Source organism: Motilimonas pumila (genome assembly GCF_003596335.1).
Classification (GTDB): domain Bacteria; phylum Pseudomonadota; class Gammaproteobacteria; order Enterobacterales; family CBDFNC01; genus Motilimonas; species Motilimonas pumila.
The window spans coordinates 1-57,671 of record NZ_QZCH01000003.1; the positions used below are offsets into that span (position 1 = coordinate 1).

Annotated in this window: 47 protein-coding genes and 1 rRNA gene (1 of these 48 running past the window's edge); 21 read left to right on the forward strand and 27 right to left on the reverse strand. The window is 47.4% G+C overall.

All coding sequences use genetic code 11. The features are described 5' to 3' along the window. Positions 1–107 precede the first annotated feature (107 nt). Positions 108–223: ribosomal RNA gene (gene rrf, locus D1Z90_RS04320) — 5S ribosomal RNA — on the forward strand. Between the two features lie 542 nt (positions 224–765). Here the strand turns inward: rrf and D1Z90_RS04325 are convergent. Together D1Z90_RS04325 and D1Z90_RS04330 are read right to left on the reverse strand one after the other, a co-directional pair. Next, positions 766–1,221 carry a DUF3592 domain-containing protein gene (locus tag D1Z90_RS04325; RefSeq protein ID WP_119909523.1) on the reverse strand — a complete coding sequence of 152 codons (456 nt, stop codon included), beginning with the start codon at positions 1,219–1,221 and terminating at the stop codon, positions 766–768. Between the two features lie 9 nt (positions 1,222–1,230). Continuing rightward, entirely contained in the window at positions 1,231–1,686 is a 456-nt protein-coding gene (locus D1Z90_RS04330) for a DUF3592 domain-containing protein (protein ID WP_119909524.1), read from the reverse strand. 255 nt (positions 1,687–1,941) lie between these two features. On the opposite strand from D1Z90_RS04330, the gene D1Z90_RS04335 reads away from it, so the two are divergent. Beyond that, a complete protein-coding gene (locus D1Z90_RS04335; protein WP_119909525.1) occupies positions 1,942–2,478 on the forward strand; it encodes a hypothetical protein in 537 nt (178 codons plus the stop codon). 3 nt (positions 2,479–2,481) lie between these two features. After that, a complete protein-coding gene (locus tag D1Z90_RS04340) occupies positions 2,482–4,002 on the forward strand; it encodes a hypothetical protein (RefSeq protein ID WP_119909526.1) in 1,521 nt (506 codons plus the stop codon). On the opposite strand, the gene rarD is transcribed toward D1Z90_RS04340, so the two are convergent. The 3 genes from rarD to D1Z90_RS04350 all read right to left on the reverse strand — a co-directional run bounded on the left by rarD (position 3,999) and on the right by D1Z90_RS04350 (position 6,513). Beyond that, entirely contained in the window at positions 3,999–4,895 is an 897-nt protein-coding gene (gene rarD, locus D1Z90_RS04345; protein ID WP_119909527.1) for an EamA family transporter RarD, read from the reverse strand. The two genes, D1Z90_RS04340 and rarD, sit on opposite strands and share 4 nt — an antisense overlap. A gap of 133 nt (positions 4,896–5,028) precedes the next feature. Continuing rightward, positions 5,029–5,193, reverse strand: a complete 165-nt coding sequence (locus D1Z90_RS21250) for a hypothetical protein (RefSeq protein WP_158587052.1) — start codon at positions 5,191–5,193, stop codon at positions 5,029–5,031. 111 nt (positions 5,194–5,304) lie between these two features. Then, a complete protein-coding gene (locus tag D1Z90_RS04350; RefSeq protein ID WP_119909528.1) occupies positions 5,305–6,513 on the reverse strand; it encodes an RsmB/NOP family class I SAM-dependent RNA methyltransferase in 1,209 nt (402 codons plus the stop codon). Between the two features lie 285 nt (positions 6,514–6,798). On the opposite strand from D1Z90_RS04350, the gene D1Z90_RS04355 reads away from it, so the two are divergent. Continuing rightward, positions 6,799–7,743, forward strand: coding sequence for a L,D-transpeptidase family protein (locus D1Z90_RS04355; protein ID WP_119909529.1), 945 nt, complete (start codon positions 6,799–6,801; stop codon positions 7,741–7,743). Positions 7,744–7,800: 57 nt separating this feature from the next. On the opposite strand, the gene D1Z90_RS04360 is transcribed toward D1Z90_RS04355, so the two are convergent. Further along, a complete protein-coding gene (locus D1Z90_RS04360) occupies positions 7,801–8,055 on the reverse strand; it encodes an Lpp/OprI family alanine-zipper lipoprotein (protein ID WP_119909530.1) in 255 nt (84 codons plus the stop codon). Between the two features lie 97 nt (positions 8,056–8,152). After that, positions 8,153–9,130 carry a glycosyl transferase family protein gene (locus D1Z90_RS04365; RefSeq protein WP_119909531.1) on the reverse strand — a complete coding sequence of 326 codons (978 nt, stop codon included), beginning with the start codon at positions 9,128–9,130 and terminating at the stop codon, positions 8,153–8,155. A 166-nt stretch (positions 9,131–9,296) separates the two neighbouring features. Between D1Z90_RS04365 and D1Z90_RS04370 the strand changes: the two genes are divergently transcribed. Next, on the forward strand, positions 9,297–9,665 hold the full coding sequence (locus D1Z90_RS04370; RefSeq protein ID WP_119909532.1) for a hypothetical protein: 369 nt from the start codon (positions 9,297–9,299) through the stop codon (positions 9,663–9,665). A gap of 60 nt (positions 9,666–9,725) precedes the next feature. On the opposite strand, the gene D1Z90_RS04375 is transcribed toward D1Z90_RS04370, so the two are convergent. The 3 genes from D1Z90_RS04375 to D1Z90_RS04385 form a co-directional block, all read right to left on the reverse strand. After that, positions 9,726–10,943 carry a carbohydrate porin gene (locus tag D1Z90_RS04375; RefSeq protein WP_198419047.1) on the reverse strand — a complete coding sequence of 406 codons (1,218 nt, stop codon included), beginning with the start codon at positions 10,941–10,943 and terminating at the stop codon, positions 9,726–9,728. A gap of 37 nt (positions 10,944–10,980) precedes the next feature. Continuing rightward, positions 10,981–11,646: a DUF3299 domain-containing protein gene (locus tag D1Z90_RS04380; protein WP_119909533.1), complete on the reverse strand. Its 666-nt coding sequence runs from the start codon at positions 11,644–11,646 to the stop codon at positions 10,981–10,983. 67 nt (positions 11,647–11,713) lie between these two features. Continuing rightward, positions 11,714–13,120: a metal-dependent hydrolase family protein gene (locus tag D1Z90_RS04385; RefSeq protein WP_119909534.1), complete on the reverse strand. Its 1,407-nt coding sequence runs from the start codon at positions 13,118–13,120 to the stop codon at positions 11,714–11,716. A 411-nt stretch (positions 13,121–13,531) separates the two neighbouring features. Between D1Z90_RS04385 and D1Z90_RS04390 the strand changes: the two genes are divergently transcribed. The 6 genes from D1Z90_RS04390 (at position 13,532) to D1Z90_RS04410 (ending at position 19,825) form a co-directional block, all read left to right on the forward strand. Continuing rightward, complete coding sequence (locus D1Z90_RS04390) at positions 13,532–14,719, forward strand: BaiN/RdsA family NAD(P)/FAD-dependent oxidoreductase (protein ID WP_119909535.1); 1,188 nt, start codon at positions 13,532–13,534, stop codon at positions 14,717–14,719. Between the two features lie 302 nt (positions 14,720–15,021). Then, the gene (locus tag D1Z90_RS21490) at positions 15,022–15,387 is read left to right on the forward strand and encodes a hypothetical protein (RefSeq protein WP_198419048.1); all 366 of its coding nucleotides are present in this window, start codon (positions 15,022–15,024) and stop codon (positions 15,385–15,387) included. Between the two features lie 69 nt (positions 15,388–15,456). Beyond that, complete coding sequence (locus tag D1Z90_RS21495) at positions 15,457–15,771, forward strand: hypothetical protein (protein ID WP_198419049.1); 315 nt, start codon at positions 15,457–15,459, stop codon at positions 15,769–15,771. 430 nt (positions 15,772–16,201) lie between these two features. Beyond that, entirely contained in the window at positions 16,202–16,699 is a 498-nt protein-coding gene (locus D1Z90_RS04400; RefSeq protein ID WP_119909536.1) for a hypothetical protein, read from the forward strand. Between the two features lie 79 nt (positions 16,700–16,778). Then, a complete protein-coding gene (locus tag D1Z90_RS04405; protein WP_119909537.1) occupies positions 16,779–18,833 on the forward strand; it encodes an alkyl/aryl-sulfatase in 2,055 nt (684 codons plus the stop codon). 89 nt (positions 18,834–18,922) lie between these two features. Next, on the forward strand, positions 18,923–19,825 hold the full coding sequence (locus D1Z90_RS04410) for a LysR family transcriptional regulator (RefSeq protein WP_119909538.1): 903 nt from the start codon (positions 18,923–18,925) through the stop codon (positions 19,823–19,825). Between the two features lie 23 nt (positions 19,826–19,848). Here D1Z90_RS04410 and D1Z90_RS04415 read toward each other — a convergent pair whose 3' ends face one another. The 3 genes from D1Z90_RS04415 to D1Z90_RS04425 form a co-directional block, all read right to left on the reverse strand. Then, positions 19,849–20,475 carry a flavin reductase family protein gene (locus D1Z90_RS04415; RefSeq protein WP_119909539.1) on the reverse strand — a complete coding sequence of 209 codons (627 nt, stop codon included), beginning with the start codon at positions 20,473–20,475 and terminating at the stop codon, positions 19,849–19,851. A 157-nt stretch (positions 20,476–20,632) separates the two neighbouring features. Next, complete coding sequence (fghA, locus tag D1Z90_RS04420; protein ID WP_119909540.1) at positions 20,633–21,469, reverse strand: S-formylglutathione hydrolase; 837 nt, start codon at positions 21,467–21,469, stop codon at positions 20,633–20,635. A 51-nt stretch (positions 21,470–21,520) separates the two neighbouring features. Continuing rightward, entirely contained in the window at positions 21,521–22,669 is a 1,149-nt protein-coding gene (locus D1Z90_RS04425; protein ID WP_119909541.1) for an S-(hydroxymethyl)glutathione dehydrogenase/class III alcohol dehydrogenase, read from the reverse strand. 148 nt (positions 22,670–22,817) lie between these two features. On the opposite strand from D1Z90_RS04425, the gene D1Z90_RS04430 reads away from it, so the two are divergent. Both D1Z90_RS04430 and D1Z90_RS04435 read left to right on the forward strand, forming a co-directional pair. Further along, positions 22,818–23,711, forward strand: a complete 894-nt coding sequence (locus D1Z90_RS04430) for a LysR family transcriptional regulator (protein WP_119909542.1) — start codon at positions 22,818–22,820, stop codon at positions 23,709–23,711. A gap of 203 nt (positions 23,712–23,914) precedes the next feature. Then, positions 23,915–26,950 (forward strand): right-handed parallel beta-helix repeat-containing protein, encoded by a 3,036-nt coding sequence (locus tag D1Z90_RS04435; RefSeq protein ID WP_119909543.1) that lies wholly within the window; start codon positions 23,915–23,917, stop codon positions 26,948–26,950. A gap of 68 nt (positions 26,951–27,018) precedes the next feature. Here the strand turns inward: D1Z90_RS04435 and D1Z90_RS04440 are convergent, their stop codons facing one another. From D1Z90_RS04440 to D1Z90_RS04475, 8 genes are all read right to left on the reverse strand, one after another. Beyond that, positions 27,019–29,034 (reverse strand): pre-peptidase C-terminal domain-containing protein, encoded by a 2,016-nt coding sequence (locus D1Z90_RS04440; RefSeq protein ID WP_119909544.1) that lies wholly within the window; start codon positions 29,032–29,034, stop codon positions 27,019–27,021. An 86-nt stretch (positions 29,035–29,120) separates the two neighbouring features. After that, positions 29,121–29,780, reverse strand: coding sequence for an Lcl C-terminal domain-containing protein (locus D1Z90_RS04445; protein WP_119909545.1), 660 nt, complete (start codon positions 29,778–29,780; stop codon positions 29,121–29,123). Then, positions 29,777–31,258, reverse strand: a complete 1,482-nt coding sequence (locus D1Z90_RS04450; RefSeq protein ID WP_198419050.1) for an ethylbenzene dehydrogenase-related protein — start codon at positions 31,256–31,258, stop codon at positions 29,777–29,779. Before D1Z90_RS04450 ends, D1Z90_RS04445 begins: the two co-directional genes overlap by 4 nt. 295 nt (positions 31,259–31,553) lie before the next feature. Then, positions 31,554–32,867, reverse strand: coding sequence for a patatin-like phospholipase family protein (locus D1Z90_RS04455; RefSeq protein ID WP_119909547.1), 1,314 nt, complete (start codon positions 32,865–32,867; stop codon positions 31,554–31,556). 38 nt (positions 32,868–32,905) lie between these two features. Next, entirely contained in the window at positions 32,906–34,084 is a 1,179-nt protein-coding gene (gene gltS / locus D1Z90_RS04460; RefSeq protein ID WP_119909548.1) for a sodium/glutamate symporter, read from the reverse strand. A gap of 109 nt (positions 34,085–34,193) precedes the next feature. Beyond that, on the reverse strand, positions 34,194–35,675 hold the full coding sequence (locus D1Z90_RS04465) for an efflux transporter outer membrane subunit (protein WP_119909549.1): 1,482 nt from the start codon (positions 35,673–35,675) through the stop codon (positions 34,194–34,196). Beyond that, on the reverse strand, positions 35,675–38,758 hold the full coding sequence (locus D1Z90_RS04470) for an efflux RND transporter permease subunit (protein WP_119909550.1): 3,084 nt from the start codon (positions 38,756–38,758) through the stop codon (positions 35,675–35,677). Before D1Z90_RS04470 ends, D1Z90_RS04465 begins: the two co-directional genes overlap by 1 nt. A 9-nt stretch (positions 38,759–38,767) precedes the next feature. After that, positions 38,768–39,853 (reverse strand): efflux RND transporter periplasmic adaptor subunit, encoded by a 1,086-nt coding sequence (locus D1Z90_RS04475; RefSeq protein ID WP_119909551.1) that lies wholly within the window; start codon positions 39,851–39,853, stop codon positions 38,768–38,770. A gap of 292 nt (positions 39,854–40,145) precedes the next feature. Between D1Z90_RS04475 and D1Z90_RS04480 the strand changes: the two genes are divergently transcribed. Beyond that, positions 40,146–43,553, forward strand: a complete 3,408-nt coding sequence (locus D1Z90_RS04480) for a transporter substrate-binding domain-containing protein (RefSeq protein WP_147378729.1) — start codon at positions 40,146–40,148, stop codon at positions 43,551–43,553. Positions 43,554–43,646: 93 nt separating this feature from the next. Here D1Z90_RS04480 and D1Z90_RS04485 read toward each other — a convergent pair whose 3' ends face one another. From D1Z90_RS04485 to D1Z90_RS04510, 6 genes are all read right to left on the reverse strand, one after another. Then, positions 43,647–44,615, reverse strand: a complete 969-nt coding sequence (locus tag D1Z90_RS04485; protein WP_158587053.1) for a DUF3187 family protein — start codon at positions 44,613–44,615, stop codon at positions 43,647–43,649. A 200-nt stretch (positions 44,616–44,815) separates the two neighbouring features. Further along, the gene (locus D1Z90_RS04490; protein WP_119909554.1) at positions 44,816–46,039 is read right to left on the reverse strand and encodes an HlyD family secretion protein; all 1,224 of its coding nucleotides are present in this window, start codon (positions 46,037–46,039) and stop codon (positions 44,816–44,818) included. Continuing rightward, positions 46,033–46,404 (reverse strand): MFS transporter, encoded by a 372-nt coding sequence (locus D1Z90_RS04495; RefSeq protein WP_119909555.1) that lies wholly within the window; start codon positions 46,402–46,404, stop codon positions 46,033–46,035. Before D1Z90_RS04495 ends, D1Z90_RS04490 begins: the two co-directional genes overlap by 7 nt. Before the next feature lie 223 nt (positions 46,405–46,627). Next, the gene (locus tag D1Z90_RS04500) at positions 46,628–47,263 is read right to left on the reverse strand and encodes a response regulator (protein WP_119909556.1); all 636 of its coding nucleotides are present in this window, start codon (positions 47,261–47,263) and stop codon (positions 46,628–46,630) included. 147 nt (positions 47,264–47,410) lie between these two features. Further along, positions 47,411–49,111: a protein adenylyltransferase SelO gene (locus D1Z90_RS04505; protein WP_119909708.1), complete on the reverse strand. Its 1,701-nt coding sequence runs from the start codon at positions 49,109–49,111 to the stop codon at positions 47,411–47,413. A 128-nt stretch (positions 49,112–49,239) separates the two neighbouring features. Then, positions 49,240–50,109: a DMT family transporter gene (locus D1Z90_RS04510; RefSeq protein ID WP_232525198.1), complete on the reverse strand. Its 870-nt coding sequence runs from the start codon at positions 50,107–50,109 to the stop codon at positions 49,240–49,242. A gap of 246 nt (positions 50,110–50,355) precedes the next feature. Between D1Z90_RS04510 and D1Z90_RS04515 the strand changes: the two genes are divergently transcribed. The 7 genes in view from D1Z90_RS04515 to D1Z90_RS04545 are tightly spaced (at most 58 nt apart) and all read left to right on the forward strand, a layout consistent with a single transcriptional unit that may run on beyond the window. After that, positions 50,356–51,909, forward strand: a complete 1,554-nt coding sequence (locus D1Z90_RS04515) for an arylsulfatase (RefSeq protein WP_119909557.1) — start codon at positions 50,356–50,358, stop codon at positions 51,907–51,909. Positions 51,910–51,967: 58 nt separating this feature from the next. Further along, on the forward strand, positions 51,968–52,945 hold the full coding sequence (locus D1Z90_RS04520; RefSeq protein WP_119909558.1) for an AAA family ATPase: 978 nt from the start codon (positions 51,968–51,970) through the stop codon (positions 52,943–52,945). Between the two features lie 9 nt (positions 52,946–52,954). Continuing rightward, the gene (locus D1Z90_RS04525; protein ID WP_119909559.1) at positions 52,955–53,881 is read left to right on the forward strand and encodes a DUF58 domain-containing protein; all 927 of its coding nucleotides are present in this window, start codon (positions 52,955–52,957) and stop codon (positions 53,879–53,881) included. Continuing rightward, entirely contained in the window at positions 53,874–54,326 is a 453-nt protein-coding gene (locus D1Z90_RS04530) for a DUF4381 domain-containing protein (RefSeq protein ID WP_119909560.1), read from the forward strand. Before D1Z90_RS04525 ends, D1Z90_RS04530 begins: the two co-directional genes overlap by 8 nt. Beyond that, positions 54,313–55,362 carry a VWA domain-containing protein gene (locus D1Z90_RS04535; protein ID WP_232525199.1) on the forward strand — a complete coding sequence of 350 codons (1,050 nt, stop codon included), beginning with the start codon at positions 54,313–54,315 and terminating at the stop codon, positions 55,360–55,362. The genes D1Z90_RS04530 and D1Z90_RS04535 overlap by 14 nt, the downstream gene beginning before the upstream one ends. Then, positions 55,352–56,935: a vWA domain-containing protein gene (locus D1Z90_RS04540; RefSeq protein ID WP_119909561.1), complete on the forward strand. Its 1,584-nt coding sequence runs from the start codon at positions 55,352–55,354 to the stop codon at positions 56,933–56,935. The genes D1Z90_RS04535 and D1Z90_RS04540 overlap by 11 nt, the downstream gene beginning before the upstream one ends. Further along, positions 56,928–57,671, forward strand: partial view of a BatD family protein gene (locus D1Z90_RS04545; protein WP_119909562.1) — the 5' portion only. 441 nt of this gene lie beyond the right edge of the window; the window shows 744 of its 1,185 coding nt (coding positions 1–744); its start codon is at positions 56,928–56,930; the stop codon falls past the right edge of the window. Before D1Z90_RS04540 ends, D1Z90_RS04545 begins: the two co-directional genes overlap by 8 nt.

Below are 57,671 nucleotides of genomic sequence, written 5' to 3' on the forward strand. Positions count from 1 at the left end.
AGGCTTAACCATACAACACCTAAGCGGTGTTGAAGCCAAAGAATTACGAAGTGCTTGTGAACGAGAAGTTTGAGAACTGATAGCGGCTTTCCGAATTAAAGTTTATGCTTGGCGGCCATAGCGCTGTGGCCCCACCTGATCCCATGCCGAACTCAGAAGTGAAACGCAGTAGCGCCGATGGTAGTGTGGGGTTTCCCCATGTGAGAGTAGGTCACCGCCAAGCTTTGAATTAGAGAAAAGGCCATCCTGACGGATGGCCTTTTTTTATGCCTGAAGAAAAGTTAACGACGTACCATTGAGCCTCTTGCATGAGTGCCAGCCCCGGCTAACTATTTGTTCCTGATATGTATATTGTCTGCAATAGCATGCTCTGCATAAGTATGTATCAGGTACAGTCTTGTCAGCTTCCTTTATCCGCACATCTCGTGGATCACTTTCCTCCATACTCTGCCTGCGTATGTGCACCACACGCTTACTCATCGTTAACCCAATATTAGTAAGCCAGATACTGGTAATAGACTATGACCAGTATCTGGCGTTAAGTTGTTTCAGGGCATTCGCCAAGCTGGTAAAGAAACTGATGTTACAGAGAAGGTCACACTCGCTTGGAGCAAGCATTTAATGATGAGTATTTAGGGACGCTGCGGTTAACTGGGGAAGCTGTGTTGACTATTATGGTTGTTAACAGTTTACGGTCATAAAGTGTATTGACTCGATGCTGGGATATAAAAAAAGCAGCTCTCGCTGCCTTTTTATTGCTAAAGGCTAGTAACGTTGTCGTAGTGCCTTCGCCGCGCGCATAAAGATAATTAGACCAATTACGATGAAGAATATACACACATAAAGTGGCGTTCGATCAAAGGCATTTGGTAGGGCTGTTGTCGGATCCGACCCTAGATAGATAATTTCGACCTGATCACCGACCGCAGGCGGTTTAATATATGGCAAGAGATCCACTTGATACTCTTTCCCATTTTCAGCGGTGAAAGATACTTTAGGTATTTGATCCACCCAAGTCTCCTCTGTGGCCTCATCAGTGAAAGTTACGCTGTTAACTTCAAGCACGGTCGATTGCGTTACTATGCCACCAAAGTGAAGCCTGGCGGAATTGATGGCGATGATTCCTGGTACTATGATTAGAAATAATGACATTAACACCATCAGCCTTGCAACGTTTGACTCGCTACCATGGCCTGGCACAAAATGGTTCATATCACTCATGTAAAACTCCTAAAGTAAGCCATTTATTAAGGCGTAGCCTGCGGCAAAGAAAATGGAAATAGTAATCAGAGGTATCAGGTTCCACCTTGTCAAACCGGGTTGTAATAATGCTTGATGCGGCTTGTTGGGGTTGTAGGCGACTTCTATCATGGTTTGTTCGGGGTAGTGCTCAAGTACGCCGTCACTGGCCACCATCAATTTGATCACTAAATCCGCAGCAGTAATTTGATTGCCGGTGTAATCTACTCGCTCCACGTTGTAGCGGTATTTAATTAAATCTCCTCCCAAAGCGGTTCGCCCTTGCCAATACCCCGCTTTTTTCACCGCTAAGCTGTTATAAGTAATCATCGCCATGCGAGTGGGCCAGCCCTTGCTTTTTATTGCTTTAAACAACATGTAAGCCACAGGCAGCAATGCAAGCACAGCGCCGGCTATAAACAACCAACCTAAGTATATTTTTTCCATAATACTTCCTATTTTAACTCGCCGATATTGTACTTACCTGGGCGTGCCTTGTCGTTAGTTGCGTTTATTTAAATCCGGTTTGTCGCTATGCCAGTAAAAAGTTTTACTACCTTGTTAAAGCTTGGTAACCAATATTCAATAGGATAGCAAGCTAAGTGCGAGGCATATCAACTATGTGATCTGTATTTAATGAGCGACAGCTGTATTAGGGATACAATGTTTAAGTATGCTTAATAAAATACAAAGGAATGTTTCATGTTACGTATATTGATCTTATTAACCCTCGCGATTGCTGCGCCTTTAAAAGCCAGTAGCGTGCCTGATGAAGTGAAATCACAAGTTACAGAGCGAGCTAATGAACTGAGCAAAGCGACGATGTCAGCCGATTATCAACGGGTAATTGCGATGACTCACCCGAAAATGATTGCCAAAATTGGCGGTCCGAGCATGGCTAAAGATATTGCCTATGAAGCCGTTCGCCTACTGAACGAACGCGGCGTTGAAATTGCGGGCCTTAAAATTAATGAACCGACGCACTATTATCACTTATCTAACACCGAAGTGGTTGTCGTGCCAACCGAGCTGGCACTAACCAGTGGCACTGGCAGGGTTGAAACAAATAGCTACCTTTTGGCGGTGCGAGAACAGGATAAAGGGTGGCTATTTATTGATAGTAACGCGATTAAAAATTTGGATGATCTCAAGACGGTATTGCCACAGCTTCCAGAAGAGTTTACTTTACCGCGTAAAGAAGTCAGGTTTATTCCTGTTGCCAAAAATAACTTAAAGTAATTTATGCTAAAAAAGCTGACCTTAGTCTGTGTTATAGCCAGTTTGTCGGCGTGTTTAGATCCAGAATCTCTGGCTGAAGACCGCTTACATCTGGCCCTGGACAAAATAGAGCAAGCCGAAAGTGCCACAACGGATGTAGCAAGAAAGCGGCTCTATTACTCGGCCTTAAGTGATGTTTCCAAATTACAAAAACAGTTTCCTGAGACTCGAGTATTTAAGCAGCTCAGTCAAGGCGTCCCATTTGATGTGAGCAATATCGAAGCGCGGGTTTTACACGCTAACGCCAAGGGGGCGGGGCATGTTACTGCGCCCACGCAAACCATTGATTATTTTAGTTTGGCATTAAGGCTCAATGAACAGCAGCCTGAATTTGCGCAACTACGTGGTTTATTAACCATTTGGCAAGGTTTGCAACGGGTACCTGATCATCCCGAACGGGCGGCAGTATTACCTACTTTGTTAAACCTAACCGCAAAAGAAACTGAAGCACGGTTATTATGCCAAGCCTACCAAGCTATTGGGCTGGTAGAAGCGGAGCACGATGCGCAATATTGGGCGTCGAGGATAACCGATTTACTCGAACAGCAGTTAAATCAAAAAGACCGCGCAAGTTGTGCTCAAGCGTATTTCACTTTGGCCGAGTCTCAGGTAGACGTGGCTGCACTGAGTAAAGCGTGGGGTATCCGTTTAGCCGATAACCAAAGCCAACAAGCGGTAGCCCTTGCTCAAACCCAGCGAGTAAAAGACGGCATTAAAGTGGCTCAGGCAATAGCTGACCCTTTACAGCAGGCGCAGACGTTTGTGGCGATGCTGACCTCTGCGCCTGAGTTTGGCCCCTTCAGTGAGCAGCTGCTAGGGCTTAGTCTTACCAGCGTGGACACGCTCAAGGCGACAGAGCAGAAAGAGCAGCTGTATTTGTTGCTACAGAGTTATTTATTAGCGCAACAGGTATTTGGCCCGGCTGCTCAAATACACCCATTATTTAAAACCCCTCTCAATCAAGCTCACAGTTTGAGCAATATCAGTTTGTTTCAATATTGGCATAGCCAAGACTCGCAATACCTCGCTAAGCTGGAGCAGTCATATCAAGACTACTTAGTAGCAAGGCAAGCGGCAGAGAAACAAATAGGGTTTCATGAACTGATGGACATTTGGCTCAATGAGCAGATCAAGGCGAGTTCTTTGGGAGTTTATCAAAACCTCAGTCAAGCCCATTTGATGAGGCTGTTTAGGCAACCTGAAAATCCACAAGCCGTCACTGAACGTTTACAGGAGCTATATCAAAATAGTCCTACAGATATTCGCAGTGAGCTAGGCTTTGTGCCCGTAATGATTCAACTATCACAGCAACAAAACATACCTAAGCAAAACTTAACGGGGCTGAGCAATCAACAAGCCGAACGAGTGCTTGCGGTATTGTTAAAAAGCCAAGATCAAACTTGGATAACGACCTGGCTCAATCTTGATTTACCCGTAGATATCAAGACCGAGCACTTGCTCCAATTTGCCAAAGTGTCTCATTAAAGGTTGATCGGCTTTTTCTTTACACTTGCCAAGCTATAAACCAGCAAAGCGGACCAAATAAAACCAAAAGTGAGGCCTTTGCTCACGGTTAACGTTTCGCCATAAAAAGTAACCGCCAGCATAAACATCAATGACGGCCCTATATATTGGAAAAAACCCAAGGTAGAAAGCGCCATTCGCTTTGCTGCCCCCGCAAATAATAGAAGTGGGATAGTGGTTATCGCGCCTGCAGCAAATAATAATACGTTTAATGATAGGGGGTTTTGAGTCAGGTTTGCGCTGTCACTTGTGGCAAAGCAGCATAAATATAATAGCGCGACAGGCAGCAACAAGGTAGTTTCAATAAACAATCCTGTCATGGCATCCACTTCCAACCGTTTGCGCAGTAAGCCATAAAAGCCAAAGCTAAATGCAAGGGCGAGGGCTATCCAAGGCAGGGCACCAAAAGTAACCAGCTGTATTAATACCCCTGTCATGGCCAGTGCGACTGCGAGCTGTTGTTTACCTTGTAAGCGTTCCCCTAAAAAGAGAAAACCTAGCAGAATATTGATAATGGGATTGATGAAATAACCCAAACTTGCGTCCAGCATACGGTCATTATTGACTGACCAAATAAAAATCCACCAATTACAAGCAATCAACAAACAAGTTAAACATAAGCCAAGCACAAGTTTGGGTTGTCTCAATGCGGCGACAAGACGGGCACGGCCTTTCAGTGCAATAATGATCACGAGCAATAATAAGCATGACCAAATAACGCGGTGGCTTAAAATCTCATAAGCGGGAACACCTTCAAGGCTTTTAAAATATATAGGCGCAATGCCCCAGAAGGTATAGGCACATAAGGCGAAGATAATGCCTTTGTTTTTTTCACTCGGCGTTTGAGCTGGCATGGTCGTGTCTTATTAGACGGGTCGGCTGCTTATTTTATCAAAAAAAGCACATTTAGCCAGCCCGGTGGTCGCTGGCTAATGTATCAAACTGTACTTTACCAAGATCCTTAGCAGGCATGCCCGTTAAACACACTTAAGGCACCATGAGGAGTTGTATGTAGTCGGTAAAGCCTTGCCACAATGGACTGAGTAATTGAGTGGTTTGCCAAGGCGACAACCAAATAAAAACAACCAAAAGCAGCAAACACAAAAATGAATGTTTACAACCATTTTCGAACATTAAAAAGAGCTTATTCATACGTCACCCCCTTAGTTGTTTTTCAAGGGTGATTATATCTAACTCAGTGATAAAACGCTGGTATATGGGTTATTACCGAAACACTCATTAAGCGTAATTTTATTACTTAAGTCATGCTTGTTGGCGTTGTATTTTAGCCCAATAAAAACCGTCAAAGCCTGTCTCAGATGGGCTGATGGTTTGTTGCTCTAAAAGTGTGAAGTTGGGATTGTTTTGCAGAAATTGCTTCACTTGTAATTCATTTTCAATCGGTAGAATAGAGCAAGTCGCGTAAACCAAAATGCCTTCTACTTTGAGCAGCTGACTGTACCGTTGCAGAATATCTTGTTGCAGTTGAGTTAAGTGACCTAAGCGCTCGGCGGTATCGTGCCATTTGGCTAAAGGTTTACGCTTTAACACGCCGAGCCCAGAGCAAGGCACGTCCAGCAAGAGTCGGTCTGCTGTCATTTTACGACGCTTGATGGTTTTGCTGCTTTCGATTAAGCGTGTTTCAACATTATGCGCGCCGGCACGTTTAGCCCGTTGTTTTAGGTTTTTCAGTTTCCATTCTTCTACGTCCATAGCCAGTAAGCGGCCACGGCCTTGCATAGCTGCTGCGAGGGCTAGAGTTTTGCCACCATTTCCGGCGCAAGCATCAAACACCTTCATGCCGGGTTTTACGTCTAAAGCAGCGGCAACAAGCTGTGATCCCGCATCTTGTTGCTCAAACCAACCTGACTGGTATGCCTCAGTTTGAAACAGCGCCCCTTCACTGAGTATGCTTAAAGCTTCAGGTGCATCTGCCACAGTCTCACTGGCAATGCCTGCTTGTTGTAGCGAAGCTTGCAGTTCGTGTGAAGTGGTTTTTAAGGTGTTCACTCGAATAAAGCGACCGGGCCTTTGTGCCATGGCCTCGCGCTCTTTTGGCCAAGCAGCCCCTAATTGTGACTGACCAAGAGATTCTAGCCAATCAGGACAACCTTGCCATAATTGTGATTGTTGTTTTGCTTGGGCAAGGCGTTCGTCGAATTCAGCGCGATTAAGCATGGCTTGCTTGAGTAGCATAGGGGCGTCTAATTGCTGAAGGTAGTGCCAAACGGTCAGCAGTTTTTCCGGCTGCTCGCTGGCTTCATCTTGTGGCACATCAGCGAGATAACAAAATAGGTTTAACCTGCGTATAATATCACCGCAGCACTGACTGATTAGGCTTTTGTCGCTTGAGCTAAGGGCTTGATTAGCAAAGTGTTGGGAGTAAGCCCGATCCAATGATGTAAATTGAGATAACACATGGCTTAAAATCTGAGTTACGAACTCAGCTTGACGAATCGATAAAGCAGACATAACAGCTCCTAACTAGGTGAGCCCGGATCATAGAAGGTGTGAGCCTTGGCTGCAACTATTTGCGCGTTGTCGGTTACTTTTCTGCAGGCAAAAAAATGCCGGTATTAGGATACCGGCGAAGAAGGAAGAGAGATTAGGAATTCATGCTTGAATTCATGATTTAATGATAAGCTTTTTAGCTTATTTAGAAATAGGGGATTACCCAAACGGCAGTCTGGGATAGTCTATGACATAATAAAGATATTGAAGAAACCGGCCGTGCCAACGGCCGTAAGCTGGAACACAATGAAATATATTTTTCCCTTTTTTACCTGGCTAATTTTGGCGTGGCCAGCACAAGCCAATATGTACCTTATTCCAGAGGATGGCAGCCGCTTGATTGGGCAGCTGCAAACCCATGAGGTAACACGTGGCGAGCACTTCCATGAAATTGGACGTATTTATGGTATCGGCATGTTGGAGTTGATGGAGGCGAACCCTGGTATTGATCCATTCTTACCAGAGGCCGGTACTCAGCTGATTATTCCGACCATGATGCTGTTGCCCGACGTTAAACGTAAAGGCATAGTGATCAACTTGGCTGAGTTGCGTTTGTATTACTTCCACCGCGGTGGTAAAGAAGTCAGCGTGTTTCCTATCGGCATCGGCCGCATTGGCCGTGCTACACCAGTCATGACCACATCTATCAGTAATAAACGGGCTAATCCAACGTGGACGCCAACTGCCAATACCCGTAAAGAATACGCAGCCAAAGGCATTACTTTACCGGCCGTGGTACAAGCAGGCCCAGAAAACCCATTAGGTTTGTACGCGCTGCGCTTAGCTTATGGTCGAGGTGAATATTTGATCCATGGCACCAATAAAGATTTTGGTATTGGCATGCGTGTAAGTGCTGGCTGTATTCGCTTAGAGCCACCCAACATAGAGTGGTTGTTTAATCAGGTGAAGCAAGGTGATTCGGTGAAGATTATCAACGAGCCTGTCAAGCGTTCGGTTGAGCCCAGCGGTGAGATCATTGTTGAAGTACATTCACCATTATCAAAAACCGAAGACAGCGAACCAGAGCAGTTAGAAATTAGCGACGAGATGATTGCTTTTGTGACTGAGCATGAAACGGACGTAGCTGCGGTTATTAACGCTTTTGATAAAATGAACGGTTTACCGTTAGTCTTAGGCACCAAGCAGGTAGAGGAAGTAGAAGAAATCGAATATAACGAGGAATTGTTCTAAAGCTGATGCTTGGGAAATGCAGTTAGCATCACTTGGGTGATGCTAACTGAAGACTCATTACTTAGAGTAAGAGCCAGCGATGTTGTCGATACGGTCATTAGCGCGCATTGCTTCGCTGCTAGCATCCATAGCGGCAGATTTCGCATCACTTACTTCACCAGCTAACACGGCTTGCTGATCTTTCAGAGAGCTTACTTCAGTTGTTAGCATATCAACTTTGTCGCTTAGTTCTGCAATCTCAGCTGTGTTAGAACAACCAACCATACCTAAAGCTAAAGTAGCACCAACAACAGTCATAAGTTTACGTTTCATTATGTCATCTCCGGTTATATATAGTGACTTAGATCTTGCATACAAAGTATGGCACACATGATTTAAGTTGTTGCATTAATTCATAAATTCAGTGAGTTTATGAGTTGCCATGGCGATTCTCCCACCAATTCTTCGACAAATCAATGGCTTCTGCCTGTGATCCCACTAAATTAAGCTGTTTTACTAATAAAGCTGTGGTGGCAATGACCGCGTGTTCACCATAATTGTTGGTCACGTCCCCCTGCCACATCGCTGCGAGAAATTCGCCGCTGATATCACCGTGTTTGCCAGACTCACCTTCGAGCAAAGTTGGCCATTCTTGCTGAAAGACTTCGCCTTGTTCAACGCCCCACAACCGGCAAGCCGTGCGAGGGTTGCGTTCACTTTCTCCGCCTTCACCTTTAAAGCAAATCATATTTTGGTCGCCAACCAATGCTGCCGCTTGAGCGTGAATTTTTTCATAACCTTGATGAAATACACCGTGAATGCCAAAAGGTGCCGCTGCGGGGTTAAGCGCTCGAGCCACGGTATTGAGTGGTGTGCGTAGCCCTACTTGGCTTCGCAGTGCGAGCAGTTCATCCATAACGGGACAGTAGGCCGTTAATGGTAAGTAAGCGATATTGTCTTGCATGAGCAATTGCTTGGCGCTTGCAAAGTCAGTGGCTTGGCCAATATTGAGGTGTGGACAGGCGGTCACAACTTGAAATTTAACTAAATCCACCGTGCTGTGACCCGTTAATAGTACTTTGTAGCCTTGTTGCGCCATCAACTTTGCAGCTAACAATAAGTAAGGCGGTTGGCGTCTTTTGCCGGCAAAACAGGGCCAGTCAATGTCTGCAGGCAATTGTTGCCATTGCGGGTCTAAATGTTCGCGCAAGGCGCTGATGTAACCGGCTGCTTCTTCTGCCGTTTCGCAACGGACACGTTGTAACATTAACAATACAGCCATTTGCAATAAGCTAGCTTCGCCTTTTAAAAACAGTTGCATAGCCTGATGGGCTTCGGCTTGAGTTAATGGTCGGCGGCCTTTTTCTCCGCGGCCAACTTGCTTAATTAGCTCGGCAAATGCAGACATGAGGTTTCCTTAAACAGCAGAAATAGAGAATGGGAATTAAATAGCATTTTTACTTTTTTGTCAGCAATGATCTGAAAAGTCGCCTTTTTTACTTTCATTTTGTAGATAAGCTGGGATACTCACACACTGTTAATGAAATAACCATCTTTAGGATAGAAGAAACATTATGACAAACACTAATCAGAAATTGGGACTGATGGTCAGTGCTATTATTGGTTCTGTTTTGATTGCGCTTGGAGCGTACCTCATCTACTACGTGCTACCGAGTGCCCTCGCCATTATTACAATGCCAGCGCAAGCACCGTTTATGCAGGAATTGTTTAATTGGTTAATGATGGGGTCTGAGCAGTTGGCAAACCAAGTCAACATTGAATTTTACCAGATTTTCCAAGCAGTGATAAAAGTGATTGTGGTAGTGGTGTTTATCTATGCGTGTGTGAAGTTTATTGGTCTTGGTGCATTGATCATCAAAGAAGGTGTCGGTTTGATTCGCGAAGGCATTAAAGCGTTAAGCGTTGCAAATAAAGAAGACTAAAGCTGATACGTGTTAGAGGGAAAAGCCAGCAAGGCTTTTCCCTAAATACTAAATGACGCATTAAATAAAAATTCTTGCCCGCAAGCCCACTACCCATGCATCGTCTTCGTTCGACATAGCAGGATCTTTGATATATTGAATGTCTGGTGTGATTTGCACATGATCACCAAATTGCATGTTGTAATATAACTCAGCAGTAAATTGTTTATCGCCGCCAAATGCTACTTCATTGGTTTCAGCCCAGTTCATCGCAAAGCCCAGATTATTGGTTGGTTTACCTAAGCCAAAATAGCCGACGCCTACACTGATAGACTTATCGTATAAGGCGACATCTCCCTCTGAGAAACCTGCTCGTACGAATGGCATGATTTGCGGCGTAACGAAATAGCTGGCTGAAAAGTTAATGCCTTTGCCCCCTTCACCCGTCGCATTACTGTGGCGAGTATCTTCACCAAAATCCCACACGGTAACGTGCACATTGTCGGTATATATTTGCTCTTGAGAAGCGGTCCAACCAAGCTCAAAAGTGGTTAAAAACTCACTTTCGTTAAAGGCGGTATTAAAGCCGTCAAAAATATCGTCAGACTGACCATTGGCGTCGGCAATGCCTGCCACGGCGTAAAAGTTGTCGGTGAGCATGTGCCCAGCGGATATCGCCAGTATACCGTCATCGGGTAACCCCATGGCGCCAGCGCCGGTTTGGAACGCCAAGTTTTGAAAACCGGTCCAAGGACTGCCAAGGGCATAAGTATCGACGTAGTCGGTGACGTCTTGCCAGCCTACAATTAAGGATGTGCGGCCACCGTTAAATTTTTGCTTCCAGTGCAGGTTTGTGACTCGAAAGCCCTGGTCGCTATAAGCTGCGCCTATCATACCCACGTAGCCTAAGCCCTCTGGGCCGCCACTCACATCATCAATAAATGCCAAGTTTTTAGGTGCGGTTTGAGTGTAGCTATGTCGATGCTCAACTTTCCAAATTAAGCTACCTGTATTGCCCGTGTCTTTGCCGGTTAGCTGCCACGCGCCATAAAAACGCGCTACGCCAGAAGCTCTGTCTACGTCGTTACCTTGAGAGCCGTTGGCAGATGCGACGCCGAACATGACGTAATCTAAGCCAAAACTCAAGCCTTTACTGGCAAGGTCTTCACGCCAGGTTTTTTGGGCTGCCTTTTGCTCAGCGATGGTATTGTCTACCGAGTCAGGACTTTCAAAATTAGCTGCTTGCAGTTGCATACTGGCTGCGGTGAGCAAACTGCCTACTAGGATGACGGATTTCATGGATAGTCCTCTTTAAAACGGCAAGTATTGCAACGAATTAAGGTTGATACACTTCAATGTGCTGAGCTTGCATATGGTATTGCGCTTCTACCGCACCTTCACCGTCACTGAATTGCACGTCTTGATTAAATGACTGTTGAGCTAATTTACCCGCCACCATAATGGGGGTGCTCATCGACACCAGCTCAAAGCCCTTAGGGTAGTCAACTATTACAATTTGGTTGGGCGGCGGTGGTGGCGTGTGAATGCAAGCGCCAGCGGTTGGCACTAATAAGAATTGGGTGACTTTGCTGTCGGTCATCTCCAGTGGCACTAAAAAGCCTGGGATTTGACCTGTTTGGCCAACAATATCAGGGTTTACCTGGCGCGCTTGGTTAGCTTGTTGCTCCATGATGCGTTGGCGAGCTTGTTGCAATGCGTCGACATCAATATTGGCTGCTTTTAATTCGGCTTTAATTTGCGTAATTTCTCGTTGGTGCGCAGCACTGGGTTGGTAATCTTTGTTTTGCTGCTTCTCTCGAAAGCGAATGAGGGTGGCCACGTCGTATAATTGGTCTTGGCTCAGTGCCGCAAATGGGTTGTTGGCAATGTTGGTTTCACTAGGAGTCAGGTTATCCCAATACCAAGTTGGTAAGGTGTTAGCCAGGCTGTGACAGCTAAGGGCGGTAAACAGTACAAACAAACAAGTTTTAAGGTATTGCATCTTGGCCTCCTAAGAGCGGTGGCAAAGGTGCCACCGCATAGATGTGATAATTGATTGGTCTAGGCGATTATTTGTCTAGCGTGTTGCGGTAAATCACCCCGTCTTTCATCACTAGCTTCATTGAGCTGATTTCTTTGTACTCAGGATCAGCATCAAACCACTGCTCGGTACCGCCGATAACTGAGATATCTTCCAGAGGGTTACCGTCGACCAAAATTAAGTCAGCGATAGCCCCTTCTTTCACCACACCCAGCTCTCCTTTAGCAGGGTTACGTGGGCCTGATTCGGCCAACAGCTCTCCCGCGGTAGACGTCATTTGTTTGAGCACTTCAAAGTTGCTGCCAAATTGCTGGGTACGCCACCAAATTTCGTAGCGACGCGCGCGCTCGGCATCAGAGTTAACACCGACGTAATCAGAAGCAAATACCACTTTTACTTTGTGTTTCACCAAGTCTTTACCAAAAGAGGCATACTTGGCGGTTAGCTCGTTGATCATTGGCAGCTTCTCTGCAGGCATCAGCGGGTTCTTGGCTAAATCAGGTGATACCCCCCACATTTGTGGCACAACATAGCCACCTTCTTTGGCGATGCGCTTCATGGTTTCTTCGCTAATAAAGAAGCCATGCTCAAACGATTTCACGCCACAGTCTAATAAGCGATTCACCGAACGGTCATTAAAAGTATGGGCCATGACATAAGTGCCCCAATCTTTGGTTGCTTCGACAATGGCACAAGTTTCTTCTGCCGAATATTGGGTTGTGTCGATAGGGTCAAAGCGTGATGAGCCACCGCCGCCGGCCATGATTTTAATTTGGGTCGCACCGTTGCGTAAGTTTAAGCGGGTGGCTTTAAGCACTTCAGGTACACCGTCGGCAACGTTACCTATACCCATCACCTCAAAGTTGGACACATCACCGTGGCGGGCACTAGTAAAGCCTGCGTCGGCGCGGTCACGGAAATCACCATGGCCGGAAGTTTGTGAAATAAAAGCCCCTGATGGGTAGATCCTTGGGCCGTCGATATTACCTGCTGAAATTTCTCGCGCAAGGCCAAATGCTGGGCCGCCGGCATCACGTACCGAAGTAAAGCCATCTTGTAAAAAACGCTCTGCCACAGTGACTGCATTGATGGAAATATCGGTGATATCTTTGTTTTTTTCGATAGTGTCGAAGTTATAGTTGATCATGATGTGCGCATGGCCATCGATTAGGCCCGGCATTAAGGTTTTACCCTTTGCGTCAATCACGGTGGCATCTTTATTTACGGTAATGTTGTCATCATCGATATCTTTAATCTTATTGCCTTCTACCAAGACGTTTTGGCCTTGGTAGAGCTTGTTATCGACGCCGTTAAAGATACTCACGTTTTCAAACAGAATTTGTTGCGCGGCTTGCTCAGCGGCTGACACGCTAGTGATGCCCATTGCGCCGGTCACCATTAGTGCTAGGGTGCATTGCTTAAAAATTTTTTTCATATTGGCCTCGCCTCTTGAACTGTATGATTTTTATCACTTGTATATAAAGTGATGGTCGCTATTCTAACCAAATTAGGTAGCGCTTTAATCTGATTTACTCTTTTGGTTAACAATTTTATAACTTACGATTAGTTTAGTCGTAAGTGCTTTGTTACACGTTAAGCCAGAGTGTTTATGCTAATTCTTTCTTCTATTATCAGTTGCGTGTTACACGTTTGTTGTAGCTGCACTGTGCTGATAAAGTCATAATAAAATAAACTCGCATTATTTTTTGCCATTTCGCGCCACGCTTTTTTGTCATCTTTTGATGTGTTTTGATGCTTTTAAATGCTGTAGCAAGATAGTTTTCGCACTTCCTGCTTGAGCCAAGTAGAATAGCCAGCGGAATAATGTCGAATGAAGTAGGTAAACATGGTTCAGCAAGATGTGATCATTATTGGCGCGGGGGCCGCTGGCTTGATGTGTGCTGCCACAGCGGGCTATCGAGGTAAGTCAGTGTTGGTGCTTGACCACGCTAAAAGGGCAGGCCGTAAGATCTTGATCAGCGGTGGCGGCAAATGCAACTTTACCAATACCAAGGCTGAGCCTCATAATTTTATCTGCGACAATCCGCACTTTGTAAAATCAGCCTTAGCGCGATACCCCAGTACAGACTTTATTGAGCTGGTGGAGCGGCACGGCATTGACTTTGAAGAGCGAAAACATGGCCAACTATTTTGCCTCAATGACGCCAAAGACATCGTCAATATGCTGCTAACAGAATGCGAATGGGCCGGCGCGCAGGTTCAGCTTCGTACTGAAATTTTGGCCATTGAAGACCAAGGTGAGCAAGGTTTTGTCGTGCGCACCAGTCAAGGCGAGTATTTAGCTAAAGCGGTAGTTGTGGCGACAGGTGGGTTATCCATGCCTAAGCTGGGCGCGACGCCGTTTGGTTACCAAATCGCAGAGCAGTTTGGTTTGGCTTTGAAGCCGACCGTCGCAGGTTTAGTGCCTTTTACTTGGCACGCCAAAGAAAAAGCCATATTTGAACCATTATCAGGAATTAGTTTACCTGTAACTGTCAGTGCTGAAGATGGCACTGAATTTTCTGAAGACATGCTCATTACCCACCGCGGTTTATCTGGTCCTGTGATGTTGCAAGTGTCTTCTTACTGGCAGCCTGGCGAAGCGATATACATTAACCTTTTACCAGGGCAAGATGCCCATGATTTGTTGCAACAAGCAAAACAACACTCACCTAATCAAAGCCTCAAAAACACCTTGTCGCAATGGTTTGCAAAACGCTTTGTCGAAGCTTGGACGAAGCACTTAGCGTTAGAAGACAAACCGCTTAAGCAATTTGACCACGGTCCTTTGCAATTTCTTGCTGACAACCTCAATCGTTGGCCGTTAATTATGAACGGCACTGAAGGCTATCGCACTGCCGAAGTCACCTTAGGCGGTGTCGACACTGACGAGCTGTCTTCTAAAACCATGGAGGCTAAAAAAGTACCCGGGTTGTATTTTATTGGCGAAGTGATGGACGTAACGGGTTGGCTAGGAGGTTACAATTTTACCTGGTGCTGGAGCAGTGGCGTTGCTTGTGGTTTAGCGGTATAAGTCGCCTGCTTACAAGCTCGCTATTTGCGTTTTTTGGCTGCTTAACTTGATGGGTGTTGGGTTAAAGTAAAGCGCGTAACTATCTACGGGCAAACGCCCTTCCTTTGCCTTGCCGTAAGCACCGAGCTTCGGCGGTTTAGCTCAGTCGGCTAACGGTAAATCACCCATTTTACTGCCAGTTTTGCCCAATAAAAGCCTCAAGGGAAGGTGTTTACCTATCTAAAAACTCATTAGTAAGTGGTTATTAGTATCGTTAAATGTGTGGGATTCTGCTGTGAATTAAGATATTCAGCGGAGTTAACATGTATAAGCAACGAGTCAATGTTGCGCTTATTTTAAGCATGATGTTTGTAACGGCAACCGCTCAGGCGGCATGGCTGGGGATTGTTGGCTATGAAAATGCCAGAACGGTACAACCCAGCAAGAAGCAGGACACTCAACAAGTGGAAACCATACTGCAAGGGGTTAACCTCGACATGTTGGGCATGAACTGGAATAACACTTTGGCGGCTAAGTGGAAGTCTGACGGTGAGCTAAGCGTGGTGCGCAATTGGGCTTATGGTTTTTGGGATGCAAACCACGGCATGTCGATAGATTTAATCAAAGCTGATTGGAGCGGGAAGGGGCCGGTTATCGCGTCCTTGGGCTACGCTTATCAAAATAAATAGGATGGCTTTTCGCTGCGATTAAACCCAGCGCTCGCAAGGATAGACAACAAGCTCGCCGATAACAAAAGCGTGACAGACACGGGCGATCAGCTGAATGTTAAGTTGGATTATCAAGTGAATTCGCGCCTGAGCATCGGCTTTCACCCTCAGTTTGCGTATTGGAAATCGGACGATATGGGCAGTACGTTGAAGTTGGATATGAACGCCACTTTTAATGTTAGTCAAGGTAAACGCCATAAACTGATGTTAGTGCATGAATGCTTTCTGGTAAATAATCGCGCGTCGGGAAATAAAACTCGTTTTGTTGGTGAAGGCTCGCCAATAGGCGGTTACGTGGCCGGTACTGAATCGGCCATTAAGTTGCGTAACGTTTATGTCTTTTAGTTGCGTGTTTTTGTCAAGGATCAGTGAGTGTGCCATATGCTTTATTGGGGTAGAAGCTTATGGCCTGTAAATACCCCGGTAACAGTAGTTACCGCCTCACAGCAGCACTTTGCATGCTTTACTCTTGTGTACTAACCGCTTTAATAACCGCTACTGAGCTCAGGCTACGTTGAGTTTATCGCGGCCTGTCGTGTAATTAATACCTGCATCGGCTCTTGGTTCATGCTTCGCCACAGCTTGCTGCCACAACCTCTCCTCATGCCGTGCAGCACGGTTTTCTAAATATTAAATACCGCAGCTTGCTTACCGAGTCGAAAGCAATTTTCTCTCAGCATGTGAATTTAATTCACATCTTAATGCTGTCTAGGTTTCTTCTTTTTCATGTCTTGCTTGCTTAATATTACCTCATCAAACGTTATGGGAGGCCATCATGAAAGTCAGACAAATTGCAGCCATTGTGGCTTTGTTATCTGCTCCATATTACGCCCAAGCGTGTTTGGCCGACGGTGGCGTCGACGGCGCCATATTTGCCTCTCCCGCGGGTACATTTGAAGTGGCTGTGGCGTTTCATCAAGCTCAGAAGCAGGGTGAAATCAGCCGCAGTAATCAAGCCAATTGGCTTACGGTGCAGTTTTTATTGATGCAAAAGCTACAAGCCGGATACAGCAACCAAGTATTTGATGTCACCTTGTTTGATATGGCGGGCCAGCATTTTTATCGCTTGATTGGCGACGGTAAGCAAGTGCGCCTGCTGCCTCATGAAATTCCAAATAAAGACTATGCCGAAGTGGTGGTAACAGACGTTGACGTATTAACCGCCATGGTGCGAGGCAAGCTGAGCTTTAGCCAGGCGCAAACCCTGGGCGTGGTATTTAACGCCGAGGTATCAACTCCCTTTGAGCACCTGATGCAAAAGTCCTTTAGCTGACTCAGACACAAAATAACGATACGCAAATAGCGAATTAAACAACGATTAATTTCACACTCTCAATAGGACAGAGGTTGGTATGAAACATTCTTTACTCACATTACTTATTACTGCTTCGCTCACCGGCGGAGTTTATGCGGCTAACACCGACAATGACAGCTTTTCGGCAGCACAAAAACCGGCGAGTAAACACACGGTTGAGTTTCAGCAATCTCTGCGTAAAACCTTGCCGTTTGCCGATAAAGAAGACTGGGATCTGGCGAAGAAGGGCTTTATTGCTCGGGTGGACGACCTTGAAATTAAAGATGCCAAAGGCAACGTGGTGTGGGAGTTAGGCAGCTACGACTACCTTTTGCAGGGCAAAGATTACGACTCCATTCACCCTTCCATGCAACGTCAAGCAGAGTTGAACATGGAGCATGGCTTGTATGAAATTTTACCGGGTAAGGTTTATCAAGTGCGCGGCTATGACTTAGCTCAGATCAGCTTTGTGCGCTCAGACAATGGTTGGATTATATTTGATCCACTCACCATACCAGAAACCTCTGCCGCCGCTTATGAGTTATTTAAAGCCCACGCTAAAGATGGCGATTTACCGATTAAGGGCGTGGTTTACTCGCACTCTCACGGTGACCACTTTGGTGGCGTGAAAGGCGTGGTGAGCCAAGAGCAAGTTGACAAAGGTGAAGTAGAAATTTTAGCGCCACGAGCATTTTCTGATTTTGCAATATCAGAAAACGTATTAGCCGGCAATGTAATGGCACGCCGAGTGGTCTTTCAATACGGTAACACCTTAGAAAAAAGTCCTACAGGCCAAGTGGATGCGGCTATAGGTAAGGGCGTGGCCAATGGCGGTTTGTCACTTATTTTACCCACCCACCAAGTGGAACAGGACATTGAAACCTTAAGCGTCGATGGCTTAGAAATGGTGTTTCAAAATGCCCCAGACACTGAAGCGCCGTCGGAAATGAATACCTATATTCCTAAATATAAGGCGTATTGGGGCGCAGAGACCACAGTGTCTGGTTTGCATAACGTGTATACCTTACGGGGCGCATTTGTGCGCGACACCTTGCAGTGGGCAGATACCATCAATGAAGCCCTGTACATGTTTGGCGGAGAAGCTGAGTTATTATTTGCATCGCATGGTTGGCCACGCTGGGGCAATGACAAGATTCAAGCTTACTTACGTGGTCAGCGTGATATGTACGGCTACCTGCATGATGAAACCTTACGCTTGATTAATCATGGCGTTAGCATTACCGACATTCAGGACGAGTTTTACGTACCCAAACCGCTGGCAGACCAATGGTATACCCGCGGCTATCATGGCTCTTACCACCGCAACGCTAAAGCGGTTGCCAATAAGTACATTGGTTATTTTGACATGAATCCGGCCACCTTGTTGCATTTGAACTCGGTTGACCAAGCTCGTAAATACACCGAAATGATGGGCGCAGATGCGATTTTAACCGAAGGCAAAAAAGCCCTCGCGCAAGGTGAATATCGTTGGTGTGCTACTGTGGTTAATAACCTAGTGTTTGCTGAGCCAGACAACATGCAGGCCCGTTACCTTCAAGCCGATTGTTTTGAGCAGTTGGGCTATCAGTCGGAGTCTTCTGGCGAGCGAAACGTATTTTTGGCAGGGGCCTCGGAGCTGCGAAATGGCATTGTGGAAGTGCAGTCAACTAAGGCGGTCACGCCAGATTTGATTCAAGCTATGCCGGTGCGCGATTTCTTGAACTTTATGGCGGTGCGCTTTAATGGCCCGAAAGCGGCAGAGCAAGGCTTTACCATGAATGCGAACTTAATTTTGCCAGATGAAGACGTCAAGTTTGCGATTGAAGCTAGCAATGGCCGAATGAGTAATATTCCGGGATTTGATGTGCCTAACCCAGACTTTACGTTAAAGGTGAACCGCACAGACATCACCGCGATGTTGCTGCAGCAAACTACGCTGCAAGAACTGTTAAAATCAGGCAAAGCAACGGTTGAGGGCGATATTAGCAAACTCACAGAGCTCACCAGTTACTTGGATGACTTTGCTTTCTGGTTCAACATGGCCTTGCCGCAAGACCATAGCCCATACAGTTACGGTAAAGCAAAAACCGGCATTTCACCGATTAACCGATAACTGACTCGGATAACACCCACAAGCCCCTTGCTAATAAGGGGCTTTTTTTGTTTTGATGGTGCAGTACTTTCATTGCTTTGGTCGCCATCATGCCTAAATCGACCCATTTCGACTTAAACTTATTGCGGGTTTTCTTGAGCGTTTATAAAACCGGCTCTTATTCCGCGACTGCCGAACAGTTAGATCTCACGCCATCGGCTGTGAGCCATGCCATTAAACGACTCAATGCAGAATTAAAAGAAGTGTTATTCCAGCGTAAAAGTGCGGGGGTTGAGCCGACTTTTGTTGCCCATGACTTTTACAAGCAAGTCAGCCCTGGGTTTGCTGAAATCGAGCGCAGCATTCTCGGATATGAAAAATTTTGTCCGACCGATGCAAACCGCACCTTTAGAGTGTTTGTGCCAGACGTATTTATCGCGAATATGATTACTCGCTTGGAGCAAATCAATACCAGCAATAGTCAAATCATTTGCGTGGCTTTGCCACTGGAACAGGATGTTATCTACCAAGCGCTTACCACGGGCGAAGTCGATCTGGTGGTGGATTATATTTCTCCAGGGTTAGGCGGGATAGAGTCTAAGCTGGTGGTACATGAAGCGGTTTGTTGTGTGGCGAATGCCAAGCATCCGAGAATAAACAAGGCGGTGAGTTACCAACAGTATTTTGAAGAAGTGCACGCAAAGTTAAACTTACACCGCTTTGACTCTCGTGCGGCAGAAACGCTTGCCATTGCCGCCTTGCCCGAGCGTAAAACACACAGCGAGCATAATTCGCTTTATTCCATGTTATTTACCGTTGCCAACAGTGAGGCTATCGGCATTTGTCCAGAGCGTTTAGCTCAAGAGTTCAGCAATCAGTTGCCACTGCGCATCATGCCAGTGCCGTTTGAGGCCAGACAAATTGAAGTGTGGGTAAATTGGCCCAAAAAATTGGCCACTAACCCTGCAAACCGCTGGCTCAGGGATATCATTATGGCTTCATTACAACGATAAATGGCGCGACAGTTTGGCTGCGACTATTTTGGCCGCTGCACCGCAAACGTCTCAGCTAGACTGCTATATTCGCCGCCGCCTAAACGGGCGATGGGGTCCACTTTTAAGGCATCAACTTTAAGCCTGTCAGTGCTTGGGTCTATCACGCTCGGGTCGATGTGAACCTGTTCTATTTCTGCAATGATTAAGCTTTGCGGCGTGTCACCTATTTCTTGCAATTGATACAAGCTACAACCAAAGGCAATTGGGCAATCTGCGACGCGGGGTAAATCAAAATCAGCAAAGTCCACCAGCGCGATATTGTTGACCGCCACTTCCGACTCACCATGGTCAAGGGTTGCAGCAGATGCCGTCATGGCCTCGCTAGACGCGGTTGCCGCGATATGCACCACCATTTTGCCATGAGCTTTAACGTTACGAGTGGTGTCTTTGATGTCGCCATTGGGCTTTTTTCCCACTGAAAAAAGCAATAAAGGCGGCGCGCTGCAAATGGGCGTGAAGTATGAAAATGGTGCGAGGTTATAGTTGCCTTGCTCTTCTCCTGCAGGACTGGAGTCTGTTAGCACCCATGCGATTGGACGAGGGATCACGGTTTGCGTCATCAGGTGGTAAATTTGATTGGCAGAAAGTGCCTCCATGGCTTGCAGCATAGCGTGTCCTAACTTGTTGAGTGGCTGGTAATAACAGTGAATTACCCTAACAAGCCAAGGATTAAATAGGAAGCGCTAAATCGCAACAAGCCGGTAATGTCGAAATGACATTACCGGCTTGTTGATCGGATGATTACAAGGACGCGCTGCAACTTAGTTAAACCAAGTATTGCCCATGAAAGCGCAGGTGGTCTGCAATAAAGGTCGAGATGAAAAAATAACTGTGGTCGTAACCTGGCTGCATCCGCAGTTCAAACGGGCTAGTGAGGTTTGCAGCCGCCGCGATTAAGGTATCGGGCTTTAGCTGCTCGGCTAAAAAGTCGTCTTGATCGCCTTGGTCAATCAAAATGGGCAAGGTAGCTTGGCACTGGCTCAGTAGTTCACTGGCATCATATTGGCGCCATTGAGATTTATCACTGCCTAAGTAAGCATTGAATGCTTTTTGGCCCCAAGGGCAATGCATGGGGTTGGCGATGGGGCTAAATGCCGAAATAGAGCGATAACCATCTGCGTGTTTGATGCCTATGGTCAAGGCGCCGTGTCCGCCCATGCTGTGGCCTGCAATGGACTTTGCTTGGCTTACAGGAAAATTAGCAGCGATCAGTTCTGGCAATTCTTGGACTATGTAGTCCAGCATTTGATAATGCTTATTCCATGGGGCTTGTGTCGCATTCACGTAAAAGCCGGCTCCTTGGCCTAAATCGTAGCCGTCATCATTGGCTACGTCTTCACCACGAGGACTGGTATCAGGTGCGACAATGGCGATGCCCAGTTCAGCAGCGGTGCTAAAGGCTGCCGCTTTTTGCATAAAGTTTTCGTCGGTACAAGTGAGCCCTGAAAGCCAATACAGCACCGGAACAGGGTGCTCTTGGTTAGCATTTGGCGGTAAAAAAATGGCGAAGGTCATTTCACCATTAACGCTACTAGATTGGTGTTTGTAACGTTTGTGCCAACCATTGGCTACCTTGGCTTGTTGGATTAATTCAAGTGGCATAATTTCTCCCAAAACTCAGGGCGCTGGATGCGCCCTGAAACAGACGTGAGCTTATTGGTTCATGTGGATCACGGTACGAATGCTTTTGCCTTCATGCATGAGGTCAAAGGCTTCGTTGACGTCTGCAAGTCCCATGGTGTGGGTGATAAACTCTTGCAAGCCGAACTCACCCGCCATGTAACGCTCGACAATTTCAGGTAGTTCAGAGCGGCCTTTCACGCCGCCAAAGGCTGAGCCGCGCCATACTCGGCCCGTTACCAGTTGGAATGGACGAGTTGAGATTTCTTGGCCGGCACCGGCCACACCGATGATCACCGACTCCCCCCATCCTTTATGGCAACATTCAAGGGCTTGGCGCATCACGTTAACGTTACCAATACACTCAAACGAGTAGTCCACGCCGCCATCTGTCATGTCTACTATCACTTGTTGAATTGGCTCGTCGTGCTTTTGCGGGTTGATCAAATCCGTGGCGCCTAATTGCTTGGCTAACTCAAACTTACTTTCATTGATATCCACGCCAATGATGCGGCTAGCGCCAGCCATACGGGCACCAATAATGGCGGACAAACCAATGCCGCCTAGGCCAAATACTGCCACCGTGTCGCCCGGTTGCACTTTTGCCGTGTTGAGTACCGCGCCCATGCCAGTGGTTACACCACAGCCCAGTAAACACACTTCTTCTAATGGCGCGTCTTGGTTTACTTTTGCCAGTGAGATTTCCGGCAAGACGGTAAATTCTGAAAATGTTGAGCAGCCCATGTAATGGTAAATAGGCTCGCCGTTAATGGAGAAGCGACTGGTGCCGTCTGGCATTAAGCCTTTGCCTTGCGTTTCACGTACCGCTTGGCACAAGTTAGTTTTGCCTGAAGTACAAAATTTACATTTACCACACTCGGCGGTGTATAGCGGAATGACGTGATCACCCACCGCCACACTGGTGACGCCTTCGCCAACCATTTCAACGATACCACCGCCTTCATGGCCCAAAATGGCAGGGAAAATTCCTTCAGGATCATCTCCAGATAAAGTGAATGCGTCGGTATGACATACGCCGGTTGCGACGATCCGTACCAATACTTCGCCGGCTTTTGGTAACTGTACATCTACCTCTTCCATTTTTAGTGGTTCACCGGCGGCCCAAGCTACCGCAGCTTTAGATTTAATAGAGGTTTGTCCTGGTTGAATATCGAGAGGCATATTGTGCTCCTGAACGTGTTGGTAAGGGGGCAGAGTCGAGCTGCTGATTTATGTTGAGCATAGTAGGTTATTTCTATTTGGGAATAATTAGGCTAAATTGAAATTCATTATTTCATATATGTAATAATTACAGTTAAGGGTTAACCGAATGAGCCGTTGGCAAGGGGTGTCAGAATTTGTCGCTGTGGTGCAAAGTCATAGCTTTACCGGCGCAGCCAATAAGCTCGGTACCAGCGTGGTACAAATTAGCCGCAGAGTATCGGCCTTAGAAACGCGGTTAGGGGTCAAATTATTACATCGTACCACCCGTAAAGTTTCCCTTACGACCGCAGGTGAGATTTATTTCAATCAATGCCAATTGCTGGTGGAGGGCCTTGAAATGGCCGAGCTGGCAGTGACACAAATGCAGCTCACGCCTTCGGGGAAACTCAAAATTACGGCGCCCATGACCTATGGGGAAAAGTTTATTGCCCCTGTGATACTGGACTTTTTAGCCGCTTACCCTCAAATTGATATCGAGCTGATATTAACCAACCAAACGTTAGATCTCATCGACAATAATATCGACATTGCCATACGCTTAGGCCACTTGACGGATTCAAGTTTAAAAGCTCGTAAGTTGGCGACGCGGCAATTGTATGTCTGCGCCAGTCCCGCTTACCTTGAACGCAGCGGCGAGCCCCATACTTTGTCCGAATTATCCCAGCATTCTTGTTTGGTTGGCAGCGTCGACTTTTGGCGCTTTCGCGAGCAAGACAAAGGCAAGTCTCTTAAAGTGTCTGGGCGGATAAAATGTAACTCAGGTTTGGCCCTGTTAGAAGCCGCAAGCAAAGGCGTAGGCTTAGTGCAATTGCCCGATTATTACGTGCGCCGTGGTTTAGATGAAGGCTCACTGGTAGAGGTGCTGCAGGCTTATCGAGACCAACCTGAAGGCATTTGGGCGCTATTTCCGCCGACTAAACGTACTTCGGTCAAAGTGCGCTTATTGCTCGACTTTTTGGTTGAGCGACTGGCTGAGCCAAGCATGTTATTGGATGTATAACAGGCGCTTAACTGCTTACATTTATTCACAAAAATAGAATTTTTATTAGCGGGTTAGGTGTGCTTTTTATCATGCTTATTTGCTGAAATAAACGGCATATTAATTAGATTTTGTTTAGACTGATTGTTGACCAACAGCAGGATGAGCTCCTGCTTACGATTCACTTGTCAGGATGACAAGTCTAAAGTAAAAAGGATTTTACGATGAAACATGAGCCCCATTCTCGCGGTAACGTGAGAGCGGCAGCCGCGCGTTTTTTTACGCCTCATCATGCTGCTGACCATAAAACTATTTTGACCAGTGCAACGATTGCATTGGCCGTTGCTAGCACATTTTCTTTTAACGCGAACGCGCAAGCTGTTGAATGGGTGGCTGGACAAACTCGGGTGAGTAATGGCGAACAAGTTATTTACCAAGGGCAATGTTACCGCGCTCAAAATAATCCTGGTACTTGGGAAACCCCAACCTCTTCAGCCGCGTGGTTTTGGACGCCAGTTGAATGTACAGACACGCCAGTTTCGCCGCAGCCATCTGTGGCCCCCACGCTTAGCCCTACGCTAACTCCTACTGTTAGTCCTACTGTTAGTCCTACGCAGATACCGACTCCCGCCCCTGAAGGTGTGGTTGAATGGCAAGCGGGCAAAACGAAAGTGAGCAATGGCGACTTAGTAGAATATCGCGGCCAATGTTACCAGGCGAAAAATCGCCCTGGTGTTTGGGAAACGCCTGTGGCAACGTCGTGGTTTTGGCAAGTGGTGGAGTGCCCTCAAGCGCCTGTGCCTACTGCCGTTCCTACATCAGTACCTACTGCTGTACCAACAACGGCACCTACGTTAACGCCAACGCCGTTCCCAACTGTTGTACCCACTTCAGTTCCAACGCTAGCGCCTACGCCGTTACCAACTGTTGTACCCACTTCAGTTCCAACGCTAGCGCCTACGCCGTTACCAACTGTTGTTCCCACTTCAGTTCCAACGTTAGCGCCAACGCCATTACCAACGACAGAGCCCACCATCATTCCTACACTTGCGCCTAGTGAGCCGCCTGTTGCAGGCAATATTTGGTATGTCTCGCCTGACGGCAGCGATGGTAATGATGGCAGCATAGACGCGCCTTTAGCCAGCTTGAAAAAAGCCGGTACTAAAGCGCAACCCGGCGATCGCATTGAGCTACTCAGTGGTCGTTATCAAACCGCGCAAGTACTTGATAAGGTAGCGGGAAGCGCTCAAGCGCCTATTGTCGTTAGCGGCAAAGACGTGGTCATTGATGGCACCATTGATATCAATAGCAGCTGGAAGCGCTATCAAGGCAATATCTATCAAACTCAGCTTAATCAAGACGTGTGGCAGCTTTTTGTGGGCGATGAAATGGTGATGTCGGCCCGTTGGCCGAATGCTCAGCTAAAAGATGGCTCGTTGTGGGATATGCAAGCGACATGGCGTCACCAAGCACCTGCCAGCAGTTTTGGCACCATGATTGATGAGCGGCCCTACCAGAGTATAAAAGTCAGTAACAATGGAAATACTTATACACCATTACCAGTAGGCGTCAATTCTCAATCACTGGCTGATAGTGACATTGATGCAACTGGTGCCATTGCGATTATGAACATTGGCTCTTGGTTAAACTGGGCGCAGCGAGTAGAAAGTCATAACGCTGGCAGTGATCGTTTTAGCTACAGTACTGATTTTACCGGCTCTGGCTCGGCGATGAAAAATGCGGCCAACAACATCTTAAACAATGACAGCTTTTGGCAGGCAAAGAACGTCAAATATGAAGAAGGTCATTATTATCTTGAAGGTAAGTTAGCCTTTCTTGATAGCCCGAACGAATGGTTCTATGAGCCGAGCACTAAAACTGTGTATTTGTGGGCGCCTGAAGGGGTAGACCCGAATCAGCTTGAGGTGAAAGCTAAAACACAAACGTATGGCTTAACGGTGCGAAATGCCAGCCATGTTCAGTTTGAGCAGCTCAACTTTTTTGCCACGGCGTTTACCGTGGTCAACTCTCACAACGTGGTCTTTAAGGACATTACGGCGCAATATTACGCCTATTCTAAGCGCATGTTAGGCCAACTTACGCGACCTGAGACGATTAAGTTTATTAACAACAACAAAGCCATCACTGAAACGAATAATGCCATTGTTGACAGCTACTTAGCATATACAGATGGTCCTGCTTTTGAGTTCATCAAAGAAACTTATGACACCATAGACAATAACTTGATCCACGATATCGATTACTCCAACTTAGGCACAGGGGGCGAGGGCAGTTTAAACATGGCGCAGCAAAGCCGTGGCATAGTGTTTACCAATAATACCTTTCATACCGCGGGTAACTCAGAAGGAGTAAGAGTGGGGGCTGAGTCTGTGGTGCGTGGTAATCGCGTTTACAATACCAGCTTATTACAGCACGACGGCGCGGCAATCAACGTTGGCGTTGCAGAGCAGGCAGGCACTGAAATAGCCTACAACTGGGTTCATGACTCGCCGAAATCCGGTATCCGTTTTGATGGTGTCGAAGGCGCCGCGAAAACCGGCCGGGATGGTGTTGTACATCATAATGCGGTATGGAATACGGCATTTTCTATCATCAAAGGGAATTACCAAGGCACTTATAACAACCTGATCTTTAATAGTGATAAAGCCGATCTTATTATCTTCAATAAACAAGATGCTGGTGGCATTAATTTAGCTTCAGAAACGTTAAATAACTTGGTTGGCTCACTGCAAGGGCGAAAATCGGGTACCCCGCAGCAGCTTGAAGTACCGGGTTTACAAGGCAGCAATGTGTTAAGTCAGGATATGTCGAGTTACTTGCAAGGCCCTGCTTGGGGAGACTTTAGGGCTTGGCCTTTGGCTGGTTTAACCGATGCCGGAGAGCAAGGGAGCTTGTTTGCCCTAGGTTATCAAGAGAGCAATCCAGATATTGGTCCATATGAAGCGGGAGAGACGTATTGGATCCCCGGTCATGTGCACGATCGGGCTGAGCATCCTGTGCCATTTGACACTGCAGACAGTGTGAGCTTAACGCCAACGCTAATGTTTAAGTTGGCAAAAGGGTCAACGGGTAAGGTGTACTTTGGAGACAATCCCACTTCGTTGACTTATTTAGGTAGCGAAAGTGCATTGCCATTAACCGCACTGCAACCTGCGACCACTTACTATTGGCGTGTCGACAGCCAGCACGCTGGTATTACCCAACAAGGGCAAGTGTGGCGTTTTACTACGGCTAATTAGCTTTAGCATAACTTGCTAAAGCTCCATGGTTAAAAGGCACTGATATCAGTGCCTTTTTTTATGAGTTATTACTGGTATTGATAGCTGAGTGTTAAACCTGAGTAGCTGGCATATGCTTTTGTTCCCCAATGCCATGTGCCGGCCGCTGGGTTAGTAATGGTGCAGGTTTCACTGTTGCCGTTTTTATAAGGGCGACAGTGATAACTTGATGACGTGGGTTTGCTGGCGCTGCGCAAGTATAAATCAGCATCGCCACTGCCACCTGAGATGGAAACCGTGAGTTGGCTAAGGCCCGTTGGCAGGGTGAACTCGCCATATTGCCAATCGCCTTTGTTCGCGGCGAGGTTAGTAATGGTCTCGCCACCAGTTTGCCCGCCGCTGTCGCCTTGGCTAAAGCTGGCTGTTAGGTTGACCCCGGCAAAATTGCTGTAACCTTTAAGGCTAATGTAATAAGTACCACTGCTTGGCGTAGCAAAACTGCAGTTTTCTGTATTGCCATTTTTGTATGGGCGACAGTCGTAACTGTTGCTGCTTGGGCTACTGCCATGTTTGACGTATAAGTCGGCATCGCCAGAGCCTCCTGAGATATTGATGGTTAAATTTTTGGCGCCGGCAGGGATGACAATCGTGAACTCTTGTTTTTCACCTTTATTGCTGCTAATGGCGGTTTGGGGCACGCCATTGGTAAGCTGGTTATTGCCACTTGGCGGTTGCGTTGGTGGTGGGGTTGGCCCAGGTGTAGGTGGCGGCGTTGGCGTCACAGAGCCGTTATCAATCCGGCTGAGGCCGTTACTGGCTTTTACTAAGGTTAATACCTCACCTACTTCCGCAGCATTCCACCAGGCCACGTTGCTCGGCAGCGCTAACGGATTTGCTTGGCGCTCGCTGTTGGACAAAGCGTAAGCGCTATTACTAAATTGTGCGGTGCGCACTTCGACTTTAGCGCTGCTCACGCTCAGAACCTTAAATTGCTGAATACTCGCCAGATCTATGGTCCATGACTTAGGATCGTTGGCCGAGCGTGCCGGCGCCCCCCAGCTGCCTTCACCCACAAATACGGTACCGCCTGCGTCAGTGGCGCTAAAGCCATTGCCGCTGGGCTTTAACGGTCGGGTTATTTTATTGATGTGGGTGTCTGACTCTACCACTAGGTTCATTTTATTGTTGTAGAAGGTTTGCGCCCACCAAGTATGCAAAATGGTATTGTCAGACTTGCCCGTGTAATGTGGAAACATGGGTTTGTGGTACTGGGCAATACGCCAAGTTGCACTGCTGCCTTGACTGGCCAAATCACTTGCTAGCCAGTTATTCATGGCGCTGGCATAACTTGACCAGCCTGAGTTTTTAAACTGACTGTTTAAAGTGTATACCCGCAGCAGCGGCGAGACATTAAACGCGCCGTAAGTGTCGTTCGCGTTACATTGACCGTCTTGATTAAAGTCGGCCCCAAACACCTGACACAAGGTATTGTAGTTATTGTCTTCATGGTTGCCGTGGGTCGGAATAAACGGGTAAATACGCTTAAAGCTAACGCCGTCGATGTTATCGCTAGAGAAAGTCAGCTGCCAGTCTGCTAGGTAGCTACGCATTTCGGATGCACTATTGGCATTGGTGAAATCGCCGCCATGCATCACAAACAAAGGGCGGATTTTGGCCACTAACTTGTTGCCATTGCGGCGGTTGGTCCAACCAGTACGAGTATCACCCCCGGCGATAGCCACAAAAGGCGTATGGCTATTGGGGGCCGTTTTAAACCAGAACTTTTGGCCACAGCCCGTGCTATCACACACTTGGTAATACACTGGCGAGTTAGCCGGTAAGCCGGAGAGCTTAACAAAGTGGTTGGTTAGGCTGCCAGCAAACGTGCGCGTGGCGCTCAGCTCTTGAAGAGTCCAGTTAGTGTCGTTGCTGTTTAAACCGTATCTGACGTAATGATTGCTGCCGCCATTAGGGCTAAAACCAATGGTGGCTTGAGATTGCGGTGAGGCATCCCAGATTAGTCTGTGATACTGGCTGCCTGCTTGGGCCGTACTGGCCGCACAAGTAGCCAGCGCTAGCAATATACTCTTAGTAACGAGTTTCATTATGTGTTTCCTTACTGTCTATAGTTTGACGTTTTAAAAACAGCTAATGACGGCAAGTATTTCATTACATCAGCTGAGAAAGTGCATCACTGAGTCATTTCAACTCCTGCGGGAGCTTGGTCTGATACCAGTAATACAAAAGCTGCGTTGCGATAAGGTAAAGGAGTGATATCACCTGAATAGAAGTTAATAGCTAACGCCCCTTGGCCTAAGTGTTGGTAAGCGCCAGCAAGGGCTTGGCTGTGATCGGCGCTCCAATAGTCGCCGGCTTTAATATGAGGGAAGTAATCCACGGCCATTTTAGCCTGCTGCGCCCTGTCATTACTTTGCAATAGGGATTGTAACTCCTCTATTTGAGGTAAACGCCAACCGGCGACATTGCAAAGTCGTTGCTGATTGGCGCGGCGGACCAAATCTTGGCTATCACAGCGGGTAGACTCAAAGTAACAGTCTCCCAGGTTAGCTGCGCCCCGCTCCAGTCCTGCTTCTGTTTGTTGCCACCACGAGTAACTCCAGTAACCGTCATGGATGTTTTCGTTATCGGTTTTTACTTCCCATAAGCGCTTATTTTGTTTGTCCCAGACGCATGCCCAAGGGCCTTGCCAAGGCGTTAGCCGCTGCCCTTGTGGGCTGATTTTTTGCCAGCGGCTGGCTTGACTAACCGCTGGTGTTGATGGCTGCAGCCATGCCAGTAAGCAGGAAAACAGTAACAGAATCAGTAAGGAATACAGAGCTCGCTGTTTCATTGCCATTCCTTAGACGGCGTCGTGGCCATGGCAAACTCTACTGCGCCGGCGGCATCGCGCTGCTCTGGGTAATGCAGTTGCACTGCTCGTTGGTGGCGAGTATGGGCGGTTTGTGAACTATCAAAAGCAGAAACCCACAAGCAAGTACCGTTGGCTAATTCCACATCATGGGCTGAGCCTGTGTTGTGTTTCCTGGCTATTTCTAAGGTCCAGTAGCCTTGTTGCCATTGGCCTTTAGCTGCAACATGGCCTCTGTCCCCTTCAAATTGGTTGGAGCGATATAACACCGAGGGCAGTTGTGTCCCTAGCGGGAAATGATCCAACTCTGGCTGGTACGGTTGGCTGTCAAACCATGGTAAAAATGCCGCATGGTGAGGCTGGGTTAAGTAATCAGGATTCGGCAATCGCTTGGGGGTGACAGTGCTAGGAGAGTACCATTGCCAGTTCATCACATATCCGCCGCTTTCTTTGCCGTCGGCATGATAGCCGGCAGTGTAACGACGTTCACCACTGCGCATTTGTAACAAAGGACCAAAGTGATTGTCGTCAGCTTGGCGTTTATGATCCGTGCGCACGGCTTTCCAATGCCACAAATCTCGCACCTTGCCATCTAGGCTTGCGTGGTAGCCTTTGCCGTGCCAGTTCGCGGGTTTGTCCGCAAATGGTTGGAGGCCTAAATGGGTGGTGTTGTCACCGCCATGACCACATTGCTTGGATAACAGCACCGCAAACTTGTCTTCATAAAACTCGGTTTCGTCAAAGTGATAAAAGCCATTTTGTTGTACTTTCCAACCTTGCGGTGTTTTCACCAGTGGCAGGTGTTGCAAGCTTTGAGTGGGGTCAAACCAGCGAAACAAGAAGTAGCTTTCGTTAGCATTGGCGGCCGCTTTAATGGTGACATTCGTGCTGCCATCAATAAAGTTGGCACCGCCACTGGTATGTATGGTGATGCTGGGCGCGTGTTGCCAAAAATCTTCGTTGGCCTGGCCATCAATGTGCACTGGGGTGGTGTTGGTTAACGCCAGTAGTTTTAACTCTTGGCTATTGTTAGCAGTGACGAGTTGATACAAGCCGGTGCTGGTGATTGCTAACAGTAACAAGGCCATCGCTGTGGCGCGCTGGCTGTGAGGCTGAACTAAGGGAGTGAGTAAGCGCTGAATCAATAAACGACCGTATTGCAGCACGTATACGTAGCTGTGCAAGAGTAAATACAGCAATAAGCTCAACGCCGCGTAGTAATGTATTTGCGCCATGGTGACGGGCCACATTTGTAGCCAGAGCAACGGCCCGGAGCAGATTAAGCCTAGCACGGTAATATAACCAAAGCGGTTGACCCATAAGTGGTATTTTTTAAAGCCTGCAAGGGGTTGGCGCATGGCTTTTGAGTGCGTCACTTTGGCTTGATACAGGCGAAAGATGAAGTAAGCAAGCACGCATACCATAAAACAAGTTGTGGCCAGTAGGTGCCATTTATGCATATTGCCTTGTGGCAAAACCGGCGAGAGCCAGTGCAGATAAGTGTGACTTAGGCTCGCTATCCTTAGCCCAGTCAGAAGCGCGGCAGTGGCGGCAAAAATGGCAACTAAGTGGATAATTAAAAAGACGTTTCTGCTTTTTCTTGTCACCGTTACGCTCTCCAAATGAAGTTAGCGGCAGAATATACGGCGAGAAATTGACAGCTTCTTGACAGATTTAAGACGGTAATGGATTAATTCGATAATTAGCGAGGGCGACAAGCTTTCCCCGCAATAATACCAAGTAAGTTAGGCTAAGTTATTGATGATTCAGCTGGCGAAGTAACATTTGATATTTAGGGTTCGTTTTTAGCTGTTGCCGGCCTTCCGCAATAATGTCATCAATGATGGCCTTATCTAATACTAAGTCGGTTGGCACCTGATTGAACTTGTGCCTTTTGCTAGGATCTTGGGTATTGGCAAAGCTGACTTGAATAAAGTGCGGCACCACGGTGACTTGCTCATTTGATGCGTCTTGGGCCCAGCGCTGCATCGACTTTTCAAATAGCTCTTTGGTGGCGTCATTATAACGGTGCAGCTGAATGTCAGTAACGGAGTTGAGGGTTTGCTCTAATGAGGGCAGACTGGCACTTTGGCCAATACCGTGCTCTGGAGTGGTTGAGGCGTCCACCGAAATCACCACCACATGATGCTCTGATTTAGGGCGATCAATTTGCACGTGTTTGTGTAATTGCCCTAGCTCCATCATGTCGTAAATCGCCAGCAAGCCTAAGTTGTCCGTGATACCGCCATCAACCAAATGAATATATTGGTTTTTCTGTTTATTTTCGTACTCGTTGATTTCTAACATGGTTTGTTGACTGCGATACGACAAGCTTTGTGATTGGTTTGCAGCGCTTTGGCGCTGACAAGTGTCGTAGTTATTGAGCACTATGGGCTCAAATAACACAGGCACCGCAGCTGATGCCGCCACAGCATTGGCAATAGGGTAATCGTTAATGTCTGAGCACAATAAATTAAAGTACTCCTGAATAAACGAAAATCTCAGGCCCGTGGTAATGTCAGAAGCATTAATAATAATGTAAGGAGACTGGCTAAGGTCGATATCAGCAAAGGTTGCATCGCCAAACAGCTGCTCATTGTAATACTGCTTGGCGGCGCCGGTACGCCCTAAGCCACTGAACCAACTGGCTGGGTTCATTAGTCGCCCCATTAAAGCGTCACGCACGTCTTGATATAGAAAGTCTTGTTTGTAATCGGTAAAAATTTTGTCTTGATACAGGCCGTAATACGCAGAGGTGAAACTGCCTCCAGAGACAGAGCTGATCACATCGACTTCGCTGACCAAAGCTTGCTGCTCTTGATTGATGGTGACTGGGGTTTGGTGCAACTCTTCCAGCACACCATAAGATAAAGCAGCAGCGCGGGTGCCGCCACCAGAAAAACTTAAGATGATGCTGACGTCGTTATTGCTTTTGCCTATGATGCGTTTCACCGAATAATGGCTGTCACTAGGGGTGACAGCTTGCTCGCTATTTTCAGGTTTATTGATGGCCGAGCAGCCTGTTAGCAAGACGCCAGCTAAAGACAAGATAGCAAGGGGTTTTAACATAACAGACTCCTCAAAGGCACTCAGCCGTGATGAACTATTTAAAATAAGCTCATGAAATACGGGATAATTAAGGCATTAGCCAAGTCAATAAAAAAGGCGCACACTAAAGGTACAATAATAAATGCTTGAGCGGAATAGCCGTATTTATTACTGACCGCAGACATGTTTGCCATGGCGGTGGGGGTTGAGCCTAGAGAGATGCCGCCAAAGCCCGCGCATACGACCGCCGCGTCATAAGTTTTACCCATGGCCGGAAACACCACAAAGATGTTAATCAGCACAGCCAGCAATAATTGCATCGCTAAGATGGCAAAGATGGGGCCGGCTAAATCAATCAAGGTCCACAACTGCATACTCATTAGCGACATCACCAAAAAGGTGCTTAACGCAATGTCGGCAATTAAGGAAACGGCTGCTGTGCGAGTGGGCCACTTGGTACCAGATATTCGTGGGTAAGTATTGGGTACTAAGTTGGTAATGACGATACCGGCAAATAAACAAGACACAAATAGCGGCAGCTGTAAGCCTGTTTGAGCGATAGCTTCATCGAGCATCACGCCGACGATGATACAAATATGAATGGCTAATACTGCGTCTAGAAATTCAAACGAGGTCATCGCTGCTTTGCCCTTGCGATCTTCCGTTTGGCCTTGACCTAAGCCTGTTTGATTTTGACCTGAGCTTAACTTGTGTTTTTTGATCAAATATTTGGCGATGGGGCCACCCATTAAGCTGGCTAAGATCAAACCGAATGTGGCGCTGGCAATGCCTATTTCCATGGCGCTTTCTAAGCCAAACTCTTCGGCCACCTTAGGCGCCCAAGCGATGGCGGTGCCATGGCCACCAATCAAAGAGATGCTGCCACTGAGCAGGCCAAACACTGGCTCTAAACCAAATAATGAAGCGACTGATACGCCGACTACGTTTTGCATCACCATAAAGAAAATGGTGATAGCCAATAAAATCACCAATGGCTTACCGCCTTTGAGCAGATCTTTTAAGCTAGCGTTGACACCTATAGTGGTGAAAAAATACACCAGCAACGCATCACGTGCGGTGAGGTCAAATTGCACTTCAATGGCGGTAAAGGCAAACAGCAAAGCCAATAAGCCCGAGACTAAAATACCACCCGAGACGGGCTCAGGGATACTGAACTCTTTTAAAAAGCCGATAACTTGATTGAGGCGACGCCCAATAAACAAGACGATGATGCCCATGGTCACGGCAAAAAAGACTCGAGATAAAGGATGTTATCTTGAAATTCCATGCGTTGCTTCCTCTGTTTAAATGGAAGTGAACGCCCGCTCAGCGGGCGTCAGTTTATGGTTACTTGCCGCTGGTACTTGTAGAAGGTGCGACTTCCCAGTTACCGCCTAACGCTTTATGCAAGCCAATGATGACTTGTGAGGTTTGCAAATTGGCTGCAACTTCACGGTCTTTGACTATGTTTTGCTGGCGCTGCGCGTCTAGCACTGCCATGTAATCGGCTAGGCCGGCGCGATATAAAGAGCTGGCCTTGTCGTATGCTTTATCCGCTTGGGTACGAGTATCCGCGGTGAGTGTTTCTAACTCTTGACTGCTGCCGTAGGCGTAAAGCAAGGTTTCCACTTCGTTGATGGCATTGTTGACCGACTGTTCATAGCTTAATGCGGCAGCTTGAAAGCGGCTTTCTTGCAGTTCGACCATGGCTTCTGACCGGCCGCCGTCAAATACCGTCCAGCTTACGCCCACGCTTGCCAACCAAGCGGCGGAGTCACTGCTAAACAAGTCGCTGAAATCGCCCGCCAGCACGCCCGGTGACCCTGTGAGGTAAAACTTAGGGTATTTATTGGCAATGGCTGCGCCCACATCGGCGTTGATGGCTGCCATTTCGCGTTCAGCAATTTGAATGTCTGGGCGGTTCTTGAGCACCTCTGAAGGCATGCCTACAGGTACTAGACCACTGAAATCGGGCAGTTCACCTTTGCCAGCGAGTAAGCTATTCATGTCGGCAGCATTGCGGCCTAATAGAATCGCCAGTCTTTGCTTATGCACGTTTTGGGCTATGTCCAATTGTGGTATCACAGATTTGGTAACAGACAATGCCGCTTTGGCTTGAGCTAAATCTAGCTCAGAGCCATAGCCACTTTTCACCACGCTCTTGACCAACTTTAAAGTTTGCTGCTGTGACTCTATTGTTTCCTGCGCAATGGCTTTGCGTTTTTCTGCGCCGCGATATTGCAAGTAGTTATGGATCACGTCAGAGGTTATTAAGGTGACCATGGCATCTTTCATGATGGCCGCTTGTTGAGCTCGAATTTCAGCTGACTCGGCTTGATAACCAAGACGGTTAAAAACGTCCACTTCCCATGAGATGTTGGCATTCACCGTAGTGAAGTCGTATTGGTTGTCTATCAAGGCACCGCCACCGGTTAAATCACCAAGGGCACCAGGGGTGACCAGTGGACCCGCTAACGGGTCGTTTTCACTGATTTGATAGCTGGTGGCGCCGGCATTTAAGCTGATAGTAGGCACTTTGAAAGACTCTATCGCTTGTTGGTAAGCTTGCGCTGCCTTAATGCGCTCTGCCGCAATCTTCAATGAGATATTTTGGCGCTGCGCTTGTTCAACCAGTTGGTTAAGTTTGGCGTCGTTAAACGCTAACCACCATTGTGATTGCACCGTTTGTTGGCTAGCTTGGGTGCCGGCCACGGTTGAGTATAAAAACTCGTTACCAACCGCATCTTGCGGTGCTTGGTACTCAGGGCCTACGGCACAACCTGCTAGGGCCAAAGAGAACAAGATGGGTGTCAGTTTAGGGAATTTCATTATGCGTTCTCCTCTGCGCTTGCTGCTGGTGCAGGCATCGCCTCTGAATTTTGTTGTTGCTCTTGTTTTTGATAAGCCAGTTTGTATAACGCAGGCATAACGAAGAGCGACAAGAAAGTAGCTGCTGCTAGGCCACCAATAATGGTTGCTGCCATTTGGTCAAATAACAAATCTGTTAGTAGTGGTATCATACCTAGCATAGTCGTTAGCGCGCCCATTGAGATGGCCATGGTGCGATTCATGGTGGCTTCTTTGATGGCGTCAGATAGGCTCATGCCGTTGCGACGTTCTAATTCAATTTGGTCCATTAACACGATGCCGTTTTTGATGATCATGCCTGACAGACAAATCACCCCAACCAGCGCCATAAATCCAAAGGCTTTGTCGGTCAGTAGTAGCATGGCAACCACCCCAGTAAAGGCCAATGGTAAGGTGCCAAAGATAATGGCTGGCTGTTTAAAGCCGTTGAACATCAACACCATGATAATCAGCATCACTAATAGTGCGTGGGGCAGCTTGGATAAAGTATCAACAATGGCTTTGTTCTCATCGTAGTACTCACCGCCCCATTTCAAGCTGTAACCGTAAGGCAGCTCAATGGCTTCGATGGCTTCACGGCTGTGTTCTCTTGCCAGTGCTACCGTGGTGCCTTCAACCCCGGCTTGTACTGTAATGGTTGGCACTCTGTCACGACGCCAAATCATCGATTCTTCAGTATCAAATTCGAAGCCGTCAACAAGCTGGCCTAGCGGTACTGAGTGAATACCTAGTAGCGACTGCACTGGTAAGCTATCTAAGTCGCCTAAGGTAACGTCGATGCCGCGTACCTGAATGGGGATGATTTCATCACCTCGCTTCATTTGGCTTAACGGGAAGCCTTCTGAAGCACGTTTAAGTGCCAGCGCAATGTCGGTACGGTTAATACCGGCGCGTCTTGCTTGGTCTTCGTTGATGATTGGCTTCACCACTTTACTCTGTTGGCGCCAGTCGTCGCGAATGTACTTCGCATTGGGATTTTGTGCCAAGATGGCTTGAGCTTGCTGTGAGAGCTGGCGTAAGACCACAGGATCTGGACCACTGAAACGGGCTTCGATACTGAACTTATCAGAGGTGGCCAGTTTCAGAGCACGAAAGCGTGGTTCGGCGTGAGGAAACTGCTGCTTTAACCAAACGTCACCGCGTTTAACCAGTTCTTGAATCGCGGCGTAATCCACCGTGTTAATCAAGATTTGACCATATGCAGGGTCGAGAGGCTCTGGCTCAACCGTTACCGAGAAGCGAGGTGCGCTTGCGCCCACATAACTTGAGAAGTTCTTTACTTCTGGTTGTTGTAATAACCAGGTTTCAATCTTCTTCATGTCGGCAGAGGTTTGCTCAATTTGAGCGCCATTAGGTAGCCAGTAATCCAAGAATACAATGGCACGGTCTGACGATGGCATAAATACCACACGCACCATAGGAATTAATAAGATGGTGATAGCAATCAGTGGGATAACGGCAGACAAACCTTTTTTCGGATTGTCGACCATCCAGTTGACTGCTTGGCGATAGCCACGTTCAAACTTGGTTGGGGCTTTATTTGCACCATTGGTATCTGGCTTAAGCCATAACCAACACATCAATACAGTGACGGTGACGGCGACTAACCAAGACAGTAGCAGCGAAGACATCATGATTTGTGGTACTGACAACGAGAACTCAGATGCGTCGGTATTTGAAATCAATACTGGCAGCGTACCCATCATGGCGATAATAGTCGCGGCAAATAATGGAATTGCGGTTTCTTTTACCGCTTCGATACCGGCTTTGGTGCGCTCTATGCCTTTGTTAATTTTTACGATGAACAGGTCAACAATGACGATGGCGTTGTCCACCAACATGCCCAGCGCCAGGATAAAGCTGCCCAGAGATACACGTTGCAGGTCAATGTTATTGAAGTTCATGTAAACCAAGGTGCATAAAATGGTTATCAGTAAGCTTGAGCCGACAATCAGCGCACTCTTAATGCCCATAAACACCCATAATACGACCACTACTATCAACACACTTTCAAGCAGGTTAGACACAAAGTTGTTGATGGATTTTGTGACTTCATCTGGCTGAAAGGCGATGTCTTCTACCTCTACGCCGATGGGCGCAGTTTGTTTAAAGTCGCTGATGGTTTGACGCAGTTGGTCGCCAAGGGACACCACGTTGACGCCGCTTACTGGGCTAACCGCGATGGTGATGGCATTTTTACCATTGTAACGGCTGATGCTCAGAGGTGGCTCTTGATAACCCATAGAGATGTCGGCGATATCGCCTAACCGAATCAAGCCCGTGCTTACATCACCGACGCCGCCTTTAATCATAAAGTTGCTGATGTCGGCAACAGATTGAAATGCGCTGCTTTGCTCAATGCGAACGCGCTCAATACCGGCTTTAAACCTACCCGCATCATAAATGGCGTTTTGGCTGTTTAGCTGGCTGATGACTTGCCCAGCTGACAGCTTGTATTGGGCTAAGCGCTCTTCAGGTAAGTCAATGTTGACCACTTGTTGTTGCACGCCGTGCAGCTCAATCTTTTTGATGCCTTTAACCGCTTTTAGGCGACGCTGTAGCTCTTGGGCGTGGTCTTTAAGCTCTGCCATGGGGATGCCTTCACCCGTAATCGCAAACAGCATGCCGTAGACTTCTGAGAACTCGTCTTGCACTATGCTGATTTGCGCCGTGGTGGGCAGTTGCAGTTTGACGTCAGCAATTTTACGACGCAGTAAATCCCACTCTTGTGGCAGTTCACTTGACTGTGTGGTCTCCACTAAGTCAACAAAAATCATTGACATACCTGGCTTCGACAAAGAGCGTAGCTCATCAAGTGAGGCCATTTCTTGTAGTTTGGTTTCGACTTTATCTGTGACTTGTTGCTCCACTTCTTTGGCAGAGGCGCCAGGGTAAAGGGTGACCACAACCGCGCTTTTAACGGTAAAAGTAGGGTCTTCTAACTTACCTAAGTTGAAGTAAGATGCGATGCCTGCAATCACACATAAGACGGTAAAGAAACCGACAAAAGTGCGTTGTCTTAGGGCGAATTCTGCGATATTCATGGCCGCCTCCTATTGCTTATCAGCGAAGATAAGTTCGCCAACAGCTTGTTCTGGTTTCAGAAAACCCACGCCTGAGGTGATGATAATGTCACCTTGTTGTAACTCACCGCTGACACAGATTTCGTCGTCGAGCATCTTACTGACGTTCACTGCGTGTGGGATGGCTTGTTGTTGTGTTACGCCATAGACATAGTGCTGTCCTTCACGCTTAAACACGGTGGAATATGGCAAGCAAAAAACGTTTGCGGCGCTGCCAAAATCTGCTTCTACAATGACAGACTTGCCGGGTAATGCTCTTTCATCTGTTTGGGTTAGGGTGAAAGTGACGGTGTAAGTTTGCTTAATCGCGTGTGGCACTGTGCCCACCTCTTTGGCTACGGCGGTCAGCTTATCGGTTTTGCCATGCCAGAAAATTTCCGCCGCTTGGCCTTGGTGAAAGTGTTGAATCAAACTTTCAGGAACATCAATCACGGCTTCTAGTTCGTCCGGGCGATGAACTTTAAAAACCGGCACGCCAGGCAATACTTGCTCAAATTGTTCGGCGTGCTGCGCGCCAATAACACCATCAAATGGCGCTCGTAAGGTGGTGTAACGAATAGCGTCTTCGGCTTTGGTAATGTTTTGTTGCACTATGCTGATGGCCGCTTTGGTGCGCTCATAGGCACTGCGAGCACGATCTAAGTTGACCGTTGCAATGGCATTTTCTGAGATGGCTTGTTTAACACGGCGCAGCTCTGACTCGGCCAGTTTGTGACTAGATTCTGCTTCAGCTAAGCGGGCTTGCAGTTCAAGTAAAGCCACTTGGTAATCGTGTGGATCAAGCTGGGCTAATATTTGGCCTTTAATCACGTGATCGCCAGGGGCGACAAATACGGTTTCTATGGTGCCCGGCACGCGAAATGCCACTTCGGCTTTGGCGGCTGATTGCAGGCTACCCGCGAAGTATTGCTGGTATTTGGCTTTATGGTCACCGAGTTCAATCACGTTAACTGGACGAGGACTTTTATCGACAGCTTGGACCTGACTATCTGTGCATCCTGTCAACGCGACCGTGAGTGTGATAGCGAGGATACTGAGTTGAGTAGGGTTGTTCATAATGTTGACCTCTTTCACGTATTGCGAGTGATAGTGTTAAAACTAAAAAGTGCCTTTTAAAATTGTCTGTTAAGCAATCATGGAAGGCTTTTATTTGATGTTTTCATTATCGACTTGAGGCCATTGATTGGTAACTGGGGGAGTTACTAGTAAGGGCTAGAAAATTTACTAGTTCGATGCTTTGCCAAAGTGATGGCTCGGCTAAACTGAGAAGGCGGTATCTTCACCTTTAATATTTCAAGGTGTTATGCTTGCTTTGGCTGATCAGTGAAAGCAATCAAGGAGTACGAGGTTGAAATTTGGAATGCATGGCAAAGCTGTTAGCTTGATATATAGCTGGCTCATATTGACTTTTTGGTTGGCTTTACCCACTCAAGCAGCTGAGCGTGACAACTTAAATATTGGCGTGGCCAAAAAAGGCTGGGCACCGTTTGAATTGGTTGAGAATGGCCAGCCAAGCGGTTACTTGGTTGATTACATGGAGCTGGTGGCAAAACAGGCCGATATATCGATAAACTGGCATCTGGTAAAAGATCGCGCCGCGTTATTACAGGCCGCCCAAAGCGGTGAACATGACCTGATAACCTATGGCGCCAAGGTTGATAAATACCGAGATAACTTTGTCTTTGGTAAAGAAATTTTACCGCGTTACATCACAGCTTTTAAAAATGAAGCCAAACAGGGACAATTTAATTTAGACACCATAGCCAACTGGGTGGTGGCTTCTCCGAAAGACTATCAAACTACGCGTTTACTCCAGCAGCGCTACCCTGAGATCAAAATATATGAAACCTTAAACGTCTCTGATTCTATCGTGGCGGTGGCCAGTGGTCAGGCTGATATTGCGTTTGCAGATCTTGCGGTTGGCCAAGATGCTTTAGGTCGTGGCTTTTTCTCTAATATAGTGATTGAGCCCGCTCCTGGTTACGTTAAAGACCTGTTTCTACCGATTCATATTCTTTATAACAACGCCTTGCCAGCAGCCTTGATTGACCGGCTTGAAACTGCAAGGGAGCAAATCAGCCCAGGAGAAGTCACCAAGCTGCAAGACAAGTGGCGCTTAAAAGCCAACTTTAATGGCCTTTCGCTGACGGATGAAGAGCTCACTTGGATAGCCAGTGCGCCGCCGATAAAGATCCCAGCGTACACAGATTTGGATCCGTTTAGCTTTGAGAAAGATGGCAAGGTTGTCGGCTTTACGATGGACTATATTCAGCTACTGAGTAAAAAAACGGGTTTGAAGTTTGAGGTGGTCAAGGGCCATGAATGGACCGAGCATGTATTAATGGCGCAAGGGCGTCACTTGGACATACTGCACATGGTGCGCCGACGGGAAGACTTAGCTCAGTTTATGACCTTTTCTACCAGTTACCTGACTAGCTCTCCTATGGTGCTTTATAGCCGCGAAGAGCAACAAGAAATCTCGTCTATCGAGCAATTAAAAGGGTTAACCTTAGCGGTGACTCGAGACTACATAGAGCAGCGCTATATCAGTGAGCACTACCCAGAGCAGCAACTTTTGCTGGTGGACTCAACCGGCGAAGGCTTAAATGCCGTGCTGAAAGGAGACGCCGACTATTACCTTTGCGGTGCAACGACTTGCGATACCTACATATACCAAAACTTCCTGTCTAACTTAGCGGTTACTGGCCACTTGGGCATTGAAGCGTTATCAAAAACCCAAGCCGTGAAAATGGCGGTGCGCAGCGACTGGCCGATTCTGACAGCTATCATTGATAAAGCCATTTTGTCGGTGACGCCAAATGAATTAAAGCAACTTAAAGACAAATGGTTAACCCGCGTTTCTCGTGAGCGACTGGTGATAGAGTCGCTGACCAAAGAAGAAGAAGCGTGGATCCGTAATAACCGTCGTTTGGCGTTCAGTTCACCGTTAAAGGCGGCCCCGTTTGGCTTTATTACCGATGACGAGGAGCTAGGTGGTATCGCTTACGATATTTTGCGCCGTTTCCAACAGCAATACGACATTGATATTCATTTGGTTAAGTATAACTCTTGGCCCAATACCCTGAATGCTCTGATTGATGGCAGCGTTGATTTCATTCCTACCATGGATGTCACGCCTGAGCGTAAAAAGCACATGCTTTTCACTGATCCCATTATTGATATTAACTTTGCTGTATTTGGCATGTTAGATAAGCCTATTGTTGATGACCTCACCGATATGAAGAACTTGCGTATCGGTATGACCAAAGGCAGTGGTATAGCCGAGCAACTGCAAACGGACTACCCCCACTTGAGGTTGATAAGCTACGGCAACTTGCAAGACAAAATACTGGCGTTAGCAGAAGGGGAGGTGGACGTTATTATTGAGAATCCGCTGACCATTGAGTATCAAACCACCTTGTTGGATCTTGAAGGCATCGTCGAAGTCGCGCCTACGCCTTACAAGTTAGAGATAGCTATCGGCGTGCACCCTTCAAAGCCTGAGCTGGTGAGTTTGTTGAATAAAACATTGGCCAGTATCAGTGATCAACAAATGACGTTGATCATCGATAAGTGGAGTCATTTACGTGTGGTGGAGAAAAAAGACTGGCTGAGCATTCTTTCTTGGGTGATTGGGACTGCCGTTATCTTGTTAACCACGGTGTTGCTATTTAGCTACTTTAAACGCCGTCAAACTTTGCAGGTATTAAAGCGTACCAGTGACAACCTGAAAAATGCCCAGCGGGTTGCCAAGCTAGGCAGTTTTGCTATTAACCAAGAAAACATGCTACTTGAACTCTCTTCTGAAGCCGCCAAAATGCTGGGTGTGGCGAAAGGTAAGACCTTGTCGCGTACCCAATACGTGCAAATGATTGCCGAGCAAGATCGTGCCGACTATGTGCAGGCACTTAATCAAGCTTTGAATACCGGCCTGCTCAATCAAGAGTACCGTCTTATTACCGGAACTGGCGAAAAATGGCTCAATGAAATTGCCGAGTTAAGCTTTGACCCGCAAGGTAAATTAGTGTCTGGGGCTGCGACCATTCAAGATATCAGCTTATTTAAAGCCAGTGAGGCGGAAGTATTAGAAAACCAAGCTGAATTGCGTAATCTCACGTCTAAGTTACTCAGTGTGCAAGAGGAAGAGCGTAAGCGGGTCGCGCGTGACTTGCACGATGATCTAAGCCAGCGGTTAGCGGTGATTGCGATTGACGCGGGCACCTTGTTGCACAAGGTAGAAGACGATAGCGTGAAAGGCACGTTGCAGAAAATCAAACAAGACCTGGTGCGCATAGCCGAAGATACCCACAGTTTGTCGCGGCGGTTACATCCGTCCATTCTAGACGACTTAGGTTTAATTGACGCGCTGCGCTCTGAAATAGATAATTTTCAAAAGCGTGAGCAGATCCGCGTGGATTTTTTCCACTCAGCCAAAGGATTTCAGGCCGACAAAGACGTGGCGTTAGTGCTGTTTCGTATTGTCCAAGAGGGGTTGCGAAATATCGCTAAATACTCAGAAGCTTCCAAAGCCGTGGTCAGCATTAATCTGGTGAAGGATTTATTGATCTTACAAGTGCAAGATGATGGCATGGGGTTTGACGTGGTAGAGGCCAAACGTTCACCAGGACTAGGCTTACAGAGCATGATGGAGCGGGCTAGGTTGATTAATGCTGAGCTTGAAATCGTTTCTGTGGAGAACAAAGGCACCACCATAGAGCTGCAAGTGCCCCTTGAGCAAAGCCAACAAGCAGATTAAAGCTGGCTTAAAAGCATCGCCTGGCCTTGGTATAGAGCCAGGCGATGAACACCAACCAAAGCTAAGCTGGTAAATGCTGGTGTAAACGCCGGCTCAGTCCCAGAAATAACGCAGTGTAGTCGCGAAATAAATATCTGTGCTGTTATCCATATTGACGATGTTTTCTGTCATAGAAAGTTCCAGTGCAAATTGGTTACGACGGTAACGATACCCAGCCACTACTTCTTGGGTGGCATCACCAAATGCGCTGTTATCATCTAATACTCCTTCGTATACATGGTATTGCAAAATTACGCCGTGGCGCTCGTTAAACTGATAACCGTAACCTGCGGCGAAGCTCCAAGAGTGTTTGTTGATGGGGGCGTCAAATACGATAGCGCCGTCGTTTCTGTGACTATAACCAAGAGAGCTGAATACGCCATGAGCGCGATGACGAAATGAGTAGTTCAGCTGTACGCCTTGCTCAAAACTGCTGCGTTTGAAAGTACCGCTGGGTACGTCATTGTAATACAAACTGCCACCTATGGCCCAAGCGTGTCGCTCACTGGCATAAAGTTGGTATTGCAGGTAACCATGAAACTCACTGCTCATGGTGTCATTTTCGAAATCCGGCAGTTCCATACCGTATGCGTGTGAAGCCATGCTAAAGCGGTGGTCGCTGACTTCATCGCGGCCATTTTGGCCCATTCCTACTAAGTCGTGAAAATCTTTGGTGAGGCCGTCTAATTTGTTATCGCCAGCCCAAGCATAGCGATACATGACTTCAGCTGAGAGTTTGTCGTTTATCTGGTAGTTGACGCCAACAAAGGCTTGGTTTTGATAATAATCAAGTTCAAATTCTGCGCTTTGTGCCCATACACTGCCTGCTGCGATGCCGGCAAACACTTCGTGGCCTTGGTCGTGAAACGCGCTGCGCAGTTGCGGTGTAAACGATAAGGATTGGTAGGGTGAAGCCGCGTAGGTTCGCAGTGGCATAAGGTTGGCTTGAGCGAGTCCTGACATTGCTGATAACGCGGTAACCGCAAGGTATTGGCTTAAACGAATAAAAGGGCGAGTATTCATGGCGTATTTCCTTATTGAACGTCTTGGGTTCAATCTCATTGGCTTTAGTTGATATAGGAAATCTTATTTTGATTGGGGCGAAATGATGACTCGAAAAATTACCAGTGCTGAGCTGGTGATTTACCAGTTGTTATTAAGGGCAAACAAAAACGCCTTTTTTACAACATAAAAAGGCGTTTTTTGAGAGGGCTACAGATTCGTTAGATGGAGTAGATATAATAAATCTGCGCTTTCATGCGAATAATGATGCCACGAATCACATCAAGAAATGACAGGAAAGGGTGGGGCTTATCTGCGCTTATCCAAGCCAGGCCCACGGCGCCAACAGGGATGTCGTAACCCACCGGTTCGAGTAATTTCAAACGTACAAAATGATACTTATTTCTGACGTTCTTTAAGGTGGTTTGTGACACTGACAGCTCTCTGCCTAAACTGCCGGCTTCTGACTCGCCAGTCGCTTCGACAATGCCTTGTACTTCAGCCGCAAATACTTTACCCGGATAAACCGGCGAGACAAATTCAGCCAGTTGGCCCGCATGCACGTTGCGTATGGCTTGATGATTTACCCGCATTAAGATGTATTTTTCATTGGTGTACATTTGCATGCGTGACAAGATGCCGACGTATTGACCTTCACGTAAAATGAAGTTGGTGACAAAGCCGTCTGATGGCGCGTACACCTTAGTTTGCGCCAAGTTCCAAATAGCTTGTTGATGCAACTCTTTGGCGGTATCAAAAGCGGCTTTGGTATTTTGTACATTGAGTTTAGCTTGCTCAATTTTGACCTTAGCTTGAGTGACATTGACACCCTGGCGTTGGACTTCATTATGTTGCGAGCTAACCTTATTCAGAGCCAGTGACACCTTGGTTCTTTGTTCGTCAATCATGCTTTCTGTGATGGTATGTTTTACCACTGCATTTTGTTTCAGGTAGCGCTGTAACATGGTGGCTTGTAATCTGTGGTCGTCTTTCGCCGACAGTAAGGTACTTTTGCTTATCTCAAGGTTAATCAAGCTATTCTCATAGTCGTTTTGCGACAATGACACTTGTTCTTGCGCGATTAAGTACGCCACTTCTGCCGACTCTTGTTCGCTGGCAGCTTTTTGCTCTTGGATCTGATACACCTCATCGTCTAACTCAAAAATCAATTGGCCTTGTGCCACTTTTGAGTTGGGCGCTATGTGAATTTTAGCCACCTTACCTTTGATTTGAGTATTACCCGGTCTGAGCTGAACATGGGGTGCTTGTACGATAGAGCCCCCGGACATGTCCATTGGTGTAAAGTTGATTAAGCCAATCCAAACAAAGCCTAACCATAGACCGCCGCCGACATAAGCAAATGCCTTAAATGGGGTGGTCCAAGGTACGCCTAGCAGGCGCAGTATGTAGATAAAAAGAGCCCAAATGGCTAAACCTTCTAACATGATTTATCTCCTTCTGGGTGAGAGCCGATAGATTGGCGTTGTTGTACTGAGGTCTTTTGTGGTTCGTCGAGGGTGCCATGTCGCCAAATGTCACGTAGCCTTATAATGGCTTTCTCAGCGTCTAAAAACGCCACGATAATCGCCAGCACCCAAACCCAGTGCCAAACAAAACCGATCCAAGTGAGTATGGTGATCAGACCCAGTTGCCGATGACCCGACTCGTGGGCTTTTTGAATTGGCAACTCGTGCAGCTTCCAAAATGCGGCAACTACCGCAACGATTACACCAACCAGTACGACAGCGGCCACTATGTGTAAACCTATGTCTGTGCCAGTGTCGACGAAAGGGGGGGCGACTAAACTCATAATTTCCTGCCTTAGTTAAATGAAAAGCTTGTGTGCCAATGCTTTTTCAAAATGTCCTAATCCTCAGTTTAAAGGCGCAGGAAAAACTAAATACTCGAAAAATTACCAGTGCAGAACGCGAATATTACCGGTTTCAATTATGAGGGAAAGGAGAAGCATGCTGGAAGCGAGTAAGCCAGTCATCATGTGAGTTACTCGCTGAGGTAAGCCGGTGCGTAAAGGGTTACACCAAGCCGTTTTTAATCGCAAAGGGCACCAATTCGCTGGCGCTATTAAGCTTTAGAACTTCAACCATTTTATATTTATGAAACTCCACCGTACGACTTGATACGTTAAGGATGTTAGCGATTTCTTTGGCTGAGTGGCTTTCTGCCAATAATTGTAAAACTTGGCGTTGACGTGCGGTGAGCAGGTCAAAGGGATCGTCGGACTGTCCTTGGTTATTCTTATAGGCATCCATGATGTCGGCTGCCAAAGTAGGGGTTATATAGGTCTTGTTCTTGAGTACGGTTTTAATGGCGATGAGCAGTTCTTCGGGGGCTGCGTGCTTGAGTAAGTAGCCATGCACACCAACATCGAGGGCCTTCATTGCGTATTTTAACTCCGGGTGCATCGTCAGTAGGATGATTTTACTGCTGCACTCACTGGCTAGAATTTTCTCGGCGGCGTTAATGCCATTCATGATAGGCATGGAGATATCCGACACTATGATGTCAGGGTTTAAAGCTTTGGCTTGTTGCACCAAAGTATTGCCGTCCTCGACGATTTCCAAGACCTCGTAATCTTGGCCTAGCAAGTTTTTAATACCTTCTGCGACCATCACGTGATCGTCAGCCAATAACACCGTTTTCTTTTGCATGTTTCTTCCTTATCGGTGGTCGCTGCTTTTACCGACTATGGTACACACCGCCGCCTTGGTATTAGCATAATATATCTCAGCTCCCCTTGAAAAGCGGCCGCGTCGTCGACCAGACCAATTTCATTCCAAATATCGCCCTGTTTGCTTTTATGAAGAGCAGCTGTAGTGGGAGATACCGCCGGCGTAATAAAAGGCTTTTGGTTTAAGGCGATAATATTTGGCTTCTATCTCTGCAGACTGCTCTTCGTAGGGCTGACTTAATACCTGCTGTAATTCGTGGATCAAGCGGTAGTCTCCTTGAGCCGCTTGTTGATAAGCTGGCACTATCAGCCATTCCCGCCAAGTATATTTAGGGTTAACTTGCTGCATTTTGCTGGCGATTTCGGCTAGGTCACCTTGCTGGCTTAGCTCAGCTTGCCAATCATTGAGCCATGTTTGCCATTTTTCATCTAGCGCCGCGGAAGTTGTTACATAAAAGCTTTTCTTTAAGGCGCTGACTTGCGTAGGCAAGTGGGACAATTCACGGAACAAGATAGTGTAATCCACTTCTGATTGCTGCATTAAGCCCAATAAGCGTGTCAGTAGTTGTGGTTGAAACTCTGTTAACCCCAGCTTACTGGCCCACATGGCTTCTAGCTGGCTTTGCATTACCTTGGCGAAGTCTTGGCGGATGTGCTCTAGCTGTTTTGCTGCTGGGTCTTCAGCTAATAAAGGCGCCAGCGCCAGACAAAACATATGAAAATTGGCGTGGGCGGCGTTTGGCTGATTAAAAAATGCAAAGTGCTGGCCGCCGCCGGTCCAAGGTTGAAACTCTGGGTCAAATATTTCACAAAAGCCAAATGGACCATAGTCGAGGGTAAAGCCGCCTGCTGCGCAGTTATCGCTGTTGAAATTACCTTGGCAAAACCCCACGCGGATCCATTGGGCAACCAGCGACGTTAAGCGCTCTCTAAAACTGCTTGCCAGCAGGATGATTTGCTCGTGAAAGCTCAGTGCTTGATCAATTTCTTGCGCGTATTCTCGCTCAATCAGGTGGGCCACTATCATACGTAACTCGGCTAAAGCATCCAGATGAGCATGGCTACGAGCACGGCGGCCAAATAACTCTACTTGGCCCACGCGCAAAAATGATGACGCCACTCGGGTGCAAATGGCCACCGGGTTTTCCTGCATGATATCGGGGTCGCTGGATTGTGATTCTGGCGAGTACCAAGGCCGAGTTACCGCTTCCGAGGCAGACGTAAATAAAGTCAGGGAGCGCGACGTGGGCACTCCTAACGCGTGCATATAGTCTTGGGCCAAGAATTCACGTACGCTTGAGCGCAGTACTGCGCGACCATCAGCGCCGCGACAATAAGGTGTGGTGCCGCCGCCCTTTAATTGCATTTCCCAGCGTTGGCCATTAAATATACCTTCAAACACTGATATGGCGCGGCCATCACCGTAGCCGTTGCCCGTGCCAAACGGACATTGCTGAGTATATTCGGTGCCATAAATCGATAACGCATAACCTGTGGCCCAGCCAAATGGCTGCATTGGGCTTGGCGCTATTGAAGCGTCACCAGAAAAGAATTGGCAAAATGCGCTATCAGCAACCAATTCATCGCGTAAGCCGAGTTCTTGAAATAATGCTCGGCTGTGACTGACGTATTGAGGTTCGGCTATTGGTGTAGGCGTGACTGGCACGTAATGGCCAGAAAAAACTTGCCTTGCGCGGTGATCCTTACCGTCTATTGTGGCATCTGGATCCTTGCACAGATTACGCATCAGTGAATAGTCGGCTAACTGCGCAAACTCATCGAAGTGAGTAACGTTTGCCTTGTTAGGGGCTTTGGTTGAGTGCGGCATAATTTTATAACCTTTAGAGTTTGAGCGAATCACCGAGAAACAAAGTATCTGGTGCGATTGCTGTTTTACGTGGTAAAGCCTAGTTTGGTTTGCCACTAGCTTCATATTAAGCTGACCTTGCTATGGAGCTACTTTTTCCACAGCACATTTATCAAAGCGCCGACCAGAATAAAGCCGCCGCCAATCCAGCTGTATAAAGAAGGAATTTCGGCAAAAATCAGCCAACCAAGTATCATCGAAAATAACACCTGCACGTAGGAGTAAGCAGTGGCCTTACTGGCGGAGGCGGACTGCATGGCTTTAGTTAACCCGACTTGGCCTATTTGGGTGAAAACGCCCACAAACAGCAATAATAACAAAGCCTCGCCGTTTGGCATGACAAAGTCATCCCCCAACAAGGCAAGAGATAATGGCAAGGCGATTAAGGGAAAATAGAAGATAATCACAGAGCTGTCTTCTTCGCGACTGAGCTGACGTACGATGACATAAGCGACACCGCTACCAAATGCCCCTAGCAGCGCGGTGCCAATACTTAACCAAGGCAAAGCATCGGCTTGGGACAAGCCTAAGCCTGGACTCACCATAATGCCTAAGCCCACTAAACTAAAACCAATGCAGAGTTTAGTTGAGTGCAAAATCGGCTCTTTCAAAAAAATCAGCGCTAAAAAAGCCGTAAACACCGGGTGTAAATATTGCAAAAGCGTGGCCTCGGCTAAGGGCAAGGTGGTAATCGAGTAATAGACAAAAATCAGGGCTAAAGCGCCTACCGCACCACGGGCAAACAGCCAGCCCTTATTATTGCCCCAGACAGAGATTTTCTTGCGGCGTACGTCACCATAACTGAGCACTAAGGAAACCAGTGCCCTTGCTGCAACTATTTCCAGCACAGGAATATCGTGTTGGCTGACCAGTTTTACGCAAGCCGACATCAGGGCAAAGCCCAAAGCGGAAAGCAGCATAAAACGTACGCTAAGCGGAATATGATTAAGCCAAGCCATGAAACAACGCCTGAGAAAATGGACAAAAACTCATGTTAACGCAAAAGCTTGACCTCTGGCAGGGCTATTTATGCATAGGAGATGTTTTATTGGTCTTAGCAACTAAATGAAAAATCTTCATTTTATTGTCGCAGCAATGCCGTAGATCTCTTCTATATTGATATTGTCGATTATTAATTTGACCGTTTCAGTTTGTCGTCGGAACGTTTCGCAACAAATATAAAAAGCAAAAGCTTGGAGATTTGCATGGTGAACTTAACAAAAACGATAAGGAAACGGTTGGCCCTATTATCCGTTGCCGCACTTGGTATTGCGTCTGCTAGCGTAACGGCAGCAGAAAAGCCTAACATTTTAGTGATCTGGGGGGACGATATTGGTCAGTCTAACCTCAGCGCGTATACCTTTGGTTTAATGGGCTATCAAACGCCCAATATAGACAGCATCGCCAAAGAAGGCATGATGTTTACCGACTACTACGGTGAGCAATCTTGTACTGCGGGCCGCTCAACTTTTATCACCGGCCAAAGCGTATTGCGCACAGGTTTAAGTAAAGTGGGCTTGCCTGGTGCAGATATTGGTTTGCAAGCGGAAGATGCTACCATCGCCGAAGTGCTTAAACCTTTGGGCTATGCCACAGGGCAGTTTGGCAAAAACCACTTGGGTGATAAAGATGAGTTCTTACCTACGGCTCATGGCTTTGATGAGTTCTTTGGTAACTTATATCACTTAAATGCCGAAGAAGAACCTGAAAACGTTGATTACCCGAAAAATCCTGAATTTCGTAAGAAGTATGGTCCTCGTGGTGTAATAAAATCGTCGGCTGACGGTAAGATTGAAGATACCGGTCCACTAACGAAAAAACGCATGGAAACGGTTGATGATGAAACCGTTGCTGCGGCAATGGATTTTATGGAGCGTAACGTCAAAGCGAAAAAGCCATTCTTTGTTTGGTGGAACGCCACCCGTATGCACTTTCGCACTCACGTAAAACCTGAGTTACAAGGTAAAACAGGCATCAGCAATTACGCTGACGGTATGATTGAGCACGATGCCCATGTGGGTCAAATACTGAAAAAAGTTGACGACTTAGGCATTAAAGACAACACCATAGTGTTCTACTCGACCGACAACGGTCCTCACGTAAATAGCTGGCCTGATGCGGGTACTACGCCATTTAGAAGTGAGAAAAATACCAACTGGGAAGGGGCATACCGGGTACCAGCAATGGTGCGCTGGCCAGGAAAAATCAAGCCGGGTAGTGTGTCGAATGAAATCATGCACCACATGGACTGGTTGCCTACCTTTGCAGCTATTGCCGGTGATGACAAGATCAAAGACAAGCTGAAAAAAGGCACTAAGCTGGGCGATAAAGAGTTTAAAAACCATCTTGATGGCTATAACTTTTTACCTTACCTCACCGGTCAAGAAGAAAAAGGCCGTCGTAATGAAATCTTCTACTTTACCGATGACGGTGATTTAGCTGCACTTCGCTACAACAACTGGAAAGCCGTGTTTATGGAGCAGCGTGTGAAAGGCACGTTAGAGCTATGGGCCAACCCTTTTACTACTTTGCGTGTGCCTAAGATCTTCAATTTACGCATGGACCCATACGAAGTCGCTGACGTGACGTCGAATACTTACTATGACTGGATGTTAGATCGTGTGTTCTTGTTGGTGCCAGCCCAAGAATACGTTGGCAAATTCCTTGCAACGTTTCAAGAGTTCCCGCCGCGCCAAAAAGCGGCCAGCTTTAACTTGGATCAGGTCATGGAGAAGCTACAAGAAACCCACAATAACTAGCATGTTTTAAAGGGGCGCTTTGCGCCCTTTTTTATTGCACTCATTGCAGGAATATTCAATGCAACCAGCGCAAATATATCAAGGTTTAGCGCAGCTTAAACAAGGGCTGCAAACTCAAGTGTTAGGCCAAGAGGGGATAGTCGATAAGCTGGTTTTGGCGTTGCTTGCCGATGGTCATGTATTACTGGAGGGGTTACCCGGCACCGCTAAGACGCGTTCGGTCAAAGCGTTAGCGCAGCTGCTGGCTTTGTCGCAAGGGCGGGTGCAATTTACCCCTGATTTATTACCCTCTGACGTGATTGGTTATGAGTCACTGGCCGGCAGTGGGCAGCAGCAATTTGAGTTTCATGCTGGCCCCGTATTTAACCAAGTATTGCTGGCTGACGAAATCAACCGTGCGCCGCCTAAGGTGCAGTCAGCACTGCTTGAAGCCATGGAAGAGCGCCAGGTTACCGTGGGTAATCACAGCCATCAAATGGATCCGATTTTTTTGGTCATGGCAACACAAAACCCGGTGGAGCAAGAAGGCACCTACCCTTTGCCAGAAGCACAAATGGACCGTTTTTTGTTTAAGCTGGTGTTGAATTACCCTGATGATGCCACGGAACTTGAAATCATCCGTTTAGTGCGCCAGCAAAAGCACACCAAGAGTCAAGATATCACCCCTGTTGAACAAGCTGGTGCACTCATTATGGCAGGCCGAGACTTGGTCGAACAGGTCTTTGTTTCGGAAAATATCGAGCAGTATATTGTGGCGCTTATCATGGCAACGCGCCACCCTGATCGTTACCCAAGCCACGACTTTAGCAAGTATATTGCTATTGGCGCCAGTCCTCGCGCCAGTATCGCATTGGATGTGGCAGCTCGGGCGCACGCGGTATTATCGCAACGGGACTATGTTGATCCTGATGATATTCGCGCTGTCGCGGTCGCGGTATTAAGTCACCGTATCAGTTTAAGCTACCAAGCCATGGCCGATAAAAAAACGGCGATTGAGGTCGTCGAACAATTAGTGACCGCGGTTGCTGTGGTGTAGGTGGCAAGTATGACAACTTTGGATCCTCGCATCTATTGCCAGTTACCGGAGTTACTGGCTTTGCAACACAAAACACGTCACTTGTCCCTTAAGCCCAGCTATCGCCCCGCAGGCATGTTGGCGGGTCAGCATGCCTCAAAAATTCGCGGCAGCGGGTTAAATTTTGAAGAGCTACGCCAGTATCAGCAAGGGGATAATGTTCGCTTGATTGACTCCCGGGCGTCTGCACGCTTGGGTAAACCTTATGTCAGGGTATATTCGGAAGAGACCGACCGGCCAGTGTATTTAGTGGTAGACCAAAGGTCATCGATGTTTTTTGGTAGCGTAAAGAAGACCAAGTCAGTGGTAGCGGCGGAACTTGCCGCGAGCCTAGCGTGGATGATTCTGGCCAATGGCGATCGCTTTGGCGGCATTGTGGTTGGCGCGCAGCAAAGCGAGCATATTTCAGCCAGACGTTCACAGCAACAAGTGCTGCATTTTCTCTCTAATTTAGTCGCCGCCAATCAAGGGTTAACCGTTGAGCCCGCTCAGGCTGACAGCTCTGAGTCGCTGTTAGCTCCGTTACTACCTTGGCTATCCAGTTTAAATAACCAAGCTGTGGTGATGCTGATTACTGACATAGATGGTTTAGACCAACAGGATATTTCCCAGTTGGAATGGCTGCATCAGCAAACCAATGTGGCTTTATTTATTGTGGCTGATGCGTTAGAGCAAAATCTAAGTCAAGCCCAAGGCTTAACTATTTCGCAAGGTAAGCAGCAAGTTAATTTGGCCATTGATGCACAAAGCCAAGCCAGTTTTAACCAGCAATTCCAAGCTAAATTCAAACAAATTCAACACGCCTTGGGGCAAAGCGTTTTACCCATTGGCTTATTAGATTGTGAACAAGACATTGTCACGCAATTAAACCTACTGTTAGGGGGGCAATATGGATGATATCAGTCAACTGGCAGGCCTGATTATGCCTGAGCAAGTTTCTTGGTGGCCACTTGCCATAGGTTGGTGGTGGTTGTTGAGTGCTATTTTTATTTGCTCGTGCTTTGTCGCTATGCGCAGATGGCATCGCTGGCAGCAGTCTTCTTATCGGCGAGAAGCTGTGGCACAAGTCGAGCAGTTATCGCAGCAGCAAGCCGCGCAGCTGCCCACCATTTTAGGCAAGGTATACACGGTGAGCTTGCATCATGTGTGCGCTGCAAAATGGCCCAGCAGTGTGCTGGAGTATTTGCAGCAGCAGCATGCACTGCCTGCGGAGCAGCAATCTCTACTGCAGCGGATTGCCTTTCAAGCCCCCGAGCGCTGGAGCATGACAGCTGATGGGTTTGAGCAGCTGAAACAGACGACTGTCGCTTGGATTAAGGAACACCGCATTGAGCCTATTTGATTGGTGGCAGGCTTTGGCAATTGAGTGGCAGTATCCTTGGGTCATCTTGGCTTTACCTTTGCCATGGTTGATGGTGCGCTTAAGCAAAGAGTATAAACAGCCAGGAGCGGCGCTTTTTGTGCCTTTTTATGACCGTATTATTGCTGCGACAGGCTCGCACCATGATAGTGGTGATGAAGTAAAACAGCGTAATAACTGGCAAACCTTAGCCTTATACAGCACTTGGCTGGCCTTGATTGTCAGCCTTGCTAGGCCAGTACTGCTGGCGCAGCCTATTGTCACTCAAAGCACTGCTCGGGACTTAATGGTAGCGATTGATTTATCACAGTCGATGGAGCAACAAGATTATACCCTGGCTTTACCCGGTCAAGAGCAAGTGAGCAAGGTTTCTCGCATCACGGCGCTGCGCCAGTTATTGCTCCAGTTTGCTGAGCAACGAAAAGGTGACCGGCTTGGCCTTATCGTTTTTGGGTCTGGGGCCTATCTGCAAGTGCCATTTACCGCAGATATTGAGTTGTGGCAGCAGCTATTACAACAAATGGATACCCGTTTGGCGGGGCCTGCCACCGCGATAGGTGATGCCATTGGTTTAAGCATTCGGGCGTTTGCTGACTCTAATACCAAACAAAAGCTGCTGTTGTTAGTGACAGATGGCAGTGACACCAGTTCGCGTCTTGATCCGATAGATGCTGCTCGGGTAGCCGGTATTGAGGGCATTCAGGTGTATACCTTAGGCATGGGCGATAAAAATACCCAAGGCGATGACAAGGTAGACTTTGACAGTCTCGAAAAAATTGCCGCCATCAGCAATGGTAAATCTTACGTCGCGGCAGACAGCCAAGCGTTAGCGCAGGTATTGACGGACATAAATCAATTAGTGCCAGCGCAATATCAACAAACCACTTATCAACCCAAAGTAGACCTCTTTATGTGGTTGATGGGGCCGGTGCTGAGCTTTTATATTGCAGTTTGGCTAGGACTCAGTGCTCGCCAATATTGGCGTTCAAGGCGACAGGAGCAAGCCCATGTGGAGTGATTTGGTGTGGCAGCAGCCGGCGTGGTTTTTGCTGACACTGCCGATTGCGGGGGTCATGTTGATGCTTTGGTTGAGCTATCAAAAACAACTTAGCTTGGCCGGTCAGGGGATCATTGCACCGCATTTAGCTCGGGTGTTTTCAGTGCAAGGGCGACGAACTAATCAAGGCTTGCCTATCGTGCTCACTTTGCTGGGGACGGCTTGTATTGTCACGGCACTCGCCGGTCCGAGCGTCCCTGTGGGCAATAAGCAAAGCTCGGATGTCCCTTTAGTCGTGGCATTTGACTTGTCTGACTCCATGACCCAAACCGGTTCGGGCTTATCTGCTTTGGAGCAAGGCCAAAGCTTGCTGAACCAATTGTTACAACAGGGCGTGAACAGGCCAGTGAGCTTAATGGCTTATGCTGGCAGTGCCCATGCTGTCTTGCCGCCAACTAAGCAACTGGCATTGGTACAACTCTACTTAAGTTATCTATCGCCAGAAGTGATGCCGCAACAAGGCAGCAACCTTAGTACCATCATGGCCAATATTGCTGAGTTAAAAAACCTTAAAGAGGATGGCTTTGACTTATTAGTCTTCACCGATGGTGGCGCCGTGGATAGCGAGAAATTTAACGCGTTTTTAAGTCAGTATAAAGCGCAAGGCGCCATCGTTTGGCTGGGACATACCGTCCCAACCGCACCTTTGAGTGAGCTTAACCTTCAAGAGGTTAGTGGAGTGGATATTTCTGCGAGCCTCAGTCGAAAAGTGGCAGCGCTTAACCAGCGCCACCGTGGCAGTGGCGAGCAAATGATTAATTTAGGTTACTGGCTGTTGATACCGTTTGCGTTAATTTTACTGTATTTCTTTCGCCCGGGCTTTAATTTGCATTGGGCTTATTCATTGTTGCTGGCCGCTAGCTTGATGCCGCCGCCGGCCCAAGCTGCTTGGCTTGATTGGTGGCTAACCCCAGATCAACAAGGGGCATATTTCTATCGCCAAGGTGAGTTTGAACAAGCAGCGCAACATTTTGCTGATCCACAGTGGCGAGGCGCAGCTTTAGTCGCGGCTAAAAAATACCCTGAAGCGATACAAGTTTATCAACAAAGCCAAGATGTCACTGGCTTATATAACTTAGCGACGGCTTACGCCAAAGCGCGTAATTATCAACGGGCATTAGACTTATATCAGTTGGTGCAGCAAATCGAACCTGACACAGACGTCGGCCAAAAAGCGCAAAAAAACAGCGTGATTATTACGCGCTTGATCGATGAAATTCAGCGCATGTCTGAAAGCCAGCAAGAAGAAAATCCCGATCCTAAAAGCATTGACCCGGATGAAATGACTGACACCAGTTTAGGCGCAGATAAACAAAGAGTGGGTAAAATAGAAGTTAAGGTAGAGCAGCTTTCGGTGGACGAAATATTGGCCAATGAAGGTAAAAAAGAGCAATGGCTACGGGATATTAGCCGTGACCCTAAGCAATTTCTTGCCGCTAAATTTCAGGCCGATTATCAGCAGCAATTAGCTGCCAACACCACGGGCGATACAGAGCAAACCCAAGACGCAGCGCAAGGAGCCGTTGATGAGTAAGGTCTCTCTTTATTGGTGGCTGATGATACTTGCTTGTGGCTTACTGATGCCTTTAGCAGATGCCGAAGGCAATGAGAGTGCAACTAGTACCGCAAGCCAAAACGCAAGGTTAACGCAGGAGGCTGCTCCCGTTCAAGCATGGGTCGATGTTGAACTTAAACAGCGCCATCCCGTAGTGGGACAAAGCTTGACCTTGGTTTATGACGTTTATGTGCCGGGGTACTTCAATGGCGCTACCGAGTTTAGCCTTGCCTCACTGAGTCATGCTCGGTTGCAGCAACGCTCGCAGTTTGCAATTAATGGGGCTAAAACCATGCATGGCGTGCAATACGCTTCGCAGCGCTGGGAAATCACGGTGATCCCAGAGCAAGCTGGCTTAATAACCATTCCCACGCAAAGCTTCAAGGTGAAATTTATTAACGCTGCTGGTCAGGCGCAGCAGGTAAATGTTCAAGCCCAAGCGATGGACATTTTTGCCTATGTCCCCTCAGAACTGGCCCAGCAAAAAAACTATTTTGTAGCCAGTGATGTGAGCTTGAAGCAGAGCTGGTCAGCTCCCAAAGCAGATTATCAAGTGGGCGATATAATCCGCCGCGAAGTCACGGTGAAAGCCAGTGATATTAGCAGTATTCAATTGCCCCATTTCCAGCCACTGGTTCCTCGAGGAATCCGCGTGACCCAATTAGAGCCAAGCCTCAAAGACAGCAATAATCGCGGCCAACAAAGCGCGACGATG

Excerpts from the sequence above, each read along its gene's own strand:
- D1Z90_RS04370 (WP_119909532.1), top strand. The coding sequence starts at position 9,297 with ATGACAAACACTAATCAGAAATTGGGACTGATGGTCAGTGCTATTATT.
- D1Z90_RS04490 (WP_119909554.1), bottom strand. The coding sequence starts at position 46,039 with ATGTTAGAAGGTTTAGCCATTTGGGCTCTTTTTATCTACATACTGCGC.
- D1Z90_RS04445 (WP_119909545.1), bottom strand. The coding sequence starts at position 29,780 with ATGAAACAGCGAGCTCTGTATTCCTTACTGATTCTGTTACTGTTTTCC.
- D1Z90_RS04335 (WP_119909525.1), top strand. The coding sequence starts at position 1,942 with ATGTTACGTATATTGATCTTATTAACCCTCGCGATTGCTGCGCCTTTA.
- rarD (WP_119909527.1), bottom strand. The coding sequence starts at position 4,895 with ATGCCAGCTCAAACGCCGAGTGAAAAAAACAAAGGCATTATCTTCGCC.
- D1Z90_RS04530 (WP_119909560.1), top strand. The coding sequence starts at position 53,874 with ATGGATGATATCAGTCAACTGGCAGGCCTGATTATGCCTGAGCAAGTT.
- D1Z90_RS04380 (WP_119909533.1), bottom strand. The coding sequence starts at position 11,646 with ATGCAATACCTTAAAACTTGTTTGTTTGTACTGTTTACCGCCCTTAGC.
- D1Z90_RS04330 (WP_119909524.1), bottom strand. The coding sequence starts at position 1,686 with ATGGAAAAAATATACTTAGGTTGGTTGTTTATAGCCGGCGCTGTGCTT.
- D1Z90_RS04520 (WP_119909558.1), top strand. The coding sequence starts at position 51,968 with ATGCAACCAGCGCAAATATATCAAGGTTTAGCGCAGCTTAAACAAGGG.
- D1Z90_RS04450 (WP_198419050.1), bottom strand. The coding sequence starts at position 31,258 with ATGCATAAATGGCACCTACTGGCCACAACTTGTTTTATGGTATGCGTG.
- gltS (WP_119909548.1), bottom strand. The coding sequence starts at position 34,084 with ATGGGCATCATCGTCTTGTTTATTGGGCGTCGCCTCAATCAAGTTATC.
- D1Z90_RS04435 (WP_119909543.1), top strand. The coding sequence starts at position 23,915 with ATGAAACATGAGCCCCATTCTCGCGGTAACGTGAGAGCGGCAGCCGCG.
- D1Z90_RS04455 (WP_119909547.1), bottom strand. The coding sequence starts at position 32,867 with ATGTTAAAACCCCTTGCTATCTTGTCTTTAGCTGGCGTCTTGCTAACA.
- D1Z90_RS04540 (WP_119909561.1), top strand. The coding sequence starts at position 55,352 with ATGTGGAGTGATTTGGTGTGGCAGCAGCCGGCGTGGTTTTTGCTGACA.
- D1Z90_RS04495 (WP_119909555.1), bottom strand. The coding sequence starts at position 46,404 with ATGAGTTTAGTCGCCCCCCCTTTCGTCGACACTGGCACAGACATAGGT.
- D1Z90_RS04500 (WP_119909556.1), bottom strand. The coding sequence starts at position 47,263 with ATGCAAAAGAAAACGGTGTTATTGGCTGACGATCACGTGATGGTCGCA.
- D1Z90_RS21250 (WP_158587052.1), bottom strand. The coding sequence starts at position 5,193 with ATGAATAAGCTCTTTTTAATGTTCGAAAATGGTTGTAAACATTCATTT.
- D1Z90_RS04485 (WP_158587053.1), bottom strand. The coding sequence starts at position 44,615 with ATGAATACTCGCCCTTTTATTCGTTTAAGCCAATACCTTGCGGTTACC.
- D1Z90_RS04410 (WP_119909538.1), top strand. The coding sequence starts at position 18,923 with ATGCCTAAATCGACCCATTTCGACTTAAACTTATTGCGGGTTTTCTTG.
- D1Z90_RS04375 (WP_198419047.1), bottom strand. The coding sequence starts at position 10,943 with ATGAAATCCGTCATCCTAGTAGGCAGTTTGCTCACCGCAGCCAGTATG.
- D1Z90_RS04400 (WP_119909536.1), top strand. The coding sequence starts at position 16,202 with ATGAAAGTCAGACAAATTGCAGCCATTGTGGCTTTGTTATCTGCTCCA.
- D1Z90_RS04415 (WP_119909539.1), bottom strand. The coding sequence starts at position 20,475 with ATGCTGCAAGCCATGGAGGCACTTTCTGCCAATCAAATTTACCACCTG.
- D1Z90_RS04390 (WP_119909535.1), top strand. The coding sequence starts at position 13,532 with ATGGTTCAGCAAGATGTGATCATTATTGGCGCGGGGGCCGCTGGCTTG.
- D1Z90_RS04465 (WP_119909549.1), bottom strand. The coding sequence starts at position 35,675 with ATGAAATTCCCTAAACTGACACCCATCTTGTTCTCTTTGGCCCTAGCA.
- D1Z90_RS04510 (WP_232525198.1), bottom strand. The coding sequence starts at position 50,109 with ATGGCTTGGCTTAATCATATTCCGCTTAGCGTACGTTTTATGCTGCTT.
- fghA (WP_119909540.1), bottom strand. The coding sequence starts at position 21,469 with ATGCCACTTGAATTAATCCAACAAGCCAAGGTAGCCAATGGTTGGCAC.
- D1Z90_RS04470 (WP_119909550.1), bottom strand. The coding sequence starts at position 38,758 with ATGAATATCGCAGAATTCGCCCTAAGACAACGCACTTTTGTCGGTTTC.
- D1Z90_RS04340 (WP_119909526.1), top strand. The coding sequence starts at position 2,482 with ATGCTAAAAAAGCTGACCTTAGTCTGTGTTATAGCCAGTTTGTCGGCG.
- D1Z90_RS04385 (WP_119909534.1), bottom strand. The coding sequence starts at position 13,120 with ATGAAAAAAATTTTTAAGCAATGCACCCTAGCACTAATGGTGACCGGC.
- D1Z90_RS04405 (WP_119909537.1), top strand. The coding sequence starts at position 16,779 with ATGAAACATTCTTTACTCACATTACTTATTACTGCTTCGCTCACCGGC.
- D1Z90_RS04430 (WP_119909542.1), top strand. The coding sequence starts at position 22,818 with ATGAGCCGTTGGCAAGGGGTGTCAGAATTTGTCGCTGTGGTGCAAAGT.
- D1Z90_RS04440 (WP_119909544.1), bottom strand. The coding sequence starts at position 29,034 with ATGAAACTCGTTACTAAGAGTATATTGCTAGCGCTGGCTACTTGTGCG.
- D1Z90_RS04365 (WP_119909531.1), bottom strand. The coding sequence starts at position 9,130 with ATGTCTGCATTTGCCGAGCTAATTAAGCAAGTTGGCCGCGGAGAAAAA.
- D1Z90_RS04355 (WP_119909529.1), top strand. The coding sequence starts at position 6,799 with ATGAAATATATTTTTCCCTTTTTTACCTGGCTAATTTTGGCGTGGCCA.
- D1Z90_RS04505 (WP_119909708.1), bottom strand. The coding sequence starts at position 49,111 with ATGCCGCACTCAACCAAAGCCCCTAACAAGGCAAACGTTACTCACTTC.
- D1Z90_RS04360 (WP_119909530.1), bottom strand. The coding sequence starts at position 8,055 with ATGAAACGTAAACTTATGACTGTTGTTGGTGCTACTTTAGCTTTAGGT.
- D1Z90_RS04525 (WP_119909559.1), top strand. The coding sequence starts at position 52,955 with ATGACAACTTTGGATCCTCGCATCTATTGCCAGTTACCGGAGTTACTG.
- D1Z90_RS04325 (WP_119909523.1), bottom strand. The coding sequence starts at position 1,221 with ATGAGTGATATGAACCATTTTGTGCCAGGCCATGGTAGCGAGTCAAAC.
- D1Z90_RS04350 (WP_119909528.1), bottom strand. The coding sequence starts at position 6,513 with ATGTCTGCTTTATCGATTCGTCAAGCTGAGTTCGTAACTCAGATTTTA.
- D1Z90_RS04475 (WP_119909551.1), bottom strand. The coding sequence starts at position 39,853 with ATGAACAACCCTACTCAACTCAGTATCCTCGCTATCACACTCACGGTC.
- D1Z90_RS04515 (WP_119909557.1), top strand. The coding sequence starts at position 50,356 with ATGGTGAACTTAACAAAAACGATAAGGAAACGGTTGGCCCTATTATCC.
- D1Z90_RS21490 (WP_198419048.1), top strand. The coding sequence starts at position 15,022 with ATGTATAAGCAACGAGTCAATGTTGCGCTTATTTTAAGCATGATGTTT.
- D1Z90_RS04425 (WP_119909541.1), bottom strand. The coding sequence starts at position 22,669 with ATGCCTCTCGATATTCAACCAGGACAAACCTCTATTAAATCTAAAGCT.